Genomic DNA, 57,671 nt, shown 5'->3' with positions numbered 1-57,671 from the left:
TTCAAAGCCTACGTCAACGAAGCAGGCGTTGAGTCCGGGCATGAGTTTTTTCACCCTTCCCACATACATGTTGCCCACCGTAAAAGAAAGGTTTCTTTCTTCTTTCTGAAACTCCACCAGGTTCTTGTCTTCCATGAGAGCGATGGATATTTCTTTGGGCTGTACGTCTACTACTAATTCGCTTGTCACTTGATCACTTGGTTTTATTGGGTTTATAAAATCAGTTGAAACGCAGCTGTGTAGTTTCTGCGTTATGCACAATACACAAAGAACAAACCTGAAAGACTATTTGGAAGCACTTTGCAAGTTTGTTCTTTATTGAAGTCGGACAGACTAACAATTATTTTTTACTTTTATGTCTGTTCTTTCTCAGTCTTTTTTTACGTTTGTGAGTAGACATTTTATGTCTTTTTCTTTTCTTTCCGCTTGGCATAGCTTCAAATTTTTTATGGGTTAATACTAAAGTTAATTATTTTTTCACTGAAAGAGTAAACGTCTTTGCTGGCTTGAATGCCGGAATATTGTGTTCCGGAATGATGATCGTTGTATTTTTAGAAATGTTGCGAGCAGTTTTCTGCGCTCTTTTCTTCACGATGAAACTACCGAAACCGCGGAGATAGACATTCTCATCTTTTGACAAAGATTCCTTTACTGATTCCATGAACGCTTCCAGGGTAGCCAATACTGTTGCCTTGTCAATTCCTGTATTTTTGGCAATTTCGTTTACAATATCTGCTTTTGTCATTTCGCTAATAATTATTGTTATACCTAGTTCTTAATTTTTTGGATTGCAAATATATAGCTTTTCTCGCTCTCTAGAAAATTTATCAGCTACATTTTTTTTGGAAAGTCCTAGTTTTATGCGTTTTTATGCTCTGCGCCGCCACTATTTTGTGGCTTGACGTGTGCAAAAGGCTGGTGATTGTCGGTCGAAAGCATTATTTTTGCGGGAAAATAACGGACATTATGAATGACTTTTCAGAAAAGCTGATCGCCTGGTATCGCAAAAACGGACGCAGCCTTCCGTGGCGCGAAACGAAGGATCCTTATAAAATATGGGTGTCTGAAACGATACTTCAGCAGACACGTGTGGCGCAGGGATATGCCTATTACTTGCGCTTTATCTCCCGTTTTCCTGATGTCGGTGCGCTGGCCCGTGCGGAAGAAGATGAGGTTATGAGGCTTTGGCAGGGGCTGGGCTATTATTCGCGGGCCCGGAATCTCCATGCGGCGGCAAAGGATATCGTTGCGCGCGGATGCTTTCCTGTACTGCCGGAGGAGGTGAAGACCCTGAAGGGAGTGGGCGACTATACGGCTGCGGCCATCTGTTCGTTTGCCTACGGCCTTCCCTGCGCGGTGGTCGACGGGAATGTTTACCGGGTTTTGTCCCGGTATTTTGGCCTGGATGAATTTGTGGATACGGCGGCCGGAAAGAAAACGTTCGCGTCTTTGGCAGACGAGCTGATCGACAAGAACCGCCCGGCCGAATACAATCAGGCCATCATGGATTTCGGAGCCATGCAGTGCGTGCCTTCATCGCCCGATTGCAGCGCGTGTATCTTTTCCGGGAGCTGCGCTGCCTTGCAGAAAGGAACGGTGGATGTTCTGCCTTTGAAGAAGCATAAGACAAAGGTTTCTTCCCGTTATTTTTCTTATATGTATGTGCGCGCAGGTGCGTACACTTTTATTCGCCGCCGCGAGGGGAAAGACATTTGGCGCAACCTGTATGAATTTCCCCTGCTCGAAACTTCCGGTGAGTTGCATGAGGAGGATCTGCCGTCCTGTCCGGAATTCCGTTCTTTGTTTGGCGGCTTGCAGGTGGAATCTGTCCGCCTCGTCAAGCCGGGTGTGAAGCATGTGCTGTCGCATCAGGTGATCCATGCTTCTTGTTTTGAAATAAGATTGTCAGATTCTGTGGCGGAATTGCCCGGATTTATCCGCATATTGGCCGGTGATTTTGATAAATTCCCTGTTCCACGTTTGATTTCTCGTTTTTTTTCTTTAGTTTTGGGGTCTGAAATTTAAAAAAAGTATATTTTATGTCATTGAATAAAGTACAATTGATAGGTAATGTAGGCAAAGAGCCTGAAGTGAGGTATCTGGACAGTGGAGTGGCGGTTGCAACATTTTCTTTGGCCACGACCGACCGGGCTTATACTCTTCCTAACGGAACGCAGGTTCCCGAACGCACGGAGTGGCACAACATCGTTCTTTGGAGAGGGCTTGCTGAAACAGCCGAAAAGTATGTGCATAAAGGTGACAAACTGTATATCGAAGGCAAAATCCGTTCGCGCTCCTATGACGACCAGAACGGCGTGAAGCGTTATGTCGTAGAGATCTTCGGTGATAATATGGAGATGCTTACTCCGCGTACGGTTCAGGCATCCGCACCGCAGCAGGCTGCTGCTAATGTTCAAAGCCAGCAGATGCAGTCGCCGGTGCAGCAGCAGGAATCACCCGCTTCGGACGTTTTGCCGTTTTGAGAGAATGATAAGAGAGGATGTGTTGCGGTTTTCAATGAACCGGACATGTCCTCGCATTGTTTAACAATAAATTATTGAATGGACCCTGACTCGTTTTTATGCCGCTGGGCGGATTGTTTTGACGGAGTGACTTTCGCTCCACTTTCTGCAGGTGCTTTGATTGCATTGCTTTCTGCGCTTGTGCTTCTGTATATTTCTGGCCTTGTGTCTGCATCGGAAATCGCTTTCTTCTCGCTTACCCCTTCTGAAAAAGAGGAGGTAGAAGAGGAAGATCATCCGTCGGACAGGCGTGTCAGATCATTGTTGGATGACTCCGAGCGTCTGTTTGCCACTATTCTCATCTCCAATAATTTTGCAAATGTGGCTGTAGCCGTACTGCTGAACTACTTTTTCGTTACGGTTGTTGATTTCGGCTCGGCCAAAGCGCTTGAATTTGTGGCGGTGGCCGTTGTGCTTGTTTTTCTGCTTTTGCTTTTCGGCGAGATCATGCCGAAAATATATTCAACCCAGCATTCGCTTGCGTTTGTCCGGAGGGCGGCTCCTATGATGTGTGTGTTGCGGTCGCTTTTCCGTCCGCTGTCGTCTGTTCTTGTCCGTTCTTCTTTTGTCATCAACAAGGTGGCTCAGCATAACAGGGTGTCGCGCAACCTGTCTGTAGACGAGCTTTCGCAAGCCCTTGAACTGACTGATATCAACGATACGCCTGAGGAAAGCAACATGCTTGAAGGGATTATCCGTTTTGGCGAAGAAACGGCAAAGGAAGTGATGACCCCGCGTCTTGACATGGTGGATCTTGAGATAAAGACGCCGTTTACGCAAGTGCTTCAATGTGTGGTTGATAACGGATATTCCCGCATACCTGTTTATGAAGATTCGCGTGATAACATCAAAGGCATACTGTATATCAAGGATTTGCTTCCTTTTCTCGGGAAGGGAGATGAGTTTCACTGGCAGAATCTGGTGCGGCCTGCCTTGTTTGTTCCCGAAACAAAGATGATTGATGACCTGCTCCGTGATTTTCAGGCAAACAAGATTCACATCGCTATTGTCGTAGACGAGTTCGGAGGGACGTCGGGCATTGTGACTATGGAAGATCTGATTGAAGAAATCGTAGGTGAGATCAATGACGAATACGACGAAGACGAACGTTCGTATGTGAAACTGGCTGAAAATGTCTATGTGTTTGAAGCAAAGACGCTTCTTTCTGATTTTTATAAGATTCTGAAGGTAGATCCCGATGATTTTGAAGAGGCGGCGGGCGATTCGGATACACTTGCCGGACTTCTGTTGGAGCTGAAGGGAGAATTTCCTGTCTTGCATGAAACGCTTGAATACAGGAATTTCAGGTTTGAAGTGCTTGAGATGAACAGCCGGCGGATTTTAAAGGTCAAGGTTACGGTTTCGTCTTCCGAAGACGGTGAAGCCGATTCTGAAGAAAAGAATTGATTATGCCGTTGCTGCGTCGTTGGGAAAAGGATGGAGGCTTGTGGGGTATCTGGCATGTTACGGAAACAGAAGATGGCCTTATGGCTTTGCTGGCAGACAAGTCGCTGTTTGCCGGCAGGCTTGCAGGTATAAAGGTGCCGAAAAGGAGGCTGGAGATTTTAGGAGTCTGTGTCTTGCTGAAGGACTTGCTGGGAGAAGAGAAGCGTATCTTGCATGAAGACTCGGGCAAGCCGTTTCTTGAAGGCGATCCGCGTCGGATTACGATATCTCATACCAAGGGCTATGTGGCTGTGGGCATTCATGGCGAAGCGGTTCCAGGCATGGATATCGAGCAGGTGGGCGAGAAGGTGAGAAGAGTGGCTCCCCGCTTTATACGTGCGGATGAAATGCCCGGTAGCGAACAGATGACCGGCGAAGAAAGTCTTTTTCAGCTTCTGCTGCATTGGTCGGCAAAAGAAACCTTGTATAAGTTGCTTGGTTGTCTTGATGTTGACTTCCGTACCCATTTGCGCATACGTCCTTTCAAACTTTCTCCCGAGGGTGAATTTGTGGGTGAAGAATTTTGCTCTGCTGCCGGAACTTCGTGCCTGATCCATTATTTTGTTCATCCGGATTTTGTTTGTACCTATTGCGTCCGTTCTGCAGACAGAAGGTGATTATGGAAAATATGAAATTGCGTAAGACATTGAAAGTGGCTGCCGTTACCATCGTTTCGGCGGCGGCGCTTGTTCTGGCGGTAATAGCAGTCGCCATTCATTTTGTTTTTACTCCCGAAAAGCTGACTCCGGTTGTGCTGGATGTGGCGAACCGTTCGCTTGACGCACGTCTGGACATGAAGAGAGTTGAACTCACTTTTTTCTCTACATTTCCCCGTTTTGGACTTGAACTGACTGACGGTTCGCTGGTGTCGAAGGCTGTACGCGACACGCTGTGGCAGCATACGGACTCGCTGCTTTCGTTTCGGAAATGTGTGGTCGTAGTAAATCCCCTTGATTACCTGAGAAAGCAGAAAATCAATCTCCGCTATCTGGGGATAGAAGGGGCATCTGTCTATGCGTTTAAAAGTGCAGACGGCAGGGCGAATTGGGATATAGCCCTTGCCGATACTGCGGCGGTACAGGCTGATACAGCAGCCTCTGCTTCTCCTTCAATCGGTGAAATAGAGATCAACCGCGTGTCTTTGAAACATGCGAATGTTGTTTTTGATGACCGCGATACCCGTGTTTATGCCAGTCTGAAAAATGCAGATCTGGATCTGAGGGCAAGGCTCCGCAAAGGGCATTCGGTGCTGTCTTTGAATTTTAAGAATGAGAACATTCTGTTCTGGCAGGACGGTCAATTGCTGTTGAACCATATTGCCGCTGAAGCAAATGCAGATATTGCTCTTGACCGTAAATCGCATACGCTGACGTTGGAAGATACCCGTTTGGCGGTCAATGGTGTGGCTCTTGATTTGCACGGCACTTTGATGCGTGACACGCTGGAGCATGCGGCTCTCGTTGACTTGAAGTATGGGCTGCATGCGCCGTCGCTCGAAACTGTTCTTCGGATGGTTCCGGAAAGTGTCCTGAAACGTGAGAGTGTTTCGGTGGCTGGAAAGGTGGAGCTTGGAGGTACGGTGAAAGGCAAGTATGGCAAGAAAAATATGCCGGAAGTGACCTTGCACATGGGGATAACGGACGCCTCGGCCAAATACGACAAGTTGCCGTATGGGGTGGATCATTTTACGGCGGAACTTGACGCTTATGTCGATCTGATGCGCAACAATCTTTCGTTTGCCGATCTGAAGATTCTTCGTTTCCAGGGAGCGCATACCGATATTTATGCAGAAGGAAAGGTCAGCGATCTGCTGGGTGATCCGAACATTTCGTTCAAGACCAGGTCTGAAGTAGACCTTACTGCGCTGGCACAGACATTTCCTTTGCAGGAGGGCGTGTCGATGGGCGGAAAGCTTGACGCTGATATCGGTGTGAGGTGCCGCTTGTCGTCCCTCAAGAAACAGGATCTGGGCAGGATCCTGCTGGGTGGCCGTCTGGAACTTGAGAAAGTGTTTTTGCGTGATGCGAAGAAGAACTTTGACTTTACGGGTGATGCGTCGCTGGCTTTTGTCGGTGACAATTCGCTGTCGGCACGGGCGGAGATCAGCAGCATGCTGCTGCGTGCTTCAGGTCTGTATGCCGATATGAAGCAGCTGAAAGCGACAGTCAGATCAACGAATCCTCAGGATTCTACCCGCATAGTAGACTTGGAATGCAAACTGGAGATGAACCGTTTGAAAGGTGCCATGGGGGATTCTTTGAACGTGTTCAGCAAACATACGCAAGCCACGGTCCGCTTGCAGCCGGGGAAGAAGAACCCGTCGATGCCTCGGATTAATCTTTCGTTGGAAACGGATACGCTGTTCTGCCGGATGGGTAATATGCGTATGGGAATGGATAAAGGAGGTTTTGCCGTTGATGCCGAAAAAGTAAGAGATTCGGTGTGGAATCCGCATGGAATCATCGGGTTCAATCGTCTGAAACTGAATGTCCCGCAGTTTGCTTTGCCGGTGTATATGAGAAAGACGGCTGTTACGGTAGGAAACCGGCGCATTGCACTGAAGAATGCGAGCGTACGTATCGGGCATTCTGATCTGACCGCTTCGGGAGAGGTTCACAGGCTTTACGAAGTGCTGAAGAAAGGCGGGATGCTGAAAGCTAATCTGGACATCTCTTCTTATAATCTTGACTGCAATCAGCTGATAAGTGCCTTGAATTTTCCCGAAGACACTTTGCTGGAGGCGAGTGAAGAAAAAGAAGATACAGCGGCGGCTCTCAGGTTGTTTGTCATCCCCAGGAATGTGGACTTTGAGCTTCAGACCAGTCTGAAAAAGGTTACCTACGGCAAAATGAAGTTCGAGAATGTGCGGGGAGCGGTTGACATCCGCAACCAGGCCGTTCACTTGAAACACCTTTCCATGCGCGGGCTGGATGCGGACCTGAACACGACTGTGGTTTATCATGCGAGCCGCAAGGAACACGGCTATGCCGGATTCGACTTCAGGCTCAGGAAAGTCAATATCGGCAAGCTGGTTGATTTTGTTCCTTCCCTCGATTCGATCGTGCCGATGCTCCGTTCGTTCAAGGGGATGGTTGATTTCGATGCGGCAGCCGAAGCAGTACTCGATTCGAACCTGAACATAAAGATTCCTTCTTTGCGTGCGGCTGTCCATATCAGGGGCGACAGTCTGGTGCTGATGGACGGAGAAACTTTTGCTGAGATATCCAAGAAGCTTATGTTCAAAAACAAGAAGCGGAATGTGTTCGACAGCATATCCGTAAATCTGACAGTAAAGGACGGTAACGTCACTGTTTATCCGTTTGTTGTTCAGATCGACCGGTACAAGGCGGCTGTCGGAGGCACTCAGGGGCTGGACATGAATTTCCAGTATCACATATCCATCCTGAAATCTCCGCTTCCTTTCAAGGCAGGAGTGAATATTTCCGGAAACCTGGACAAGATGAAGATCCGTATCGGCAGAGCGAAATACAAGGATGCCGTAACGCCGGTGGCTATCCGGAAGGTCGACAGCACGCGGGTGAATATGGGACAGGCAATTGTCCGCGATTTTGAGCGGGTGATGGAGCGCGGAGCACGAAGAAGGATTCCGAAGCTGGCAGAATGATACATTCTGTTTGGATGTTCGTAGATTTATTGTATCTTTGCGACAAGTGTATTATTAAATTAATTATTAAAATCTTCATTAACTTATGTTCAACAAACATCCAAAGGGGTTGGTTGCCGCTGCGCTGGCAAATATGGGCGAGCGTTTCGGCTTTTACATCATGATGGCAATCCTGACCCTGTTTATTTCTGCTAAGTTCGGCTTGTCGGAAACGACAACCGGATATATTTATTCTGCGTTCTACGCGTCTATTTACATTCTGGCTCTGGTAGGGGGAATCATCGCCGACAAGACGAAAAATTTCAAGGGTACCATTCTTGCCGGACTGGTTCTGATGGCTTTCGGTTATCTGATCATTGCCATTCCTACGCCGACGCCTGTATCTAACCTGCCTTTGTTCTTAGGCATTACGTGTGTAGGTCTTGCGGTCATCGCTTTCGGAAACGGTTTGTTCAAAGGAAATCTTCAGGCACTGGTCGGCCAGATGTATGATAATCCGAAATACTCGCATCTGCGTGATGCCGGCTTTCAGATTTTTTATATGTTTATCAATGTGGGTGCCGTGTTCGCACCGTTCATCGCTATCGGCGTGCGCAACTGGTGGCTGAAGGCCAATAATTTCGATTACGATGCCACTTTGCCCGAATTGTGCCATAAATACCTTGAAGGAGCGGGGACAATGCTTCCGCAGGAAATGGAGAAGCTGACTACGCTGGCCAACAAGGTGATGCTCGACGGCAGTCAGGTAACTGACATGTCTGCTTTCGTGAACAGTTATCTTGATGTCTTCAACCGCGGATTCCATTATGCTTTCATGGCGGCTATTGTAGCGATGCTCATTTCGCTGGTAATTTATCTGAAGAACAAGGCTTCCTTCCCTGATCCGGGCCATAAGGTGGCTGATGCGGAATCTTCGCAGGCTGCTGTTGCAAAGGAAGATATTCAGATCAGTGCAACCGAAATCCGCCAGCGCATATATGCATTGTTCGCCGTGTTTGGCGTAGTGATCTTCTTCTGGCTTTCTTTCCACCAGAACGGCTATTCACTGACCTATTTTGCCCGCGACTATGTGGATTTGAGCGTTATCAACATTGATTTGGGCTTTACTCAGATAAAGGGGGCTGAAATATTCCAGGCAGTCAATCCGTTCTTTGTCGTATTCCTGACTCCTGTAATCATGTGGATATTCGGTTCGTTGAAAGAGAGAGGAAAAGAACCTTCCACTCCGATGAAAATAGCCATCGGTATGGGAATCGCCGCTCTGGCATATCTGTTCCTGATGTTCTTCTCGCTTACGTTGCCCGCTAAAGATGCGCTTGCAACGATGACTACCGAACAGATTGACGCTATCCGTGTAACTCCATGGATTATGGTGGGGCTTTATTTCATCCTTACCGTAGCCGAACTGTTTATTTCTCCGCTGGGACTGTCGTTCGTTTCAAAGGTTGCTCCTCCTCACTTGCAGGGACTGATGCAAGGCTGCTGGCTGGCTGCAACGGCGGTGGGCAACTCGCTGCTTTTTATCGGCGGCCTGCTTTATACCACAGTTCCCATCTGGGCGTGCTGGCTTGTGTTTGTCGGGGCTACCGGAGCATCGATGATTGTCATGCTGTCGATGGTAAGGTGGCTGGAGAAAGTAGCAAAATGACGGATACCTGACCGAATCTGAAGAGAAATAAAAAAGTCACAACGAATGCGGTGAAAGTGCTTCGTTGTGACTTTTTTGTGTTATGTATCAAAGCGATCCGTCGGGATAAGCGATCCGTTTTCCCGTGGTCTTCAGCGACGGACGCTGTGCTTTGCATCTTTTCAGTTCATCAGTCATTTCTTTGGCGAGCGCTTTCACGATATCCGGATATTGCGCGGAAAGATCGTTCTGCTCGCTGATGTCTTCTTTTATGTTATAGAGTCTGAGTTTCCTGTTCTCCCAGTGGTATATCAGGTGGTAGTTTCCTTTCAGGTAAGCTGAGTAAGCGCCGTAACCTTCCTCCTTGTTCTGCGTTTCTCCCCATAAGTTAGGGAAATGCCATAAGATTGGCCGTTCGCGTTTTTCGTCAGGATTCTTCAGCAAATGGACAAAGCTCTTTCCGTCGACGGTCTGGGATGTTGTGTAATCGGAGATTCCCGCCATCTCCAGAATTGTCGGGAAGAAATCTTCAATCATCACCGGATTGTCGTTTGTTGTATTCTTTTCCGTCACGCCCGGCCAGCAGACCATCATCGGTTCCCGCACGCCGCCCATAAACGCCGAGCCTTTACCTGCGCGTGCCGGATAATTCTGATCCCTGTTTGCCTTGCCCTGTCTGACGTTGTTGAGGGCCTGTCCTCCGTTGTCCGACATGAATAGCAGGATTGTGTTTGACGCCACTTCCGGCCGCTTCTGCAGAAAGTCAAGGATATCTCCCAGGCTTTTGTCCATCCCTTCCACCAATGCGGCGTAATGGATTTCCATTTCGTTCAGCGTATCCTTCAACTGTTCGTCATAGCGGTTTCTGTATTTTCCGCTGAAGCGTTTGTCTTCATCGTAGGGTGCATGTACGGCATAGTGTGACATGTACAGATAAAACGGTTTCTTTTCAGCGATGGGCTTTTCCAGAGCTGACAAAGCCTCCCGGGTGAGAGCTTCTGAAAGGAAAATGTCCTGTCCGTGATACTTTTCAAGTCCTTTCACCGCCCATTTTCCTTGTCCGAAATTTCTTGTACCCAGATAGCTCCCCGGAGCGCCGTTTGCTCCTCCTCCGATGTTGACTTCAAAGCCGAAAGCCGACGGATCTGCTCCGGTTGTAGAAATTGCGCCGAAGTGCGCTTTTCCGCAATGGATGGTATAGTATCCGTTCCGTCTCAGAATTTCCGGCAATCCGGTAATCAGTGTCGTATTTTTTCTGTCGTGAGTTGAGGTGACGGTGTCAGGCTGTATGCCGTTGTAATTCCATTCCGGCGGGACTATGTCCCCTCTTTCTGCGTCTGTCCGTTTGTCGTAGTCCAGTGTCCAGTTTGTGACTCTGTGCCTGGCAGCATTCATGCCCGACATCAGGCTGCAACGGGTGGGGGTGGATATCGGGCAGGCATAGGCTTGGGTGAATCTGACCCCGGCTTCTGCCAGCCGTTCCATGTTGGGCGTGTGGTATCTTCGGTTCAGAGGCATGACCGAATCGTTGTAGAAAGGAACAGAAGTGTCCTGCCATCCCATGTCGTCCACCAGAAACAGTATAATGTTCGGGCGGTCGGCAGTCTGGGCGTGAAGGGATAGTGAGGAAAGGCAGCAAGCTGATAGCAGGGCATTTCCTAATGTGAATTTTTTTCTCATGGCTTTTTATAATTGTTTGCGATAAAAGTAGGATATTTTTTTTGTTTCTGGTTGAAAATATGGGTCTGAATTTGGTCATCAGAGTCCATTTTAGATTAATAATGCCGTTTGTAATTAAAATCAGACTATAAAATAGTTATTTTTGGAATCGGGAATCATAATTTAGCCGCATTTTTGTAAATAAGGGATTGAGGCAGGCTCTTGATTCTTCCGTGTATAAAAATATTTTTGTTTAGAAGCTTTGTATGTATGAGAAAACGATTCTGGAGCAGGACAGTGTTTGTGTTGGCGGTATGTTGCAGTACCTTGGGTGTGTCGGGGGCCGATGGCAATCCGGAGAAAGACGCATCTCCTTTTATTGTAAGTTCATATATCCGTGCCAGTTTTTATGAGATAGACAGGGTGTCTTCAGAAAGCATGAATGCCTGCACAGATCTGATATTTATGGCGTGCAGTCCTTATCCTGACGGACGGCTGTGTTTCGAGATTCCCGACAATCAGGCCTCGTTCAGTGGCGGAGCCGTATATTTGAAGGATGCGGCTGGAAGAACAGGCGTTGTTTCTTTTGACGGAACTGGTGTGATGAACGGAGGATATGATTTGCTGAATACGGCCACAGCGGGTGTCAGCCAGTTTTCTTTCGGCACATGGATTTATGTTGATGAATGGCGTTGCGGCGGAGAACTTTTCAGAAAAAGCGCCGGCATCCACAATGTGTCATTGACATTGGGGAGAGAAGCGGGCGGGCTGCGTTTTTCCGTCGATGGTTCTTCGGCTGATTTTGCTGGTACCGGTCTGTCGGAGGGCGGGTGGCATTATGTCGCCTTGTCGTATAATGCCAAAGGAAGTTCTCCTTCGTTTCTGTATGTAGACGGGAAAGTGCACGGGTTTCCGGAAAACGGCGGTCTGAAAGGAAAGCCTGTTCCTTTCATGCAGGAAGAAATGTTTTTGGGCGGCGGACTGAAGGGCAAGCTCGACAATACATTCTTCAATTCGGCTGCACTGTCTGTCAGTGAAGTGGCAAGATTGCAGCGCTCGGATACGTTGCGATATGATTCGTGGAGGATGAGCAAGACGCTGTCATACTGGAAATATGACAAGCCGGACAATCCGGGAGAAGACAGCCGCACCTGGGCGCATGTGCTGCGTGACATCCGGTCGGAGGTGACATCCCGGAAAACCATGCTTCGCCTGGGTATAACTTCTGGAGCGTGGAAGTCGATGTGTGAATCTCCTGAGGCGCGGAAAGTATTTGCGTCTGCTTTGAAGGATCTGATTGAAAAATATTCGTTTGACGGGGTTGACCTTGATTTTGAATGGCCCGCAAATACGGAAGAAGGATTCAGAGGATATAATGAAACGGTCAGAGTTGTGCGGGAGGAGATAGGAGATGCTCCGGTCTTTTCCGTGTCGCTTCATCCCATTTCATATAAATTGTCGGAAGAGGCTGTTGCCGCACTCGATTTCATTTCTATCCAGGCTTATGGTCCCCGTCCTGTACGTTTTCCGTATGCGCAGTATGTCAAGGATCTTCAGAAAGTGCTGGAGTATGGCCTTCCTGCCAAGAAACTGGTGGCAGGAGTTCCTTTCTTCGGTGTGGAGAGCAACGGAAAGCTGGATACGGAGTCGTATTACGCTTTTGTCATGCAGAATCTGGTGAAGGATTCTGCTCAGGAGCGGGCTGTTTGCAGGGGCAAGGAGTTTCTTTTTGACGGGCAGGATGCGATCCGCAAGAAAACCCGTTATGCGCTCGGCCTTGGCCTGCGAGGAATGATGAGCTGGGATCTTGCGACAGATATGCCCGTTACTGACCGGCGCTCGTTGCTGAGAGCCATGAACGAAGAAATAGAAATTGGAAGACAACACTCAAAAAAATAAATATCATGAAAAAACTGAATCGTTTGACAGCAATGGCTTGTCTGTGTCTGGCGGCTCTCTCCGCTCAGGCGCAGGAAGAGCATTATTTTGTGAAGCATCTGAATTTCCCTCCGGGGAGTTCGCTCGAACAGAAAGTGGATATGGCTGCCCGTCTGGTTCCTACTCCGCAACAGCTGGAGTGGCAGCAGATGGAGCTGACCGCTTTCCTGCATTTTGGTATCAACACGTTTACCGACAGGGAATGGGGAGATGGAAAAGAAGACCCCGCGTTGTTCAACCCTACGGAACTGAATGCGGAACAGTGGGTGAAGAATCTGAAGGAGGCAGGCTTCAGAATGGTGATTCTCACCGCCAAGCATCACGACGGGTTCTGTCTGTGGCCTACCAAAACGACGAAACATTCGGTGGCCTCCTCGCCCTGGAGAAACGGAAAGGGTGATGTGGTGAAGGAACTGCGCGATGCTTGCACGAAGTATGGCATGAAGTTCGGCGTATATCTGTCCCCATGGGACCGCAATGCCGAGTGCTATGGTGATTCTCCCCGATATAACCGGTTCTTTATAGAACAGCTTACCGAACTGTTGAGCAATTATGGAGAGGTGCATGAAGTGTGGTTTGACGGTGCCAACGGAGAAGGTCCCAACGGAAAGAAGCAGGTTTATGACTGGGATGCTTTCTATAAGACGATCCAGCGTTTGCAGCCGAAAGCTACAATGGCGATCATGGGCGATGATGTGCGCTGGGTTGGAAACGAGAAGGGACTGGGGCGCGAAACAGAGTGGAGCGCGACAGTGCTTACTCCCGGCATTTATGCCCGTTCAGAAGCGAATAACAAGGCGCTGGGTGTGTTCCCGAAGGCCGCAGACCTCGGAGGCCGCCAGATATTGTCGAAGGCAGGCGAACTGTTCTGGTATCCTTCGGAAGTAGATGTTTCCATACGTCCGGGGTGGTTCTATCACGCTGCGGAAGACGGCAAAGTGAAGAGCCTGAAACAGTTGTCGGATATTTATTTTCAGTCGGTAGGGTATAATTCCGTGCTGCTTCTGAATATACCTCCCGATCGCCGCGGCTTGATTCATGAAAACGATGTGGAGCGGCTGAAAGAGTTTGCCGCTTATAGAGAGAAAACCTTCGGTGTAGACTATACCTCAGACGGGAAGGGATTGTGGCAGGCCGGATCGGGAGCCAGCCGTGAATACAGTCAGAAGCCGGATGCAAAAATCAATGTGGTCTTGCTGCAGGAAGACATTTCCAAAGGCCAGCGTGTGGAAGCTTTCAAGGTAGAAGGGCTTGTAGGCGGACAGTGGAAGTGTTTGGGAGAAGGCACTACCGTAGGCTACAAGCGGATGATCCGTTTCCCGGAAGTAAGTGCCGAAAGGCTGAGAATAACCGTATTGTCTTCCCGGAGAAAGGCGAATATCTGTAATGTGGCTTCTTATTACGCCGGGCCGATCGCGGACGAAACCGGAAAGGCCAAGTGGAACGACTTGCCGCGCGACGGATGGACGGTGGTGGACAGCCAGCCGCTTGCCGTTGATCTCGGGCAGGAAGTCACCTTGTCTGCTTTCACTTATGCTCCGCGGAACGAAACCGCCAGTCCGGCAATGGCTTTCCACTATAAGTTCTTTATCAGTTCCGACGGGAAAAGCTGGATTGAAGTCCCCACCAACGGAGAATTCAGCAACATCATGCACAACCCGTTGCCGCAGACCGTTACTTTCGGCAAGCCGGTCAAGGCACGCTATATCAAACTGGATGCTACGGCTCCTGCCGGCGGAAAGGCGGTTGTCGGGATGGATGAACTTGGAGTAACCTTAGTCAAATAAAGCAATATATCATGAAACATCGTCTGTTTTTAACTTTTCTGTTTTTCTCAGTCTGTGCCTTGAATGTCTTTGCACAACTGTCGTTCGACAAGAATAAATTGTATGTGCTGGTTCCTTCGGGGATGCCGGACAAGGTGGTCGGCTGCAAGTCTGCCGGACAGCCCGTGGTCTTGCTTTCTCCGGACGAAGCGGACAAAATGCAGCAGTGGAGTGTCAGCGGTCTGTCGGGCAGTTGCCGCTTCATCAACCCTTTTGTGAACCTGAGTATTCATGCCCGCTCCGACAACAAGGTGGGGGTGACTGAGAACAACGGTTCGGACGAGTCGCAGCTTTGGCTGGTGGAAGCGGCAGGCAAATTTGTGCGTCTGGTTCCTGCCAATACTCCGGAGCTGGTGATGGTCTGCCGCAAGGACGGTTCGCTTGCGCTGGCGGACAAGAAAAAGGAAGGCAAGTCGGCAGCATCTTTGTTTGCAGTCAAAGCAAGCGGCATGCCTTTGCCCGCTTCTTTCCGTGTAGAGGATGTGGCCCGCGAGAAAGTGTACTGGGAAGATGAAACGCGTTTTGCGGAAAACAAGGAAACGGGGCACGCCACTTACATGCCTTATCGGAGTGCCGGCGAAATGCGTGCTGACAAAGACTATTACCAGACCCCATGGGTCTACTCCAAAAGTTCGGCTTTCTGTTTGCTGAACGGCGACTGGAGCTTTTATTTTGTGCCGGAACCTTCGCAGCGTCCGTCAGACTTCTATAAGGATAGCTTCGACGTGAGCGGATGGGACAAGATTCCCGTACCTTCCAACTGGGAGATGCAGGGATACGACCGTCCCATTTATGCGAATGTGGAATATCCCCATTCAAACACTCCTCCCTACATCAACGCCCGCAAAGGCTTCAATGACGGAGGAAAAAATTACGGCATCAATCCGGTAGGTTCTTATGTGCGTTTCTTTGAACTTCCTGAAGGGTGGGAAAAACAGCGCACGTTTATCAATTTCGGAGGAATCTACAGTGCCGCGTTTGTTTACCTCAACGGCCATTATGTAGGGTATACGCAAGGTTCGAACAATGTGGCGGAGTTTGATCTGACCGCTTATCTCCGTAAGGGTACAAACCGTCTGGCCGTGCAGGTGTTCCGCTGGAGCGACGGTTCGTATCTGGAATGCCAGGATATGTTCCGCATGAGCGGCATTTTCCGTGACGTATATCTTTACAATGTGCCTATGGTCAGCGTGCGCGACCATTACATCACCTCTTCTTTGGATGCTTCGAAGAACTTTGCGGCGGGTGAGATGAATGTGGAACTGACACTTGACAACCGCAGCCGTTTGAGCGGAAAGAAAGAGCTGGTTGTCCGTCTGCTTGATCCTTCAGGCAGGCTGGTCGCAGAAAAGCAGGCTCATGCAGCTTTTGCCGCGAAAGATACCCTTTGCAAGACTCAAGTGTCGTTCAGCCTGAGCGGGCTGCTGCCCTGGACGGCCGAAACGCCGAACTTGTATACGGTGGAAGTTATCCAGCGTGAGGGGGGGGAGGATGAAATGGCATTCTCCACGAAATACGGTTTCCGTGACATTCAGATCAAGGGTTCTTTGGTGTATGTCAACGGGCAGCGTGTGTTCTTCAAGGGTGTGAACCGGCATGATACGCATCCCCGCTACGGCCGTGCCGTGACTGTGGAGTCGATGTTGCAGGATGTGCTCATGATGAAGCAGAACAATATCAACACGATCCGAACGGCGCATTATCCCAATGCGGCCAAAATGTATGCCATGTTCGACTATTACGGATTGTATACGATGGATGAGGCTGATCTGGAGGATCATGCCAACCAGTCTATCAGTGACATGTCGTCGTGGATACCGGCTTTTGTGGACCGTGTGGACCGCATGATTCTGCGCGACCGTAACCATCCGAGCGTTATCTTCTGGAGCCTGGGAAACGAAGCCGGAGGCGGAAGCAATTTCCAGGCTTGTTACGACGCGGCGAAGCGTCTTGATTCCCGTCCGGTGCATTACGAGGGAACACGCGACGGAAAACCTTTCGGGGGAAACCGCTTCAGCGATATGTATTCGAAAATGTATCCGGGCATGGCATGGATGGACGAGTATGTGAATTCGTTCGACAAGCCGATGTTCATTTGCGAGTATGCCCATGCGATGGGGAATGCCATCGGAAATCTCCGTGAGTATTGGGAGAGCATCGAAGGGAGCTCTTCTGTTATAGGAGGAGCCATATGGGACTGGGTTGACCAGGCAATTTACGAGCCTCATGAAATGAAGAAGGGCATTTATCGCCTACACACCGGATATGACTTCCCCGGCCCGCATCAGGGAAATTTCTGTTCAAACGGAATTATTCCGGCTACGCGTGAGGAAACTCCCGAGCTGAAGCAGGTGAAAAGGATTTATCAGTATGTCGGTTTCTGCCTGGCAGCAACGGACATGGAGAAGAATTCGGTGAAGGTGCAGCTGCGAAACAAATATAATTTCCTTTCGCTGGACGATTTCTATTTGCGCTGGGAAACGGTTGCTGACGGATGTGTGGCGGCTGCCGACAGCATCGGTCTGGATGCGGTTGCTCCGGGGGATTCGGCTGCCGTGCTGCTGAACCTGAAAGGTGTCAGCCTGAAACAGGCGGAGAAGGATGGAAGCGAGGTGATGCTGAACCTGTATGTATGCCGCCGTGGAGCAACGGCGTGGTGCAAGTCCGGTCACGAAGTGGCACGGATGCAGTATGAACTGGTTTCGCGCCGCGGTTTGCCTGAACTGGAAGCCGGCAAAGGCGGCAGATTGAAGGTTGCTGACGATGGCGGAAAGATAGCGGTGAAGAACGAAAGAATCGAAGCTGTATTTGACAAGGCGACGGGACGCATGACTGCGCTTGTGATGAACGGGAAGCGTATAATCAGCGGGGGCGAAGGATTCGTGTACGACAACCATCGCTGGATTGAAAACGATTTGTTCAAGGATACTTCCAACGGACTGGATTCTGTCGGAACATGTGAAGCGGTGAAGAAAGGCAAAACTGTGGTTGTCCGTACTTCACGCACCGGAAAGTTGTGCGATACGGAGATTGTCTACACTTTCGTTCCGGGAGGATCGTTTGATGTGGATGTCCGCTTCGTGCCGCACACGGCTGATTTGCGCCGCGCTGGTTTGGTTTGCGGCATTGATTCGACGATGAGCAATGTGAACTATTATGCTCTCGGACCGTGGGAGAATTATGTTGACCGGAAAGACGCTTGTTTTGTAGGCCGTTATTCGGCTACGGTTGACGGAATGGTCGAAGAGTATATGAAGCCTCAGTCTATGGGCAACCGTGAGGGCTTGCGTGAACTGACCTTGACCGACGCTAGCGGCAAGGGTATATGTATCCGTACGGAAGGCAATGTGTCGTTCTCTGCGCTGCGCTATACGGATGCCGATCTGATGAACGGCAAACATGTTTGGGAGCTGCGCGAAAGGCCTTATATCGTGCTTCATCTGGATGCGGCGATACGGGGCATAGGCAATGCGAGCTGCGGACGTGACGTGGATACGTTGCCCAAATACCGGGTGCCGGAAACTCCGATGGCTTATAAGCTGCGTATCAGTGCCTGTGAGTAACCTCGCTCTCAGGCTGCCGTAAAGACAAGAAAGCACAGGGAAATCCATCCGACGCGGACGGTGTACCCTGTGCTTTTTTGTCTTTTTTGTCTTTGTGCTTTTCCGGTGTTATGTGCATTCCGGCGGGCCGGTTTCCGTCTTTCTTTCCGGCTGGTTGAATGAGAAATGCAGGCTGCTGATATGCGGAAGGACGGACATTTTCTTTATCTATAGCCTGGAGATATACATCTTCTGGATGGAGATGCATGTCTTCAGCTTAAAGATACACATCCTCAGGCTGGGGATAGAGTACATTCCGCGGATGTTTTCGTTCCCGCTGTCTTCTTCTTGGGGAAGCCTCGAAGAGGAGGGGCAAATAAAAAGAGGCCCCGGAGATGGAGGGAGAATTTTTGCTCCCTGCGCTCTCTGCGGCCTCTTGGGGAAGTATTGGTGAACCTATTGAAATTATTCTGCGGCTTTGATAATCAGCGGTTCAGTGTCCGAACTGTTTTCAGCAAACTGATATGCCGTGCATCCGGCTGTGGAGGCGGCAGCGTTCATTTCGTTTGCTTTTCCTTTCAAGTCCGCTGTTGAAATGGGGGCAAGGTCTTTCAATGCAGGAATTTCCGTATTGACCGGATTGTTTATGGCTGCAACTCCTTCCTGCGTGTAGAAACAAGCTGTATATGCGGGTGCATTTGCTCCTCCGCAATCTCCCTGTATGCCGCCCAGCTTGTTTGCTGTTTCCGGGAGTGTGAATGTTGTATAGCAGGAACTGATCTTTACTTTTGTATTAAATGTCTTTCCGATCAATCCTCCTACGTTGGAGCTTGAGAAGCCTCCCTCCTTTATGTTCAGACTGCCGGAAGCATAGCACAGCGTGATGCTGCCCGGATTCGGAGATTGTATCTGTCCCACCAGGCCGCCGATGCTTCCCATTGCTACATCAAAGGTTGCTGACGCGCTGCTTGCGCTGATTGAGCCTGATGCAAGCCATCCTACAAGTCCGCCTATATTGGGGTTTGGCGTTGTTCCTGTTGTAGAAACGGTGACGCTGGAACTGACGGATGAATTTGTTATTTGTTGCTTGCCCGCAGCGTTGGGCGTTTGTCCTAGAAGTCCGCCTACATTTACCTTGTAGTTACTGCAATCAACCGATAAGCTTACATCTGACTTTCCGACTTTGCAATCGGTGATGTTGCCTGTGGTGTTGCCAATCAGTCCTCCTGCCATTCCGTCGGCTGAAACCGTTATATTGATTGTTCCCGATTCAAGTGTACATCCGGCAACCGTTCCGCTGTTGGATGCGGCCAAGGCTCCGGCGGTGTTGGCAGAAACATTCATGTTGATATTTGATATCGTAATGTTTTCCAGCGTTCCGTTGTTGGTAAGTATCAGTCCGGCCGAAGAGCTTTCCGCAGTGCTGATTGTCGCGTTTTCGAATGTAAGGTCCTTGATTGTTCCCCCGTTTGTCTTGGCGAAACAGCCCTTCATGTTTTTGAATGTGAATCCGTTTCCGTTGAATGTTCCTGCGAAGGAGTCGATGGCTTTCCATTCTTTTCCTTCAAAGTCGACTTCCTTAGTCCAGGAGTCTTCGTCGCCCGGAACGGCCATTAGAGTGACGGTCTTGGATTTTGCGGCTTCGTCGGCACTCCATTTGATGAGTCCGTCCAGGTTGTAGATGGTGGCATTGCCTTCTTCGTCGGCAACATATCCCTCTTCCGGAATGCGGAAGTTGTCGAGTTCGCAAGTGATTTTGTATCTCTTGCCTGCTGCAAACTGATAGGCGGACGCTTCCATGTCCATGCCCGTCTTTTCATTCATGTCTTTCAGGGCGACATTGCTCAGGATTGTGATTACCTGCTCTTCATCCTTCGAGTTTACGACTGTAGCTTTCAGGGATATGCCTGTTTCTCCGTTTATTTTGTTTGCATCGGCATTATACTGCGTTGGAATGATATTCAAGTAGCCGTTCAGCGACGCATTGGGAGCGACAGTCTGGTCGCTCATGTTCAGCGAAAGGCTTTTGCGCATGTCTGATACGCTTTCCACTTCACCGTTGCCGTTGATCTTCATTGCGCCGGGAAATACCTCGCCGTTGCTTTCAACAGTGATGCGGCGGACCTTCAAGTCTTCTTTCGCAACGTTCTTCAGGTCGAACTGAAGCGTGGCTGTCAGCGGAGCAAATTCGAGGTCGGGAATCGCGCCGTCCGTTACGTTCGTGGTGGCCACCATGAAAGAGTAGGTGCCAAGTTCTGCATTGCCTGCAGCCTGCGTGCATTCTGCGGGGATAGCAAATGTGGCGATTTCATCGAATGTGCTTGCCTCCTTGAAGGGATAGACTGCCACCAGTTTATGGCCGTCAACCAAAGGCATCTTTCCTGCAAATTCCGCTGTAGCCGCAGGTGCAGATCCGTCGTATCCCGTGCTGATTGTGAAGTTGTATCCTGCGCCTTCTTTCTGTTCCCATACGGTGAAGGCATCCTGTGCGTTCCATGCGTATGCTTCGTTCTGCCAGTTCGCGCGTGTTTCAAAAGTCTTGAGTGACTTGATTGTGGCGTTTACGGTGCAGTCCACAGCTTCTGCCTGAGAGCTGCTTCCTTCGCCTCCCGTATTGAGGTCGATTATCTTTTCTTCCGAACAAGAACCCAGTGCGATCACACTGCCTAAAAGTCCGGCATTCATCAGGTGTTTAAACTTTTTCATATCAATATCGTTTGTAAGGTTATTTATTCAACTGTCAGTTCGTCAAAATAATAGCGTGCAGGCTGTCCCGGCCGCATATAGTGTTCGGGAATGCACTTGCCGTATCCTTCCGTCTTGATGCGCACGTATCTCGCCTGTTTTCCTTTCACGTCGAATGCGATGTCTTCAATGTAGTTTCCTTCCTTGAAGATTTCGTCTTTGTCAAATGTCTTTTTGCCGGCTTCCGTGAAGCGTCGGTTGTCTTCCGAGAGTTCCAGCGTAATCTTTTTCGGCTTGTGGACAGCCATTCCGTAGTTTGTCAGGCATCCCAGCGTCACTTTGCCGATTGTTTCCGTCTGGCCGAGATCCACGGTGAACGAACTTTGTTCGAGCTTGTCCCATGTACACCATTCAAAGTCCGACTGGCGCAGGCTTCCTCTCACTCCGTTAGTCAGCAGCGCTGTCTGAGGGTTGCTGCTGATCACTTTCTTTCCGGTAGCCTTGTTGCGCAGCAGCGGCAGTTCAAGTGTCTTGCCCATCTGCTTTCCGTCTTTGAAGGTTGCGCACTTCAATGTCATCGCCTTGTCTGTCAGCAGAGAATCCTTGAATAGGGGAGATTCCGCAGCAGGTTCTGTTCCGTCGACGGTATAGCGGATTTCCACATCCGTGCGTTCGCATTCCAGTTTGATGTTGAGTTTTCCGTCCAGCGGAGTTACCTTATGCTGGATGTTGAACATCGATTTTGCATAGACGATGCCTTTCGCGTCCAGATGCGCAAGGTAGTTGTCGAGTGCTTTCTGGAAAGCTTCCCAGTCTTTGGAGCCTTCGGGCGACCAGGCCACTTCTGCTGCGGCAGCCAGGCGGGGGAAGGTCAGGTAAGTAACGTCCGAGGGCTTGTAGCAGAACTCAGTCCACATGCATGCCTGTATTCCTTTCAGCAGATCCTTGTATTCAGGCTTCCAGTCTTTCTGTACAGGTTCAAAGTTGTATACATCCTTCAATGTGTTGTTGCCGAAATAGGTGGTCGGCTCAAACCATTGCGGTCCCTGGTAGCGGATCAGATAAAGCACGCGTGCAGGAGCCATGATGAAAGGATGTCCTTCTTCGGCAGCTTTCAGCGCAGCTTTTCCGTATCCTTGCCAGCCGAAAACGACCGTGCCTTCCGGAACCTTGCTGTTTGTCAGCTCGTCCCATCCCATCATTGTCTTTCCTTTGCTCCGGATATACTCGTTAAGCCGGCCCATGAAGTAGCCTTGCAGGTCTTCTTCGTTTGCCAGTTTCTCCCGGCGCATCCGTTCCTGGCAGAGCGGGCACTGTTCCCAGTACGTCTTGGCCGCTTCGTCGCCGCCCATGTGAATGTATTGCGAAGGGAAGAGATCTGCCAGCTCGTCGATTACTCCTTCGAGAAACCTGAATGTTTCTTCTTTTCCTGCACAATAGATGATTGACGGGTGCTTTCCTCCCAGTCCGGGCAGAACCGTGATGGGTGTCTTTACAACCGGACAGGCGAGTTCGGGGTAAGCGGCAAGTGCAGCGCATGAATGAGCCGGCACGTCGATTTCCGGAATCACCTCAATCTGCCGTTCGGCTGCGTAAGCGATGATTTCTTTCATCTCGTTCTGCGTATAGAATCCGCCGACCGGAGTCTTTTCTCCCGGCTGCTGGTTGCGTCTTGCATAGAACGGCTGTTCGCCGCGGTCCACGCGCCATGCGCCCACTTCTGTCAGTTTGGGATACCGTTTGATTTCGAGCCTCCATCCGGTGTCATCCGACAAATGCATATGCAGTTTGTTGAGTTTCAGCATGGCCATACAGTCGATGAGTTTGATCACCTCATCTTTCGGCATGAAAAACCGTGCCACATCCAGCATCAGTCCGCGATAGGCGAAACGGGGCTTGTCGTCTATTTTCATGGGCGGTACGGTCCAGTTTGCTTCCACCTGTCTGTTTCCGTCAATTGCCGGAGGCAGCGACAGACGCAGCGACTGAAGCGCATAGAAGAATCCGGCCGTGTCCGCCGACTTGATTTCAATCTTTTTCGGAGTGACGTTCATCGTGTAGGCTTCCGGTGCGAGCGATTTGTCTGTGACAAGGCTGATATCGCCCTTTTCCTTGTTCCCCACATCGACTTTGGGCGTGAATCCGGCAGATTGAGCGAACAGTTCGGCAAAATTCCGTGCCGCTGCGGCCTGTGCTTCATTTTCTACCGCAATGCTTGTGCTGCCGGAGAATGTGAAGCCTTTTCCATGATCTTGTTCCATTGCCACAGGTTTCGGCAATATGCAGCTTTCCGTCGGCGGCTTGTCGTTTCCGCATGACAGAAGGAGCGGCAAAGCCAGTCCTGCGAACAATATGCTGTTAAACTGTTTTCTTGTCATTGATTCAGTAAGGTTAAAAAGGCGGACAGCCTTTCTGCATTTCCTGATGCTGAGTCAAGATTGTCCGCCTGGTCTGATTAGTACAGAATTATGGGATTGAATTGCTTCCCGTGCGTGTTGTAGGTGTTGTCGGTGTAGAATCTTACCCAGTCGATTTCCATTCTTGGAATCGGAGAGTCGGCACCGCTGTATTGTGAAGTTCTGGCATCCTGGTATGTGATGCCGGCGTATGCCGCAGATTCGGAATCGTTTGGAGCTACCTTGCCCAAGAACATCATGGTAAGCAGCAGATGCAGGCCTTCATCGTTTATCTGGTCTGTGAACGGCCACTGATACCCGTTCTTTTCAACCTCTGCTTTTGTAATGCGGATGGTTTCTATTCCGTTGATACCCATAGTAACCGTTTCGTTGTCGAGCCATTCTGTCCAATAGATATTGAACTGGTCTACTGTGCCGCTGAATCCGACTCTTTTAGCGTCGATTGTGGGGTTGTAATGTTTGTTGTCAACGATTGTTCCCACGTGGAATGTCTGTTCCACAGTATTGGCATTAGCGAGTGTATTGTTTTCCATCACGTCGATTTCGCCGTAAGCAGGCCAAACGACCCATGGGTTATCTCCTCCCTGTGCCTGGTTTCCCTGAAGCCATATGCCCGGCAACATTCTGGCCTTGGCGCCACGGATACGTGCTCTTACTTCAATGCGCATGCCCGGATAGATACGTATATTCTGGGGCGCGTAATTATGGTTGTTGGTGTTGTTCGAATTAAATTTGTTTGCATACAGTGCAGACGTTCCGAAATTAAAGGTTTGCTGGTTGCGTTTGGATTTTGTCTGTTCTTTCAAGGTTATCATCCGCAGATATCCTTCAGACGTAATCCATGTATATCTTGCGTTGTCGACAGCACCTCCTGTTTCTACAGCCTGTGTGTTCTGATCTGCGAATCCTTGCGGATAATCTTCATTTGTCCAACTTCCGTCATTGGTCTTTGTCGGCTTTTTGCAGAAAGCCACATTATGGAATTCGTATGCTCTGTAAAATTTCCATTTTCCTTCGGGCAGCACCTTGCCGGCGTTGGGATGCGGATCGCCTTCATGCATGAGTCTGTAGCTCTGTGACGGTCCCCAGGCTTCTATATCTTTCTGCCGGGCTTCTGAAACATACATTTCATCCGCGTCTTCATACAGCCAGCGTTCGTCCATAATCTGTGTACCCATTCCTTTGTGAATGTCGATTTTGGTAATCTTCAACCGGCCTGCGCTCAGCGGATAAGTCTGCGAGTTTGTTTCAAAGTTAATGTCGAACGTTTCGTCTTCCGTTGTTTTCGGGTCGCTTTCCATTGTGATCGGGTCGCTTTCGGCCGTACTGCTTCCGGCAAGAATTACCAGTTGGGAAGGCATCTCGTCAACCTTGTCTTTCAGTCCTGTCCCCGGAGTTACTTTAACGGTAACGTCTTCTTTCACGGGCACATTGACCGAAGCCACCAGTGTAAATGTCTGGTTTTCTCTGACCTCATTGTCCGCATTGTTCTTCAGAGAGATTGTCGTATAGTGGTAGTCGGCCACCTGTACGCTCTGCGAAGCATTGCCTATTGTATATCCGCGTGCGAAAGCGTTCAGATTGACGGCATAGGAACCGGAGATTCCTTCTTTCTTGACCGGGATTGAGATTGTTTTGGAGGATTCGCCTTTGCCGAAGACAATTGCTGACGGAAAATTCTCGAACAGGGTAGTGGCATCTTCCAGTCCGTTGGCTGTCACGTTCAGCTTGATGTCGAATTCTTCGTTGGCGGTTTGGCTTTCTTTGTCCGTAACGTCAAAGGTAATATACATGGTTTCGCCCATGGCCAGATTGTTGTTGTCTACCGTCATAGTCAGGTCGACAACTTCTGCCAGCGGAGCCACTTTGTATGTGTCCTCGCATCCTGCCAGTCCCGCTGAAAGGAGTAAGGAAAAAGCTCCGCACATATAGTTGATAAATGAATGTTTCATAGTTTCTTTTTCTTAAATCTGATTTGAATTGACTTTCAGCATATGATTACCAGTTAGGGTTTTGCTTCAACTGTTTGTTCAGTGCCAGTTCGTCCGGAGAAATCGGCATCAGATAATCTCTGTCTGCATGGAACTGATATCCGTTGGGCAAACGTCCTTGCAGTGGGTCGAGCCATCCGTTTACATCGGTCAGCAGTCTTCCCAGCGCGTTGGCGGTTTCAGTGTCGCTTGTGTTGAACGATTTGTATAAAACACCGTCATGGCCTAAATATGCGCCGCGTCCTCTTTGGTTTACGATCAGCTTTTCGCCTTTCCAGCGCATCAGGTCATCCAGGCGGAAGCCTTGGAGTGCAAGTTCTGAGCGGCGTTCGCGTCTTATTTCCTGCATGTTCGGCGTCAGCTCGTAGCCAAAGTCTGAGAAATGAGGGTCTTTGCCCATATCGTTCGGCTTCACATAAGTTACTCCTGCGCGTTCACGCAACAGTTTCAGCGTCTTCTCCAAAACGGTGTCATCACATTTCTTCAGTTCTTCAGCCGCTTCTGCATATGCGAGCAGTGCTTCGGAATAGCGGAAGATAACGAGTCCCGTATCCCAGAACGAATCTCTTGTGTAGGTCGTGTCAACTCCCAATGCGGTATGGAATCCGGTCAGGTTGCGTCCGTTGCCGTCACCGTTCAGATAAGGCGAAAGAATTTCCGCGTTCGATTGCTTTTCTTCATCCGTTGTGGCGTCTTGGATGAATTCCTTCACGCACATCGGGCGAGTTATGGTGGCTGATCTGAACTTGTGTCCGGTGCTCATCACTGTTTCCGTCAGGCGCGGGTCGCGGTTTTCGAACATCACGTTGAAGTCCTTGTACTTTGCATCTGTCGGGTTGATGAATGTTCCGTCTGCATTCAGGTAGTTGTCTACAAGCGATTTAGACAGGCCTGCCGCCCCGTCCGTATCAACGATGCCGCCAGCCAATGAGGGAACTACGCTGTTGTATACACCTTCTGCCATCGAATATTTCTTCCAGAAAACGGCTTCGGGCACATTGCTGTAGTCCTTCTGGTTGAACATGTGCGCAAACGCGTCGGCAGGAGTCGTGGCACCGAACGGATCGGTATCTTTGGTGTTGAGCGTGATGCCCGCCTGGAACAGTTCATCTCCCCAGGTGATTACCTGGTTGAAGAAATATTCCGACTCGTTTGTCTGAGCTGCAAAAGCGTCGTTCGCATGGTATTTTTCCCACGATCCTTCATAAAGGGCAACGTTCATGGCAAGAATCATCGCGGCCTCTTTGTTGATCCGCAATCCCTTGTATTCGCTTCTGCCGTGCAGCAGTCCTTTTGCCGTGGTGAGATCTTGCAGGATAAACTTGGCCACCTCATTGCGCGGTTTCTGCGGAATCTGCAGTCCTTCAATTGTTGCGTTTTCATCCCAGAACGCATCCATCAGCGGAATGTTCCCGAATCTTTTCAGCAGATAGAAATGCCAGTAGGCTCTCAGGAAATGAGCTTCTCCGCGGAGCGAACGCAGGTTATCGTTTTCTTCATCTTCACTGACCGTATAGTAGTGAAAGAAATAGTTCACGTCGCGCAGGTTCTGATATCCTGTAGACCAGTCGCTGGCTCCGCTGAAATTGGTGAACTCTCCGTTGAGGCGTTCGTCATACTGCTCGGCAAGGATGTTGTCGCTGTTCTTTTCTTCAGCGCGCACCCCCAGTCCGTATTGGTTGAATGTCGGTATCGCCATGTACAGTCCGTTGATATAGCTGCGTACCTGATTTTCGGTAGACAGATATGTTTCGTTGTTCGGCTCGGTCATTGGCAGCCTGTCGAGAAAATCGGAGCATGATGTCGTAGCCATTGCACTTGCCGCAATGAGTGATATTATCAGTGTCTTTTTCATCTTGTTTTCAATTAGAAAGTTAAATCAATTCCAAATACAAAGTTGCGGTTCATCGGATAAACTTTACCGTTACCGTTCTGAGTCAGGGCTGAAGTAAGTCCCGGAGCCTGTTCGTTGCTTCCTCCTGCCCATGTGTTGACCTGGTTCAGCGTTTCTGGGTCAAATGCGTTGGGCAGCTTGTCGATGGTGAACAGGTTGTCGCAAGTGAAATAAACTTTCAGGTTCTCCAATCCAAGATATTTCGTGACGTTCTTCTGGAACGTATAAGAGATTGTCAGGTTCTTCATACGCATATAAGCCGCATTCAGCAAATATCTTGTCGTATTGTATCCGGTGTTGACTTTCCAGTCAATGTCACCGCCTCCGGTCGAAGCGTCTGTCAGACGCGGAAGGTATCCGTTCGGATTTTCCGGGCTGAAGTGGTTGAGGTGTTCTTCAAAATAGTTTCTTCCTCCAAACAGGTACGTACTTCCGGCCATCGGGAAGTCGCGTTTTGCGACACCTTGCAGCAGGGTAGATACTTCAAAGCCCTTGTATCCGAGATTCAGGTTGATACCGAACGAATATCGTGGAGTGGTATTTCCGATAATCTGCAAATCTCCGTGGTCCGCCAGTGTTCCTTTTCCCGGATCTACCTTGCCGTCACCGTTTGAATCGATGAATTTCAGGTCGCCGCGTTCCCATTGGGTATTGGATTTGAAGAACGACAGGTCAGTAGTTTTCAAGTATTCGTCCACTTCACGGTTGGTCATGAACAGGTCGTCTGCTGCATATCCCCAGATTTCACCGATGTCCATGCCTTTATAATATCCCTTGTTCCGGTCAAGACCTGTGTGGTTGTTGTATATCAATCCTTCCGGATTATTGTATTCGGTGACTACCGCCTTATAGTCGAATACGTTGAATCCCACGCCATAGCTGAATCCGCATGCCAGCTGGTCTTGCCAGTGTACGGAAAGTTCCCAACCTCTGTTTCTCAAAGTTGCGTTGTTGACTTTGGCGCGGTCGTCCGGAATGATACCGCTGATTGAGGGGATCGCTTCTGCCGGTCCGATCATGTCGCGGGTTGTACGCTGGTAAATGTCGGCAGTAAGAGTCAGCCGGTCATCAAGCAGTGTAAGGTCCAGACCTAAGTTTGCGTTGTCAACCTTTTCCCAGGTGATGAAAGGACTTATCATGGCAGGAGTCATTGCGATGGTTCCTTTGGCGATGCTTCCGTCGGCTGCACCTGGCAGGAGCCATGCGTTCTGGTGCGCTGCATTCAATACCATTGTGCCGAGGTAATCGTATAGTCCCGCTCCGTTCTGGTTACCCAGACGTCCGTATGAAACGCGTACTTTCAATTGAGAGATCGGCAAGTTGAGATTCTTGAAATAGTCAGTGCGTGCAATGTCGTATCCTGCGGAGAACGAAGGGAAGAATCCCCAGCGATGCCCCGGAGCAAAACGTGAAGAGCCGTCATAGCGTCCGCTGAATTCAAGGAAATAGATGTTTCTCCAGTTCCAGTTCAGTCGTGCAAACGCTCCCATTGTAGCCCAGTGTTCTCTGTTGTCTCCGGCATACAGCACTCCGTTTGCATTGGCAAACGAGAAGATGTCTTCGCTCATCATGCCGTCCTTATAGGTATAGCCGTTCGAGTTGTTCTGCACTTCCCACTGGAAACCGGCCATTGCCTTGAAGTAGTGGTCGCCCCACTGGTGGGTATATGAAGAAGAAATGCTGGGCGACAGGTAATAGTTGAACACATTGCCTTTTGTATAAGAGCCGAACTGTGTGTTTCTCCATGTCATTCCCGGGTACTGATATCCTTGTCTGTTACCCGTAATAGTCTGTATCGTACCGTTCGGCAGAACTGTTTTCGGAAAGCCCATTTCAAGGTCGTTGTTTTCAACATCCAGACGCATCTTCATTTCTCCGACGATGTCCCATCCTTCCAGCGGTGTGATTGTGGCTGAGATAGACATTGCGTCAGAAATGCGGTTCTGGTTATATCTTGTATTTTCCATGTAGAGCATTTCGTTCCACGTAGGCAGGTTGTTCCGTTCTGCAGGAAGCTGCGTTACCTGAGTCGGGTAGCGGTCGGCGATTGTTCCGTAAAAGATTGTCTGGTTTGCCATCGGTCGTTTGATTATATTCACCGTAGCATTGTTGTTGAAGTTGAACTTCAGCCAGTCGTTGGCCTTGAACTGCAATTTGGCATTGACATTGTATTTGCTCAAATTGTCATCCACATGATCCATCAAACCTTCCTGATAAGTATATCCCATACCTAAATAGTAGGTTACTTTGTCTGTTCCGCCTGAAATGTTCAGGTTGTGCGAGTGGCGCAGTGCATTGTTTTTAAAGTAATAGTCGAACCAGTCTGTATTGGCATACTGATTATAATAAGTAGAAGCCCATCCGTCGCCTGCCTGGTTGATGTCAATGCCTGGAAACTCGGCAGAATAGGGATTCTGCATGAATCCTTGTATTCTTGCTATTGTTTCGTCGGAGAAGAGTGCTGTCTGTCCCGTATTGTCACGGATCTCGTTTATGTAGTTGGCGAAATCCAGGGAGTTCATGCTCTTAGGCATGTTGATGGCCGAACTGAATCCGACAGAACCGCGGTAGGTCACACGCGCCTTTCCGCTTTTTCCGCTTTTTGTGGTTACCAGAACCACACCGTATGCAGCGCGGGCACCGTAAACAGCGGCTGCAGAGGCATCCTTCAAGACAGAAATACTTTCAATGTCGGAAGGGTTTACGTTCTGCATGCTTTGTTCAACACCGTCGACCAGCACATAAGGCTCACCTCCATTGATAGAACCGATACCGCGGATGTTGAATTTGATCTCTGCACCGACTTCACCGCCTACACCGTCAGCGGCCGCATCCGAAGCGAAGTTCAATCCGGCTACGTTACCTTGCAGCGCGCTGGTCAGGTCGGTTACCGGACGGTTTACAATCGCTTCCTGATCTACAGTTGCCACGGCTGCGGTAATCGTGTTGCGTTTCTGGGTACCCATACCGACAACGACTACTTCGTCCAATGTCTGGGAATCCTCCTTTAAAAGAACATTGATTTTTGTCTGGTTCTTTACGGGCACTTCCTGTGTCGCATACCCGATGAAAGAAAAGACAAGAACAGATTTGTTACTTGGCACTTCTATCGAATAATTTCCGTCCAGATCGGTTATTACTCCGGTTTTTGTGCCTTTTACTTGTACATTTACTCCCGGAATGCCGAAATTTGTTTCATCGGTCACTTGTCCGGAAACTACCTTCTGCTGGGCAAAAGCGTCGATGGCTCCAAGCATCCCGAGCAGCGGTACTAAGAAGAAAACTGCAAGTTTCTTTCTCATACTTTCCATAGCTTAAATTTTAACATTGTTTGAATTTTATGCTCAACAAAAATATTGCTAATAGAGGCAGGAGCATTCCAAATAAAGTCATTTAAACTTCAAAATTTGGTTATTTGTTCCGGGCGGATAAAAATGGAAGTGCTTGCGGATGATATTGAAAGCAGCTTTTGTTTCTGGAGTGCCGCATTTCTCCTCTTTATATTCCGGTACGTTTGGATTTTGATAAAAAACTTTTAACTTTGTATTTAGACTTACGAAAAACATAAAAATGAAAAAAGTTCTGAAAGATATTTTTATCTGTATAATGATAGTCCTTGGGGGCTGCCCGGCTTTTGCGCTTGATGCCGTTCATTATGTATTCCAGCCCATTTCCGACGGGGCAGTCCCTCTTTCCGAAGTGAACTGCATTTACAAGGAGCCTAACAGTTATGTGTGGATAGGAACACCCAAGGGGCTGTATCGTTACGATGGAGGGACGATGAAGTCATACGTTCATGCTGAGCCGGAAAATTCTTTGCCTGAAAATATGATATGGGACATACTTGCTGACAAAGAGGAGAATCTTTGGGTGCTTACGCCAGGCGGAGTATGTATTTATAACAGACAGGACGACTGTTTCCGGACAGTTGCTGATTCGGAAGGACGTACGGTGACAGCCTTTTCCGCGTGCCTTGCTGATGATATCTTGTACCTGGGCGGAAAAGATATCGTCTACCGTTACGATGCAAAGGCGCATTGCGCGGTTCCGGTTGCGGAACTGAAAACAAAGAAACGGCTTCGGATAGACGGTATGGTTCCCCTCTCGTCCCAACTTCTGCTGTGCAAGAACATGGATGAAGGAGTCTTCATTCTTGACATGAATGCCAAGACCTTCACAAAAGCTCCCTATGACTGCTCGAAAGAAGTGTCGGCCATGCTTGTTGATGGGGAACGTGTCTGGATTGCTACGTATAATCACGGGCTGTCGTGCTTCGACAAGTTGTCCGGGAAGCGGACAGGTTTTTATAATACGGTGAATTCGGATATGAGCAGTAACGTCATACTTTCGCTCGTAAAGCAGGATTCGCTGCTTTGGATAGGTACGGACGGAGGTGGAATCAATATTCTGGATCCGGAAACAGGCAGCGTGAATATCCTGACTCACCGTCAGGCTGACGAGCGCTCGTTTCCCGGCACATCAATAAAAGTGTTGTATAAAGACAGCAATAACGCCATCTGGGCCGGGAGTGTACGCAACGGTGTCATCAATATCAAAAGGAGCATGGTCTGTACTTTTACAGACGTTCCTTTGGGGAGTCCGTACGGGCTGAGCAATCCTACCGTACTGTGCCTGTATCAGAAGCCGGGTTCGCCTTATATATGGATTGGTACTGACGGGGAAGGAATCAACCGGCTTGACACGCGGACGTATACCTTTACTCATTATCCGGAAACCCGCTATGCAAAAGTGGCTTCTATTGCTGAGTTTGGCGGAGGAAAGCTTCTGCTTTCTCTTTATACCCGGGGATTCTTCTTGTTTGATATGGATAGCGGGAATCTGGAGCCTTTGAAAATGTCTGACAGTGAAATAAACAGGCTGCTCCTTTACAAAAGGCAGACTTTGAATCTGTTCAATGAGTCGGAAGGCAATATCCTGATGTTCGGGCGTCGCATTTACCGGTACGATGTCAGGACCGGGCGCATCGGGAAGATCGTTTCTCCGGAACTGCCTTATGTGGGCGGAAGCTTGCTCCCGGTCGGACAGGAGGGCGGTTATACGTATATGCGTGACAACAGAAACCTTTACCGTCTGGCCGTTGGCGGAGATAAGATGGAATGTTTGTCGGACTTTCCTTCGACAGAAATAATCAATTCCGCATCGCTGGACGGAGAGGGGAATGTCTGGATCGGTTCAAACGGAAAAATCATCCGCTTTGATATTGCCGGCAAACATCCGGAAGACGTGTACGCTGAGGCTTTCCGGGGAGTGAACAGTGTGATACGCGACGGCTCGGACCGCTTATGGATCGGCGCGAACAATAATCTTTATGTTTATTTTCTGAAGGAAAAACGTTTTTCCATGTTGGGGGAGTCCGACGGAGTGGCGCATAATGAATACCTGGGAAAGCCGATGCTGCGTGACAATGACGGCGACATCTACTTGGGCGGTATCAGGGGACTGCTGCATATAAGCCGTTTCTTCTCGTTTGACGAAACCGACAAGCCTTTGATAAGGCTGACCGGCGTACAGATAGATGGGGTTCCGATAAAGAATATCAGCTGGGACGGAAATCCGCATGTCAATTATCCTTGGGGAAGCAAGGCCTTGTCGCTGTTTGTCATGTCTGAAGAGAAAGATATTTTCAGAGAAAGGCTGTACAGACTTACGATGCAGAACGCTGACGGAATACAGAACTTTGAGTCTGCCAGCCCGGAGATAAGCCTGCGTCTGCTGCCTCCGGGAGAGCATAAGATTTTCGTTTCCTGCAACAGACAGAACGGAGAGTGGACGGATCCAAGACTGCTGCTTACCGTTGATGCGCTTCCTCCCTGGTATCGGACATGGGTGTTCAAACTGGTTGCCCCTTTGCTGCTGATTGCTTTGATTTTTGCGGTTTCGGGAATGTATTACCGGAAAAAGACCAACCGGCTGAAACTTGCGATGAAAGAAAAAGAAAAAGATATTTATGAGCAGAAAGTGCGTTTCCTTATCAATATCAGTCATGAGCTGCGTACTCCTTTGACTCTGATTCATGCCCCCTTGAAGCGGATTCTGCAAAACATGTCGCCTCAGAATCCTGATTTCCTTCCTCTTGGCAGAATCTATCGCCAGTCGGAGAAGATGAAGGAACTGATAGATATGGTGCTTGACTTGCGGAAGATGGAAACCGGGACAAGCAACATGCACTTCGAGCTTTATCCGATGAACGAATGGATTGAAAATACGGTCGGCGACTTTTACGATGAAGGAAAGGCAAGAGGGATTCAAATTGTTACGGAACTCGATCCCCAGATCCGGGCCGTTTGCTTTGACAAGGAGAAGTGTACAATCGTTCTGACCAATTTCCTGATGAACGCCATCAAGCACAGTCCGGAAGGAGGCACGATCCGGGTGGCTTCACGACTGGCGGAGGACGGAAAGGTGCGCATTTCTGTGTCTGATGAAGGAATGGGGTTGCAAGGCGTTGATTTGAACAAACTTTTTGTCAGATTCTATCAGGGGAACGAGGAACGTACGGGTACAGGAATCGGACTGTCTTACGCCAAAGTTCTTGTGGAGCTTCACAAGGGAAAAATCGGCGCTTCTGACAATGTGGGGAAAGGAGCCACATTCTATTTTGAACTGCCTTCTGACTTGCAGCCGGAAAAGGTTTCGTGTGAGTCCAAGCCTTATCTTAACGAACTGTTCAATGACACGGAAGAAAAGCTGGTGAGCAATAATGAAAGCAGCATCGATACGAAGAAATATACGGTGCTGGTTGTTGATGACAGCGATGAACTGCTTGATTTCTTGAAGGAATCGCTGGCGGGCTGTTTCAAGGAGGTCTATTCGGCTTCCGACGGTGAGAAAGCTGTGAAGATTTTAAAGAAATATCTTCCGGACATTGTGGTCAGCGACATCATGATGCCTAAAATGAACGGGTATGAGCTTTGCAGGTATATCAAGTCGAATATTGATTACAGCCATATTCCTGTTGTGCTTCTGACCGCCCGCAACGAAGAGCAGAGCTTGCAGGCGGGCTATAAGATGGGAGCCAACGCCTATGTCCCGAAGCCTTTTGAGGTGGAAACATTGCTTGAAATACTGAGAAGCAAGCTGAAGCTTAAGGAAGACATCAGGCAGAGGTATTCGCAGTCTGCATTTCTGCCGGAGCCTAAAGAGGCGGCATTCAGTGCCGTTGATGAGAATTTCCTGCTGAAACTGAACAAGACTATCAACGAAAACCTCAACAATCCGGAGCTGGGAGTCCCTTTCATCTGTCAGGAAATCGGCTTGAGCCGCACTTCTTTGTACAACAAGCTGAAGGCTGTTGCCGGAATGGGGCTGAACGACTATATCAACAAGATCAAGCTGGAAAAGGCAATTGTGCTGATAAAGACTACCGACATGTCTTTTGCAGAAATAGCAGATGTTACGGGATTTTCTACTGCGCGCTATTTCAGTACCACATTCAAGCAGTATACAGGATGCACGCCTACGGAGTATAAGGAGCAGTTTGCCAAAGGCAAGGAGTGACCTGTATAGGGATGTCTTTTGCCGGCTTAAGAATCTGGGTATAATATTGCTTGACCAGAAAATTCAGGCTCTGAGGCTGGTTGGGGAAAAAGCAGGCGAAAGCCGGCATTCGGCCAGGTTGATGGCTCTGAATGCCGGCTTTCGCTTTGGGACTCATTCAGAAGAATATCGCTTCAGGTCAAGGTTACTCCTTGTCCCTGTCGGGAGAAAAGCGGACCGGGTCATTGTATTGTTCCTGCAAGCGTTTCAGCTCTTCTTTCAGTTCGTTTGCAATCGGTTCGTATTCCTTCTGTCCGTAAAGGTTGTGCATTTCTGATGAATCCTTTGCCAGATCATACAGTTCCCACCAGTCGATGTCATTGTAGAAATGGATGAGTTTGTAGCGTTCTGTCCGTACACCGTAATGGCGTTTCACCATATGTTCTGCAGGGTACTCATAGAAATGGTAATACAGTGCCTTGCGCCAGTTTTCGGGCTTTTCTCCTTTCAGCAGCGGAAGCAACGATTCACCCTGAATGTCTTCCGGAACGGGAGCGCCTGCCAGTTCGAGGAAAGTAGGAGCGTAGTCAATGTTCTGCACCAGTTCCGTGATGTCCCCTTTGCGTGTAAAGTCTTTCGGAAGCCTCATAATCAGCGGGGTATGCATTGACTCTTCATACATGAAGCGTTTGTCGAACCATCCGTGCTCGCCCATATAGAACCCTTGGTCGGAAGTGTAGACAACCAACGTGTTTTCCAGCAGTCCGTTTTTTTCGAGATAGTCAAGCACACGCCCCACATTGTCGTCAAGTGATTTGACGGTTTTCATATAGTCGCGCATATACCGCTGGTACTTCCAGTTGGCAAGTTCCTTTCCCGAGAGGTTCTGTTTGTAGAAATCTTTGATAATCGGATCGTAGAACTTGTCCCAGGCTGCGCGCTGTGCTTTGTCCATGCGTCCCAGAAACGATTCATAGGTCGCTTTCAGGATGCTGTTCTTGTCGGGACGGAGCATTTTCAGGTCATAGATCAGATCCATGTCTTTGACTATGCTCATTTCCTGTGCAGCCGCTGCGGGACGTCCTTCATAGTCATCGTAGAAGTTATCGGGCAGAGGGAAAGTCTTGTCTTCGTATAAAGCCAGGTTGCAGGTGTCGGCCATCCAGTTTCTGTGGATTGCCTTGTGGTGGATCAGCAGGCAGAACGGCCTGTCCTTGTCCCTTTTGTTTTCCATCCAGTCGATGGCGTCATCAGTGATCAGGTTTGTTATGTAGCCATGCTTCTGGATTGTATCGTTGTCTTGCGTTATGAAGTCCGGGTTGTAATAGCTTCCTTGTCCCGGCACGACTTCCCAATAGTCGAACCCTGACGGAAGACTCTCCAGGTGCCATTTGCCGATGACGGCTGTTTGGTATCCCGCTTTTTGCAGGAGCTTGGGGAAGGTTTGCTGCGAACTGTCGAATACGCAGGTCGTGTTGTCATAGAATTTGTTTGCGCACGAGTGCTTTCCTGTAAGCATACATGCACGGCTGGGGCCGCTCAGTGAGTTGGCTACGAAGCTGTTCGTGAATCGCACGCCTTCGTTGGCGATGCGGTCGAGATTGGGCGTTTCGGCATAAGGCGAACCGTAGCAGCTCATCATTTGAGCCGTGTGGTCGTCTGTCATGATGTAGACGATGTTGTACTTTGGGGTCCGCACATCTTTCCTGTTCTGGCATGCTCCTGTCAGGAACACTAATGCCGCTGCCCCGCTTAATAAGGCGATGTTTTTCATTGGCTGTAAATTTTGTGATTCTTGAATGCACAAATTTACATTTATATTTCTTTCTTGCAAAGATCGGAGCCGACATTGGCGGCCGAATGGTCATATTTGGTAGTTTATTGGTGATTATTGGTATTGTGCGGCTGGCATTGGCGCGTGATAAATGGAAACCAAAATCTGTTGTATATTTGATTTATGATTATCTTTGCGGGCGAATTGCATGGCTGCGTGCGGCTGTGCCGGAAAATTCCGCATCCGCGGTCGGACAGCCGGAGGTGGCGCAGGCAGAAATGAGCAGTAAAAAAACAGTAATTTGAATATATGGACTTTTTTCACATTCCTTCGTTTGTAACGATTCTCGATTTTGTCGGGACGTTTGCTTTTGCCATCAGCGGCATCCGGCTGGCTTCTGCCAAGCGGTTCGACTGGTTCGGCGCATATGTCGTGGGACTGGTTACGGCCATCGGTGGCGGAACGATACGCGACTTGTTGCTTGACGTGACACCGGCGTGGATGATTGATCCGATGTATCTTATCTGTACGGCCCTTGCGATGGGCTTTGTGATACTCTTCGGGCGTTATGTTATCCGGCTGAACAACACCTTCTTCATTTTTGACACCATCGGTCTGGCTCTGTTCACCGTAGTAGGTTTCAGCAAGGCCTATTCGTTGGGGTATCCTTTCTGGATCGCGATCATGATGGGAAGCATAACAGGTGCTGCCGGCGGTGTGCTGCGTGACATCTTTATCAATGAGATTCCGCTGATTTTCCGCAAGGAGATTTATGCCATGGCTTGCGTGATAGGCGGTCTGGTCTATTGGATTTGCCTGATAGAAGGTCTGGAGTCGTATGTGTCGCAGATAATAGGCGGAACAACCGTCTTTCTTGCGCGTGTGCTTGCCGTAAAGTTTCGGATTACACTTCCTATTCTGAAAGGAGAAGGATCCTCTGATTCTTGATACATGAGATTGCCGCAGAAAGCGGGAGGCGCGTATGTTCGCCTCTGTCGCCTTCTGCGGCAAAGTCTTTTATTGCAGAGTGCCGGCTTCTGCTTGCTGGATCATCTGCTGGCTGGCATACATGAAAACTTCAACGCGGCGGTTTTCCTGCCGTCCGGCTTCAGTCGAGTTGTCAGCAACCGGGTTGGCTTCGCCCATTCCCTCTACAGATTTCAGCTGGTTGGGAGAAACGCCGCATCCCAGCAGGTAGCTTGATACGCTCTGTGCGCGTTCCTGCGAGAGGTTCAGATTCTTCTGTGCGCTCTGTTCTGCCGTTGAGTTTTTCCATCCCGTATTGTCGGTATATCCGTAGATGGATACGTCCATGTCGCGGTTCTGGTTGAGCACATTGTTGGCAAACTTGCTCAATGCGGCTTTGGCCGATGAGCTGAGTGTGGCGCTGCTTGTAGGGAAAAGAATGCCGGAGTCAAAAGTTACCTTTACGGCTTGCAGGTTGTTGTTGTCCGTAACCATTTCCACTTGTGCCCCTTCAATCTTTTCAGCTTCGGCTGCTGCCTTGTCCATTTTCTTGCCGATCAGCACGCCTGCGCCTGCACCGACAGCACCGCCTACGGCAGCACCGATTGCCGCTCCTTTGCCGTGTCCGAATATGCCGCCGAGTGCAGCTCCCAGTGCGGCGCCGCTGCCTGCACCAATCAGTCCGCCTTTACCAGTGTTTGTCATTCCACATCCGCTAAGCACCAAGCATCCGCTCAGTAGGATAGCCATTGAAGTCATTTTGTTCATAATGTTTTCTTATTTTAGTTAAGCTGTTTTCTAGTATGCAAACAACGGATAGCCCTTCATTGTTTCGTTCACACGGTGACGAACTGAAGAAATTATTTCCTCGTTGTCTACATTCGAGAGAACCGTTTCGATCATTTCGGCGATTTCATACATCAAGTCCTCTTTGGCTCCGCGGGTAGTGATTGCGGGAGTTCCCAGCCGGATGCCGGAAGTCTGGAATGCCGAACGGGTATCAAACGGAACCATATTCTTGTTGACCGTGATGTCTGCGCTTACCAGCGCTTTTTCTGCCACCTTCCCGGTCAGATCCGGATATTTTGTGCGGAGGTCTACCAGCATTGAGTGGTTGTCCGTGCCGCCCGATACGATGGTGAACCCTCTGTCCATCAGCGCCTGTGCCAATACGCGCGCGTTCTTCTGCACCTGTTTCTGGTATTCCTTGTATTCCGGTTGCAGACATTCGTAGAATGCTACAGCTTTGGCTGCGATGACATGCTCGAGCGGGCCTCCCTGTATGCCGGGGAATACGGCAGAGTCGAGCAGCTGCGACATCATCTTGATTTCACCTTTCGGCGTTTTCTTTCCCCATGGATTGGGGAAGTCTTTGCCCATCATGATGACACCTCCGCGCGGACCGCGAAGCGTCTTGTGTGTGGTAGAAGTCACGATGTGCGCATATTTTACCGGATTGTCGAGCAGTCCGGCAGCAATCAGACCGGCAGGATGAGCCATGTCGATCATGAGCAGCGCGCCCACCTTGTCGGCGATTTCACGCATACGCCTGTAGTCCCATTCGCGCGAGTAGGCCGATCCGCCTCCTACAATCAGTTTCGGGCGTTCGCGCAGGGCGATTTCTTCCATCTGGTCGTAGTCTACCCGTCCGGTTTCTTTGTTCAGGTTGTATTCGCACGGCGTGTAGAGAATGCCGGATGTGTTTACGGCCGAGCCGTGCGAAAGATGTCCTCCGTGTGCCAGGTTCAGTCCCATGAACTTGTCGCCCGGATTCAGTACGGCTAGGAACACAGCGGCATTAGCCTGTGCGCCCGAGTGGGGCTGTACGTTGGCCCATTCTGCGCCGAAAATCTGTTTCAGGCGGTCGATGGCCAGCTGTTCGCTCTGGTCTACCACTTCGCATCCTCCGTAGTAGCGTTTGCCCGGATAGCCTTCTGCATATTTGTTGGTCAGGCACGATCCCATGGCCTGCATGACCTGGTCGCTTACAAAATTCTCCGAAGCGATCAGTTCGATACCCTTCAACTGCCGCTGGTGCTCTTTTTCGATGATGTCAAAAATAGCGTCGTCTTTTTTCATGATTATAAATGTTTTTTGGATTTGAATTGTCAGAAAATGATTCCGACTGAAAAGCTCAGTACGTTCAATCTCCGCTTTATCTTTATTTCTGCCTGGTTATACGGCTCCTCGGTGGCAGAGCTGTCGTATCCGATTGATTCGGTCACATTGTGCAGCCCGACCTCGTATCTGAAGTCGATGAATATGTTTGATATGTTGACGGCGAATGCGGCTACGGCACTGTATCTTACCGGTCCCACCGTTTCGTGTATGCCTTTCTGATAGAAACCTGAATACGTGTTCTCGCAATGCTCTTTCCATACCCATCCCACTTTCGGCCCTGCCATGAAAGCCATTCCGTAGGGATGAATGTCGACAAATTTATAGCCGTAGAGCAGAGGGATGTCGATTGTCGTCGCCCGGCTTTTGATGAGCGCGCTTTCTTCGATCAGCGAAGAGTTTGCAAGCGTATAGGGGATTGAGATACTTCCCAGCAGTACGTTGTACGAAATCTCCGGCTGGATGAAGTGGTGCTTCTTCATGTTGAAGCGGCAGAAGACGGATGCGAAGTAGCCCACTTTGTAGTTGTTCTGCATTCCTTCCAGCCCTTCTCCGTTGATGGTGAAACGGTCGGTAAAAAACATGGAAGAGTTGAACCCCGCTCTTACTCCCACGTTGAAGCGTGGTTTCTTGAGGGTCACCATCGGTGTGGAAATGCGTTGTGCCTGCAAGGTTTCCGCAATCAGCATTCCCGCACAGAAGATGATGAGAGTCAGACTCTTCCACATAGGCTATTTTTTCTTTTCTACCGACCAGCCGAACTTGCCTGTCTTCTTGCCCAGTTCGTAGTATCCTCCGTGGACATAGACAAGCAGCCCCGAGTCGGCCAGTTCAAACTTTCCCGTTTCCGAGTTCAGGTATTTGTCGTCGGCCTTCACGTTCACCACATCGGCGATGAACATGTCGTGCGAACCGAGCGAAAGGATTTCTTTTACCCGGCATTCAATGCACAGCGGCGACTCTTCGATGATGGGTGCGCTTACCATTGCCGCCTTTCCCGGCGTGAGCTTCATTTCGTGGAACTTGTTGTAGTCTTTTCCCGAGCGCACGCCGCACCAGTCGGTTGCGTATGCCATATCCTTTGTGGTCAGGTTGATGACAAACTCCATGTTTTTCTTCAGTATGGGGTAGGAATGCCGTTCGGGTCTGACCGAGATATAGCACATGGGCGGGTTGGTGCACAGCGTTCCCGTCCATGCCACGGTAAGTATGTTGTATTCTTCTTCGCAGCTTCCGCAGCTCACCAGCACCGCCGGCAAAGGATAGATCATTGTTCCCGGTTTCCAGTCCTGCTTCATGGCTACAGCAGCTTGATGTTGTCTTTCGACTGTTCCTTTTCGCAGTAGTGGCATTTCAGCAGGCCCTTTTCTTTGTCCACCAGGTGGAACCATGTCTGCATGGGTTCGTTGTTGGTGATGCACTTCGGGTTGTTGCATTTCACGATGCCTTTCAGTTCGTCGGGCATGATCACCGCCTTTTTCTCCACCACTTCGTAATCCTTGATGATGTTCAGCACGATGTTCGGAGCCACGACGGAGAGCCGGTTGATTTCGTCCGAGCTGAAGAAGCGGTCGGCAATCTTGATGATGCCCTTCTTTCCGAGCTTCTTGCTCTCAAAGTTGTTTCCGATGGTGATGTTTGCAGTCACGTCTTCCAGATGGAGAAGCGACACCACTGTAAACAGTTTGTCCGAAGGTATGTGGTCGATGACCGTACCGTTTTTCAGCGCGGCCACCTGCAGTTCTTTTTTCTCGTTCATGTTCATAGGATGGATAAGTGAATAATCTGGTCAGATTTGATGTTCTCGTTATAGCTTTTCGGTGTCAGCCTTCACTTCGTCGAGGGTGATGCCCAGCACGTCGCAGAGGATTGCCTCGCGCGCGTAAAGTCCGTTTTTCGCCTGCTGGAAGTAGTAGGCTTTCGGGTTGTCGTCCACGTCGTATGCGATTTCGTTCACGCGGGGCAGCGGATGCAGGATGCGCAGGTTCGGGCGTGTGTGCTCCAGCATCTTGTTGCGCAGGATATATACGTCCTTCACCCGTTCATACTCCATCAGGTCGGTGAACCGTTCGCGCTGCACGCGTGTCATGTAAAGGATGTCTGCGTCGGCTATGATTTCTTCCGTAAACTCCTTGTGCTCTTCAAACTGTATGCCGTTCTCCTTGCAGAACAGCTTGTATTCGTCGGGCATCCGCAGCTCGTTGGGCGCGATGAAGTGGAATGTCGGATTGAAGTGGCGCATGGCCAGCAGGAGCGAGTGTACGGTGCGTCCGTATTTCAGGTCACCCACCAGATAGATGTTCAGGTTTTCCAGCGTGCCCTGTGTCTTGTATATGGAATAGAGGTCGAGCATGGTCTGCGAAGGGTGCTGGTTGGCTCCGTCGCCCGCGTTTACGATAGGCACCGGTGCCACTTCGCTCGCATATCTTGCCGCGCCTTCCAGGAAATGCCGCATCACGATGATGTCCGCATAGTTGCTCACCATCATGATGGTGTCTTTCAGCGTTTCTCCCTTCGACGAACTGGTAACCTTAGGGTCTGTAAATCCGATGACCTTTGCTCCGAGGCGGTTTGCCGCCGTTTCAAAACTCAGCCGCGTGCGTGTTGAAGGTTCGAAGAAAAGCGTTGCAACTATTTTCCCGTCAAGCAGATGGCGGTTGGGTTTCTTTTCGAATTCTTTTGCCATTTCCAGCAGGTAGAGGATTTTCTCTTTCGTGTGGCTGGCAATCGTGACTAAACTTCTATTTTCCATATTAAGCTTTTTAATGCTGTTATAAATATCGGAGTTCAAAGGTAGGGAAAAAAATAGAAAAAACCATCTGTTTTCCGGAGTTTTCGGGAGGGGGCTGAAAATAAGCCGTCATTTGAATGAAGATGATGGGAAAGATTGGTGAAGATGATGGGAAAGAATTTATTTTTTACGCGGTGAATTTTGAGGCTTTCCGCAGGCTGCCTGTACGTGTGCGGAGAAGCTGAAAACGCTGTAGTTTGTCGTGGGTCCTCGGCGGATGGGGAATTGTGGCTGTTAAAAGAGCAAGGGTAGGGGTTTCTTTATTTCTTTCTTTTATATAAGGTGTCGACAGCCTTTCGTGTCCCGTATATGTCCTGTATCGGGCTGCAAGAGGCTGTTGTGCAGTGCGTTGAACGTCCCTTTTGTGTCCCGCTTCAATTTTTGAAAAGGATTCTTGGAAAAATCCGATGATTTTCCCTAAATTTGCAGTTTATAAAAAAGAATTTGTTTTTAATCAGAATATGAGAAAGACTTTTATCATTATACTTTGGGCGGTTCTTGCGCTCGTAATCGCTGCGGTGGCCATTGTCTTTACAGCCATCTCAAAAGGGAAGATCGGATATGTCCCTCCTGTCGAGGAGCTGGAGAACCCGAACCTGAAATTCGCCACACAGATCCTGTCGGAAGACGGGCAGTTGCTCGGAACGTGGTCGCTCAGCAAGGAAAACCGTGTGTATGTGGGCTATAACGATCTTTCTCCCCATCTGGTGCATGCGCTCATCGCTACGGAAGATGTCCGTTTCGACCAGCATTCGGGAATTGACGCCCGCGCCTTTCTGCGTGCGGTGGTGAAGCGGGGCATCCTCATGCAGAAGCACGCCGGCGGAGGAAGTACGATTACCCAGCAGCTTGCCAAGCAGTTTTATTCGCCCACGGCCGACAACGTGATGGAGCGTCTGCTGCAGAAGCCGATCGAATGGGTGATTGCCGTGAAGCTGGAACGCTATTACACGAAGGAGGAAATTCTCACCATGTATCTCAACAAGTTTGACTTTCTCAACAATGCCGTAGGCATCAAGACTGCGGCGAAGACGTATTTCGGAAAAGATCCGAAGAGCCTGAAGATTGAGGAGGCCGCTACGCTGATAGGAATGTGCAAGAATCCCTCGCTCTACAATCCGCGCCGTTTCAACGAACGTGCGCGCGGACGCCGCAATGTAGTGCTCGACCAGATGCGCAAGGCTGGCTATCTCTCCGCGGCCGAGTGCGATTCGCTTCAGGCATTGCCGCTGGTGTTGAAGTTCCAGCCGGTTGACCATAAGGACGGGCTGGCCACTTATTTCCGCGAGTACCTGCGCGGCATAATGACCGCCAAGAAGCCCGACCGCAGCAAATACCGCGGCTGGCAGATGCAGGCTTATTATGAGGACTCCATCGCCTGGGAAACCAACCCGCTTTACGGCTGGTGCGCGAAGAACAAGAAGAAGGATGGCACGAACTACAATATCTATGTAGACGGGCTGAAGATATATACCACCATCAATTCCCGTATGCAGCGCTATGCCGAAGAGGCCGTGTATGAGCATGTGGCGAAATACCTCCAGCCAAGGTTCTTCAAGGAGAAGAAAGGCCGCAAGACAGCTCCCTACACCAACGAGCTGACGCCGGCCGAGGTGGAGCAGATCTTGATGCGTTCTGTGCGTCAGAGCGACCGTTACCGCACCATGAAAGCTGCCGGATACAGCGAGGCTGAAATCACGAAGGCTTTCAACACTCCTCACGAGATGACCGTGTTCTCATGGGACGGCGACAGGGATACCACCATGACTCCGCTGGACTCCATCAAGTATTACAAACATTTCCTGCGTACCGGATTTATGTCGATGGATCCGCTGACCGGCCATGTAAAGGCATACGTGGGCGGACCTAACTACAACTATTTCCAGTATGACATGGCGATGGTCGGAAGACGTCAGATCGGGTCTACCGTGAAGCCTTTCGTCTATTCGCTGGCAATGGAAAACGGTTTCTCTCCCTGTGACGAAGTGCGCAACGTAGAGCAGACATTGTTTGACGAGAACGGCCGTGCCTGGTCGCCGCGCAACAGTTCGAAGAAGCACTACGGAGAGATGGTGACCCTGAAGTGGGGGCTTGCCAACTCGAACAACTGGATTTCCGCCTACCTGATGAGCAAGCTCAGCCCGTATGACCTTGCCCGTCTGATCCATTCGTTCGGCGTGCTGAACAAGGATGTCCAGCCGACCGTTTCGCTTTGTCTGGGTCCTTGCGAGATTTCCGTAGGAGAGATGGTGAGCGCTTATACGGCATTCGTGAACAAAGGCATCCGCACCGCTCCGCTGTTTGTTACGCGTATTGAAGACAATGACGGGAATGTAATCTCTACGTTCACGCCTCAGATAAATGAAGTGATCAGCGAGTCAACCTCCTACAAGATGCTTGTGATGCTCCGTGCCGTGATAAATGAAGGAACAGGAGGCCGCGTGCGCCGGCTCTATGGCATTAAGGCGGATATGGGCGGCAAGACCGGAACCACAAACCGCAACTCAGACGGATGGTTTATGGGCTTCACGCCGTCGCTCGTGTCCGGCTGTTGGGTTGGAGGCGAAGAGCGTGACATTCATTTCGACTGGATGCGTGACGGTCAGGGAGCTTCTATGGCGTTGCCTGTGTGGGGCATTTACATGCAGAAGGTGTTTGCCGACAAGACGCTGGGCTACTCGGAGGATGAAACGTTTGACATCCCCGGCGATTTCGACCCATGCAAAGACCGTCTGACAGAAATAGAAGAGGAGCATAACAGCCGCCTTGACGACATCTTCTTCCAATAGCCGGAGGGTTAGACAGCTTGAATTTTTTTCTATCAAACCCAAATACAGAAATGGCGGTAGGGCAAACAAAGCCTTACTGCCATTTCCTTTCAATCAGATAGATCCTTCTTTTTGGGGATTCCGCGGCGTGTATGTCGGGATTCATTATGCGCTGACGAAAAACGTCACGCAGATAGCCCTGTTGCTTCGCATTCGTGTTCAATTCCTCCTAAGCTCCATGCAGTATTTGTATATTCCGCTCATTTTAACAAGAAAAGATGGAGTGACGCTCAAATTCCGTCATCCGCTTTTGCGCTTTTCACGGGAAAAGCCTAACTTTGTACTATTTTAGGAGAGAACCGCTTACCTTGCATGTCCTGCCTTCGAGAGTTATCTCTTGATGCGGATATGGGACAGGTAACGGCGAAGCATTGCCAGAAGTAATCGATTCTTAACATATATCTATAAGACTTTTAATTCCCTCAATTAAAGATCACCTTATATTGCGAATAAAGTATTTATGATCCAAGACTCCGAAACTTTACAAGATTCAACGATATCTTTAAACAAATCTCATGCCTAATTTTAATAGTTATTTCCAGAACACATAAATGGCAAGTACTTCCAAAACCACTTTCATCCTGTTTATTCTGCGTGTCATTAGAATATTTATTTCTATTCTTACATTGACTCTATCGGCCAAGTTCTTTGGAGTAACTGTAGAAAGAGATGTGTGGATACTAGTTACAACTTTTTTAGCATCACTCGGAGCTGCAATATGGGGGCCAATAAACGAAACTTTTAGGGCCAAATTTGTCTTCATCAAAGAAAAAAACGGAGAAGAAGCAGCACTCTCAAAAACAGGATCGTTGGTAGGATTTGTTATAGTTGTCACAATTGTCGTTTCTGTTTTTACTGCTTTATTAACAACTCATGTTGCACAAAACATACTCACTTCTCCGACAGAAAAAGAAACATCTCTCTTCTGCTGTTTATTCCTCATAATGCTACCGACATTCTTCATAAATCAAATGACAACTTTGGGAATTAGTTTGCTAAATTCTTTTGAGGTTTATTATTTACCAGAAATTGTGGGTGCCATCACAGGTTTGGCTAGCTTAGGGATAATCGCTTTTTTAGCACCAAGCATTGGTATCTATTCATTAGCTGTATCTCAATACATATCTTATATTTGTTTATTCATTACTTGCTTTTATTTCGTCAATAAAACATGCCCACAAATCAAGACACATATTTTGCCAATAAAATGGAGTTTGATAAGGGACTTTATAATTTACTCATTGCCTTTCTTTTTCCCCTATTTTATAGGCCAATGCAACACATTAGGGGAAAAATGGTTGGCCGGAAAATTAGGACCGGGCATAATTTCTTCACTTGATTATTCTAGGCAATTTACAATAGTACTTCAAAATGTATTAAGCAGTGTGTTGACCACAATTATGGTGCCAACTTTAGCAAAATATTTTTCAAAGAATGATTTTAGGACCTATCAATCTTCATTAAATGACTTCATAAAAACGTGTTTTTTAATCCTCATCTTAACCATTCCCATGTTAATAGGCGGGGCGGCCCCATTATGTAAGTTTTTCTTTCTGAGAGGAAACATGTCACTGAATGAGTTATCAGTTATAATAACACTTACACAACTATTTGGGATGGCTTTTATCGGAGTTATTTTATATCTGATATTCGGTATGTCCTTGTTGTCTGCAGCAAAGGGAAAAGTATACGCCTTCTTAGGGATAACAACGCAAATTATTGTACTCATGCTCAATCTTTGCCTATATAGATCATTGACGTACTATATATTTCCAGTTTCTCTCTTTCTCGGGCATTTATCTGCGGCAGTAATAATGTGCAGATTCATGCCGATATCTATGAATGAAACTATAAAAAAAATAGGTTGCTACCTATGCATATTGACCGCGACAACAGCACTGATATGCTTTTTCAACTACAGCATAAAACTCCATTCGACATTTCTGCAACTTTTGTTTAATGGAATTTTATTGCTACTTATACTCCCTCTCGTTCTAAAGCTGATGAAGTTTAATATCAAACCTATTTTCAAAGGAACAAAGAAATGAAAAAAAATCTTACTCTACTTTTTTACGATTTCGAAGAATTTCATTTTGGGAAAGATGTTTTTTTAGTCCCATATTATCTCGGTATATTATATGACTATTCTGTTACAATTGTTTATCCTCAAAAAAATCCCGACCAAGTGTTTCCTGCCTTTTATAAGAATGTAAGGCTGCTGCCTGTCAAATGTTATGGCGATAAAAACAATATCAATATAAAGGACTTAAACCTAGCAATATATTTGTTAAAACATGCGAAAGAAATAGATTGCCTCATGAGGTTTCATAATACTCCCATGACTGCTCTAATTGTTATATTATACAAATTACTAAACCCTAAAGGGTATGCTTATGTAAAGATGGACATTAATCCTTACGAAATCGAAAATAGTACGACCAAACATGACAAACTCTATAGATGCTTATATTCCAAGTATATACAAAGATTGGACTTAGTTTCTTGTGAAACGACAGAAGCATTTCAAAAACTACAAAAAAGCCAATCCTTTTTCTTTAATTTCAAAGATAAGCTTATTTTAATGCCTAATGGCTTTGACGAACAATCATTGAAAGAACTCAATATAAAAGAGCTTTCATTTTCAGAAAAAAAGAACATGATAATTACAGTTGGGCGATTAGGAACCGCCCAAAAGAACACAGAAATGTTTCTTAAAGCTCTCGAGAAAACAGATTTAAAAGATTGGACAGTGTGTATGATAGGTCCTATAGAAAATCATTTTCAACTATATATTGATCAATTTTTTGAAAAGTATCCGCATAAAAAAAAGAATATTCTGTTTACAGGGGCAATATATGACAAAAAAACTCTTTGGGAATATTATAATCAAGCTAAAGTTTTTGTCCTGACATCTGACTTTGAGAGTTATGCTTTAGTGCTCAATGAGGCAAAACGATTTAAAAATTATATTATTTCAACACCTGTAGGTGCTTGTCTTGACCTCATTGAAAATAACAAATATGGCACTACGGTTGGTATTAATGATCATAAAGAACTGGCAGATAAGCTTCAGCAAATTATATATGGCAATGCCAACATCAACGTATATGACAATTATGATTCTCATCGGTTGTCTTGGGAATATATAATCAAACATATCCCTTTTGACAAAGGCCACATCTCTAAATAATAAAATTCATGGATGTTTCTATCATTATTGTTAACTACAATACAGAATTATTGATTCTTGATTGCATAAAAAGTATATATGAGAAGACTCAATATATATCGTTTGAGATCATAGTGGTTGATAATGCATCATCCAATGATCATTCAATATTAAAAACAGATAGCAGAATAAGGTATATACAATCTGAAACTAATCTTGGTTTCGGAAAAGCTAATAATCTAGGAGCAAAACATGCAAAAGGTAAGTACCTTTTCTTCTTGAATCCGGATACATTTTTAATTAATAACGCAATTTTTATTCTGTTCCAGTTTATAGAAAATAATCATGACGTCGGAATTTGCGGAGGAAATCTTTATACCAAAGACCTCAAACCCACACATTCCCATTTTACTATCGCTCCTGGGATAAAATTTGAATTGTATAACCTTTTTAGTGGAAAAACCTTTTTGTTTAAGGATGTTTCATATTTTAATTATTCAGAGAATCCCATAAGCGTAGAATATATAACAGGAGCCGACCTTTTTATAAGAAAAGAACTTTTTGAATCCATCAATGGTTTCGACAAAGATTTTTTCATGTACTTTGAGGAAAGTTACCTGTGTTTTATTGCAAAACAAGAAAACAGTCTTGTAATAAATGTTCCGCAAGCGCATATTATACACTTGGAAGGACAAAGTTTCTCTTTAAAAGAGAAAAGAGAGATGCTTTATCTGCAGGGAAGAAAACTTTATCTGACGAAAAGATACGGATTTATTTATTATGAGATATGCAATATCATTTATTTTATTACATGCTTAACTAGACTCCTTTTATTTCACATTCATAATGACGAGATAAAAACCAACTACTGGAGGCAAAAGATAAGGGTGTTTTTGAAATATATAATTCGTAAAGATAAAAATAGACAAAGCCGATAAGTATATATTATTACGAGATAATCATTTTCATGAAGAAAATCTAATGCTCTTGCCCATAACATAAATCAATCATCAAACAATATCGATGAACAACATTATTTTTATCACAAGATATTATGGCGAAATGCTAGGGGGTACAGTGTGTTCCCAAAGAAACCGAAAGTCTCTAGAACAAATCTTTGACAATCTGTTTGAATATAAAATCATAGATAAAAAAAGGGGAAGATTGCTCCTTTCCAGAGCCGAACAGTTATGTTTTGGATATATGGGCGGTATTGATTGCATAGATATTCAGCGCGTCAAACATATAATTCTCAATAAAAACTGCAATTACGCATTTATTGACTCATCTTTATTGGGAAGCTTTGCTAAAATTCTTAGACAAGTTTCACCAAAGATTAAGATCATTTGCTTCTTTCATAATTGCGAATACATGTACATTAACTCTATATATAAAGGGATTAAACGTAGTTTATATTCGAAATGGGCTTTCAAATGTGAACGGCAGGCATGCAAATATGCAGATACACTCATCGCGTTAAATGAAAGGGATTCGCAACTTATAACCAATCTCTACCAACGGAAACCAGAGTTGTGCATTCCTATCAGCATTGAAGATAAAACAACGCGGTTATACGGTCAAAATGGTGATAAATATATTTTATTTGTTGGTAGTTATTTTCAACCCAATATCGTAGGGATACAGTGGTTCATGAAAGAAGTTCTTCCTGCAATATCTGTCAAACTTAAAATAGTTGGGCGAAATATGAATTTGCTTCAAGTACCTGCTGGCGTTAAAGAAAAGGTGGAAATTATAAGCAATGCTGAAGACCTTTCACCTTATTACCAAAATGCGCAATTGGTAGTCATGCCTATATTCACAGGAGGAGGAATGAAGGTGAAAACAGCTGAAGCACTTATGTATGGCAAAACAATTATTGGAACGAAAGAGGCGTTCGAAGGCTATAAACTGAATGCCCCGATTTTCTATTTATGTCAAACCAACGAAGAGTTCATTAAAACAATTTCTTCTTTATATGAAAAAACATCTTCATTCAACAAGTCTTCGAGAGAGTTGTTTTTATCCGAATATTCATTTGAAGCCACATTGGCTTTATTCAGAAAAATAAAATAACTATTATACGGAAAATATGAGTTATAAACCATTGTATCATATACCTTTATTCCTTTTCGGCTTTTTGTATTATTTGGTACTTCCACCTTGTGTGGTATCAATGCAATTATTTGCAACATTTCCTGGAATGAGTTTTCTCTACCAATATTTTAGCCCGCATTTCATTCCAACTTACGCCATCATAATAACCATATTTTGCATCTCATTCATTATTGGAGCAATACTTCCATTTAAATATATGCGGAAAAAAAACATTGTTTCAGACATACATTATATATCCAACAAAGATTTATTTTTATTTGCATCTCCATTCTGGGTAGCAGGACAATATATGATCATAACTAATCGGCAAAACTTATTCCAAGGTTATCAAATTGATTATGACACAGAATTAATAGGGGCTATAGCAACAATAAATACCATTTTTCTATTTTTCTTTTTGTATAGTCGGAATATACCTAAAAATAAGCAGTCAAAGTGGAGTAATTTCTTTATTACATTCTCTATTTTTGAATTTTCAAGTATATTGTTAGGATTCGGATCCAGAATGTATATTATGATTCCTTTAATAGCATACATCATTTACTTACTCGATCAGAAAAAAATCAAACTCCGAAAACTCTTTTTGCAAATAAGTATTGCTATAATCTTTCTCCTCGGAATAGGAATTTGGAGATTGGGAGATAGCGATTATACGATAGATGCCATCATGTACATCGGAGTTGCTGAACCGACACTGACATGGATCAGTGCTGGATCTATGTTTGATAAAGGAGACTTACCTTATATAGCTTTTCCCTCTAATTTCTTAACTTCCTTTATTAACTTTGTACCGTCTTTTTTACTGCCAGACAAAGCTGAATTAATACAGCCAATCAACATATCCTATGATAGTCCATTTGGTGCGACAAATATATTAGTTTCATTGATCTCTAATTTTGGCATTCTAGGCAGTTGTACTGCTTTGTTTTTATTAGGTTTCATTCTTACATCCATTAGAATAAACGGCAAAACAGCATTTGCAAAAACTTATTACTATTGCGTTTGCGGAATGATCCCATTCCAATTATTCAGAGATAATATTGCAATAGTCAATAAAATGCTGTTTTACAACTTTCTAATCGTTCCTTTAATTATTTTTTGCATTGAAAAATTCATCTCGAATAAATATCCTAAGCATAATGAATATAGTATTTGACAACATTATTTTCTCCTTACAACGCTCGGGGGGCATATCAACAGTTTGGAAAGAATTTCTTATTCGGTGTTTTAAACACACAAAACAAATGCACATAACTTGTATAAACTATCCCAATAATAATATTTATAGTAATCTGGATTTTAATGCAAGTAATCAAGTTTTATATAAAAAACTTAAGACTCCTTTCTCAAGGTATTCTCCAATAACAATAAAAAATGATTCACCATTCATATTTCATTCTTCCTACTATAGGATTTGTAACAATCCTCATGCCATTAATATTACAACCGTACATGATTTTACATATGAATTATTTAATCACGGTATAAAAAGAATTATCCATTCGTGGCAGAAAAGAAATGCAATCTTGCATTCAAGCTATATTATCTGCATTTCTGAAAATACTAAAAAGGATTTGAGAAGATTTTTCCCAAACATTGACCCCCAAAGAATATTTGTCGTTTATAATGGAGTTTCTACAGACTATCACGTTCTAACTTCTACGGAACAGGAGAATGTATCGCTTCCCTATAAATCTCATGAATATGTGCTATTTGTAGGTTCGAGAGCTAAATACAAAAACTTTGAACTTACATTACAAGCTATCTCAAGAAGTGAACTAAATCTTGTAGTCGTTGGGGCGCATTTGAACGAAGAGGAGAAGAAAGTTATCAAAAGATACTTTAAAAATACATCACGCGTTTTTTGCACCGGACATATCAATAACGCAAAACTGAATGTTCTTTACAACTATGCTTTGGCTTTAATTTATCCATCTATATATGAAGGATTTGGCATTCCAATTTTGGAGGCCCAGAAAGCAGGATGCCCTGTCATTGCATACAACGGCTCTTCTATTCCAGAGGTAATCGGTGATACACCATTGCTGATGAAGGAAACTACAACAAATGAAATTATCCGTTGCCTTTCAATCTTATCAGATAATGAGAGAAGAAAACAAATAATTGAGAACGGGCTTAAGAATGCAGGACGATTCTCATGGGAAAAAATGTATAATGAAATCATGAATATCTACAAAATAGCTTGGGAATCGAGGAAATGAAAATATCTATTATTACGGCAACATATAATAGTGCGTCCACTTTAAGAAGCACTATCATGTCAGTGTTTCAGCAAACATACGCTGATTATGAATATATTATTATTGATGGAAAGTCAAAAGATGAAACTATAGAGATCATAAAAGAATATGAAAGGAACTTCCATGGGCGAATGAAATGGATTTCAGAGAAAGACTATGGAATCTATGATGCTATGAATAAAGGTATTTCACTTGCAACCGGTGATATTATTGGCATTTTAAATTCGGACGATTTCTTTACATCTGATGACGTTTTAGAAACAGTGGCCAAAACGTTTAAGAAGTATGATGTCGATGCTGTATATGGTGACATACATTTTGTCAATGACAATAATTTAAAGAAATGTGTAAGATACTATTCGTCCAAGATTTTTCGCCCCTCATTAATGAGATTCGGGCTAATGCCTGCACACCCTTCACTTTACCTTAAAAAAAATGCTATAAATAAAATTGGCTTTTATGACACCTCTTTTAAAATTGCAGCAGATTTTGATTTTTTGCTTAGGGCTTTCTGTATACACAAGATTTCTGCAAAATATATTGAGAAGGATTTTGTTACAATGAGAACAGGAGGTGCCAGCACTGCAAACCTAAGAAGCAGATGGATTATCATGAAAGAACATCTTAAATCATGCAACAACAACCATATATATACCAATGTGTTTTTACTATCACTCCGGTATTTTTATAAGGTCTATGAAATCCTAATCACAAACAAGCAACTTGATCAAAAAGATAATATTTAAATAAAAATGGGAAATCTAAGAGCCTGTTTCAATTTTCCGATTCAGTATTTTTATCCGCCCCTTTTTGAACTTGTTTCCGGTCTGTTTCCCCGCTATCATCCTCGTAAAAACAGAAAAACATCTTCGCATACGATTCTCAAACCGAGGCGGAACAAAATTTAAACGCTCTTAAAAAATAGAATTCAATAAAATAGAACTGGCGGTACATATCGTAACAATCTTTGACTAATAAAAAAATAATCATATCTTTGCCCAACAATAATTGATTTATCAAAATGACGGAACAGAAAAACGATACAACGGAAAAGAAACAGCAGGAAATAATGGAAATCGATTTTATTGCTTTGTTCAAAAAATTAGTGGACAATAGAAAAAAGATTTATAAAGCAATTGGAATAGGTGCTCTTATCGGTTTAGTCATAGGCTTCAGTCTTCCGAAAGAATATGAAGTGAAAGTTTCGCTTTCACCGGAATCGGGATTGGACAATACAGGAGGGCTGGCCAGTATCGCTTCCATGTTCGGCTTAAGCAGTGGATCTGCCAGCTTGGGAGAAGATGCTCTCAGTTTCAATATGTTTCCTGAAATAGTAAAAACCACTCCTTTCTTATTGGAAATGCTGGAAACGCCTGTCATGACAAAAGACAGTGTTTCTATGAGTCTTTATGATTATTTGGATACACAAAATAAACCGTGGTGGGGGTATATGATAGGATTACCTGGGAAAGCTATCGGTGGAGTTGTTTCCTTGTTTAAGGACAAGCCGGAAGAAAAAGAGAATCAGCCAATTGATCCGTTCAGACTGACACGAAAGCAAAGCGAACGCATTAGAATGTTGAGGAAAGTATTGGACGCTGAAACTGACAAAAAGACAAGCATGACAACTGTCAGCGTAAAGCTGCAAGATCCTGTAGCTACAGCATTAGTTGCAGATAGCGCGATTACTAAGCTTCAGCGGTATATTACAGACTATCGTACACGCAAAGCGCAGCAGGATTGTATTTATCTGGAAAGAATAACTCAAGAAAGGGAAGCTATCTATATAAAAGCACAAAAAGAATATGCGCATTTTGCGGACGCTAACAAGAATATAATTTTGCAGTCGGTTAAAGCGGAAAGTGAACGGTTGCAAAAAGCGGCAACTGCTGCTTACGAGGTTTACAGTCAGATGGAAACGCAACTGCAATTGGCTAAGGCTAAAGTACAAGAGGCTAAACCTGTATTTGCAGTTGTTGAGCCATCGACTGTCCCTTTGCATCCCTCTTCACCCAAAAAGATGATCCTTTTAATTGGATTCGTATTTCTCGCTTTTATTTGTGAATCAGTGTGGATTCTTTTTGGAGAAGATTTTTGGAATTCATTCAAAGCGGAAATGAAAAATCCGAAAGCAGGGACGGAAAAAGATGAAAATCAGTGAAAGTAATACTGAATATCATAAAAACAACAGCCATGTTTTTTTTACTCACTTATTCAAATACACAAGCATATTACCAGATGAAAAGACTGATATTAACGGCTACATTTGCGTTTCTTATAACCGCTGTATATGCTCAATTAGACGCAGACTTGAAATATAGAGTTGAATTGGGAGCTACCGCCGGAGGAGGAACGTATGCTCCTCTATGGTTTACTGCCAACCGCTACGGACTGTCTAGCGTTGAGCCGAACTCTGGCTACATGCGCGCCGGAATCGCTTATGAGAAAGGAATGAGGCATAACTGGAAAATTGCTGCGGGCATAGATTTGGCCGGAACCGTGAATCACGAAAAAGCATTCAATATACAGCAGTTGTACGCCGATTTCTCATGGAAGGTTCTGACGCTGAGCGTAGGCATTAAAGAACGCGACGGATTTCCTTTAGAGAAGAATACGGCTCTGAGCAGCGGCATGATGGTAGAAGGCCCTAACGCACACCCATTGCCTCAGATTCGAGTTGAAATGCCTGAATTTTGGAATGTCCCGGGAACTAAAGGCTGGCTGGCATTTAAGGGACATATTGCTTACGGATCTTTTGCTGAGTACGACTGGCAGCGGGATTACGTGAATCCGGGGCAATACTTCACTGAGAACGTACTCTACCACAGCAAGTCATTGATGCTCCGTTTCGGTAATAAAGACAGGTTTCCGCTGGAATTCGAGACGGGTATTCTGATGGCGGCACAGTTCGGAGGAAGCAGGTATTACAAAGAAGCTGACGGGAGTGTAACTTTGGACACTGAAATGCCGCATAACCTGAAAGCGTATTGGAAAGCCTTCTTCCCGCAGACGGGAGGAAGTGATACACCAGGAGGAGAACAGGTGAACGTGGAAGGGAACCATGTGGGAAGCTGGAACTTTGCATTGAACTATTACGTCGGAAACTGGAAATTCCGTGCCTATCTGGAGCATTATTTCGAGGATACATCCCAAATGTTCTGGGAGTATGGAAGATGGAAGGACGGACAATTGGGACTGGAAATTACTTTCCCTAAAAATAAATGGGTCACCTCTGCCGTATGGGAGGGGATTGCAACCAAAGACCAGACCGGCCCTTTGTTATATGACGGATTCTGGGGACAATTTCCGGAATATCAGATAAGTGCCAATGACAATTATTATAACCATTATATTTATGGCGGATGGCAATATATGGGAATGGGGATGGGCAATCCGCTAATATCCGGGCCGCTCTACAATGCCGACCATTCGATTTCTTTCCGGAGCAACCGGATCAGAGCGCATCATTTGGGCATTTCCGGTAATCCGTCAGACGAATGGAGCTACCGGATGTTGATTTCTTTTGCAAGGCACTGGGGAACTTATGACTATCCGCTCGACAAGCAGCGCAAACAGTTCAGTTCGCTTTACGAGGCCACTTATTCGCCCCAATGGGCAAAAGGATGGAGTGCATCGCTGGCTCTCGGATTAGACCGCGGAAACTATTTGGGAAACTCAACCGGAGGTATGCTGACTATAAAGAAAACCGGAACTATTTTTTAATTTTTACAGAAGGCAATCATGAAGCATATAATTTATTCTATTATCTGTCTGCTGACGAGTGTACTTGTTTTAGTCGGATGCCAAAAAGAGGCCATCAATCCGGACATAGAAGGCCATTGGCAGCTGCTGGAGTTTACAACCAAAGCGGATAATCAGGTTCACAAATGTGAGAGAATTTATTACAGCATCCAACTGTGGGTAGTAGAAGTCGCAGAGAAACAAGGGCCATTCGAATTGACTCCGTTTCGGGGGAGATATAACTATGACGAGGCTTCAAATACAATAACTATGACAGACATGAGTACGTATTCACCTGAAAACTCTGTCCCGGCAGAGGTGTGGCAATTGGAGCCTTACGGATTAAACAGCGTAAACACTACATTCAATGTAATCAGTGTTGACAGCCATTCTATGACTTTGGAATCTGACTATGCCATATTGAAATTCAAGAAATTCTGAGCATAATGGATAAAGAAGAACACTGGTATGCGCTGTATGTGAAAATGCATCACGAAAAGAAAACCGCAGAAAGGCTGGATGAAATGGGGATTACCAACTATCTGCCGGTACAGGAGGTCGTGAAACAATGGAGCGACAGAAAAAAAAGACTGAAAACGGTAATTATTCCGATGATAATTTTCGTCCGGACAAGTGAGCACAACAGACTGGAAATTATCCGGAATGTCCCGGCTGTAACAGGGTGTTTGTTCGACAGATGCAGGCGAAGGCCTGCCATAATTCCAGATGACGAAATGGATAAGTTCAGGTTCATGCTTGACTTTTCTGAAGAATCTGTCAGATTTATCAATGCACATTTAAATCCAGGAGATAAAATACGTGTAATCAAAGGTCCTTTGGCCGGGTTGGAAGGAGAAATGTCGCAGTTGGAAGGGAAGTCGCAAATTATGGTAAGAATCGAACAGCTGGGGGCTGCTACAGTAGAAATACCTGTCGGATATGTCGAAAAGATATGATCCGCCATTTGATCGTTTAAAAATTGAGCACAGAAACATAACATCTTCTGTTGCCAGTGTTTTCTGTGTGCAACCTTAAAGCTATTCTCTTGCCTGCTTTGGATCGGATGTTATAAATCATCGATGCCATCACTGGAAGCGCTTCCCAAAATCTTGATAATTTTTGTCTTGTCGTTGAGCAATACGGTTGGCAGCCCTTCAAGTACGGCAAAGTTGGCTTTGTTTCGCAGCATACGGTTTCATTGCCCTGTTGAACCGGGATGTACGTGTTTTTAGTAAGCAT

At 46.8% G+C, this 57,671-nt stretch carries 40 protein-coding genes (1 of these 40 running past the window's edge); 24 read left to right on the top strand and 16 right to left on the bottom strand.

Annotated elements, in window-relative coordinates; translation table 11 throughout:
* Together NW212_RS01250 and NW212_RS01245 are read right to left on the bottom strand one after the other, a co-directional pair.
* Positions 1-189: the 5' end (the start) of an Rne/Rng family ribonuclease gene (locus NW212_RS01250; protein ID WP_258336841.1), read on the bottom strand. It extends 1,386 nt beyond the left edge of the window; only the first 189 of its 1,575 coding nucleotides appear in the window; the start codon lies at positions 187-189; its stop codon lies off the left edge, out of view.
* A gap of 280 nt (positions 190-469) precedes the next feature.
* A complete protein-coding gene (locus NW212_RS01245; RefSeq protein ID WP_258336840.1) occupies positions 470-745 on the bottom strand; it encodes an HU family DNA-binding protein in 276 nt (91 codons plus the stop codon).
* Between the two features lie 221 nt (positions 746-966).
* On the opposite strand from NW212_RS01245, the gene mutY reads away from it, so the two are divergent.
* The 6 genes from mutY to NW212_RS01215 all read left to right on the top strand — a co-directional run bounded on the left by mutY (position 967) and on the right by NW212_RS01215 (position 9,241).
* A complete protein-coding gene (gene mutY / locus NW212_RS01240) occupies positions 967-2,025 on the top strand; it encodes an A/G-specific adenine glycosylase (protein WP_258336839.1) in 1,059 nt (352 codons plus the stop codon).
* 14 nt (positions 2,026-2,039) lie between these two features.
* Positions 2,040-2,483 carry a single-stranded DNA-binding protein gene (locus NW212_RS01235; RefSeq protein ID WP_258336838.1) on the top strand — a complete coding sequence of 148 codons (444 nt, stop codon included), beginning with the start codon at positions 2,040-2,042 and terminating at the stop codon, positions 2,481-2,483.
* Positions 2,484-2,561: 78 nt separating this feature from the next.
* A complete protein-coding gene (gene gldE, locus NW212_RS01230; protein WP_258336837.1) occupies positions 2,562-3,929 on the top strand; it encodes a gliding motility-associated protein GldE in 1,368 nt (455 codons plus the stop codon).
* Positions 3,930-3,931: 2 nt separating this feature from the next.
* Complete coding sequence (locus NW212_RS01225) at positions 3,932-4,585, top strand: 4'-phosphopantetheinyl transferase superfamily protein (protein ID WP_258336836.1); 654 nt, start codon at positions 3,932-3,934, stop codon at positions 4,583-4,585.
* A 2-nt stretch (positions 4,586-4,587) separates the two neighbouring features.
* Complete coding sequence (locus tag NW212_RS01220) at positions 4,588-7,593, top strand: AsmA-like C-terminal region-containing protein (RefSeq protein WP_258336835.1); 3,006 nt, start codon at positions 4,588-4,590, stop codon at positions 7,591-7,593.
* Between the two features lie 85 nt (positions 7,594-7,678).
* Complete coding sequence (locus tag NW212_RS01215) at positions 7,679-9,241, top strand: peptide MFS transporter (RefSeq protein WP_258336834.1); 1,563 nt, start codon at positions 7,679-7,681, stop codon at positions 9,239-9,241.
* Positions 9,242-9,328: 87 nt separating this feature from the next.
* Here the strand turns inward: NW212_RS01215 and NW212_RS01210 are convergent, their stop codons facing one another.
* The gene (locus tag NW212_RS01210) at positions 9,329-10,900 is read right to left on the bottom strand and encodes a sulfatase (RefSeq protein WP_258336833.1); all 1,572 of its coding nucleotides are present in this window, start codon (positions 10,898-10,900) and stop codon (positions 9,329-9,331) included.
* 249 nt (positions 10,901-11,149) lie between these two features.
* Between NW212_RS01210 and NW212_RS01205 the strand changes: the two genes are divergently transcribed.
* Genes NW212_RS01205 through NW212_RS01195 form a run of 3 tightly spaced genes read left to right on the top strand, consistent with a single transcriptional unit; the run spans position 11,150 to position 18,206 of the window.
* Entirely contained in the window at positions 11,150-12,778 is a 1,629-nt protein-coding gene (locus NW212_RS01205) for a glycosyl hydrolase family 18 protein (RefSeq protein WP_258336832.1), read from the top strand.
* Between the two features lie 5 nt (positions 12,779-12,783).
* Positions 12,784-14,604 (top strand): alpha-L-fucosidase, encoded by a 1,821-nt coding sequence (locus NW212_RS01200; RefSeq protein WP_258336831.1) that lies wholly within the window; start codon positions 12,784-12,786, stop codon positions 14,602-14,604.
* Positions 14,605-14,615: 11 nt separating this feature from the next.
* Entirely contained in the window at positions 14,616-18,206 is a 3,591-nt protein-coding gene (locus tag NW212_RS01195) for a glycoside hydrolase family 2 TIM barrel-domain containing protein (protein ID WP_258336830.1), read from the top strand.
* Positions 18,207-18,650: 444 nt separating this feature from the next.
* Here NW212_RS01195 and NW212_RS01190 read toward each other — a convergent pair whose 3' ends face one another.
* The 5 genes from NW212_RS01190 to NW212_RS01170 all read right to left on the bottom strand — a co-directional run bounded on the left by NW212_RS01190 (position 18,651) and on the right by NW212_RS01170 (position 30,483).
* Complete coding sequence (locus NW212_RS01190; protein ID WP_258336829.1) at positions 18,651-20,891, bottom strand: hypothetical protein; 2,241 nt, start codon at positions 20,889-20,891, stop codon at positions 18,651-18,653.
* 23 nt (positions 20,892-20,914) lie between these two features.
* Positions 20,915-23,248 (bottom strand): glycoside hydrolase family 20 protein, encoded by a 2,334-nt coding sequence (locus NW212_RS01185; protein WP_258336828.1) that lies wholly within the window; start codon positions 23,246-23,248, stop codon positions 20,915-20,917.
* Positions 23,249-23,325: 77 nt separating this feature from the next.
* Entirely contained in the window at positions 23,326-25,239 is a 1,914-nt protein-coding gene (locus NW212_RS01180; RefSeq protein ID WP_258336827.1) for a DUF5006 domain-containing protein, read from the bottom strand.
* 46 nt (positions 25,240-25,285) lie between these two features.
* Positions 25,286-27,133 carry a RagB/SusD family nutrient uptake outer membrane protein gene (locus tag NW212_RS01175; RefSeq protein WP_258336826.1) on the bottom strand — a complete coding sequence of 616 codons (1,848 nt, stop codon included), beginning with the start codon at positions 27,131-27,133 and terminating at the stop codon, positions 25,286-25,288.
* 11 nt (positions 27,134-27,144) lie between these two features.
* Positions 27,145-30,483 carry a SusC/RagA family TonB-linked outer membrane protein gene (locus NW212_RS01170; protein WP_375337932.1) on the bottom strand — a complete coding sequence of 1,113 codons (3,339 nt, stop codon included), beginning with the start codon at positions 30,481-30,483 and terminating at the stop codon, positions 27,145-27,147.
* Between the two features lie 259 nt (positions 30,484-30,742).
* Here NW212_RS01170 and NW212_RS01165 point away from each other — a divergent pair, with 259 nt between their 5' ends.
* A complete protein-coding gene (locus NW212_RS01165; RefSeq protein WP_258336824.1) occupies positions 30,743-34,690 on the top strand; it encodes a response regulator in 3,948 nt (1,315 codons plus the stop codon).
* A gap of 184 nt (positions 34,691-34,874) precedes the next feature.
* Here NW212_RS01165 and NW212_RS01160 read toward each other — a convergent pair whose 3' ends face one another.
* Positions 34,875-36,443 (bottom strand): sulfatase, encoded by a 1,569-nt coding sequence (locus tag NW212_RS01160; RefSeq protein WP_258336823.1) that lies wholly within the window; start codon positions 36,441-36,443, stop codon positions 34,875-34,877.
* Here NW212_RS01160 and NW212_RS01155 point away from each other — a divergent pair.
* Both NW212_RS01155 and NW212_RS01150 read left to right on the top strand, forming a co-directional pair.
* Positions 36,443-36,748: a hypothetical protein gene (locus NW212_RS01155; protein WP_258336822.1), complete on the top strand. Its 306-nt coding sequence runs from the start codon at positions 36,443-36,445 to the stop codon at positions 36,746-36,748. The two genes, NW212_RS01160 and NW212_RS01155, sit on opposite strands and share 1 nt — an antisense overlap.
* Before the next feature lie 19 nt (positions 36,749-36,767).
* Positions 36,768-37,391 carry a trimeric intracellular cation channel family protein gene (locus tag NW212_RS01150; RefSeq protein WP_258336954.1) on the top strand — a complete coding sequence of 208 codons (624 nt, stop codon included), beginning with the start codon at positions 36,768-36,770 and terminating at the stop codon, positions 37,389-37,391.
* Positions 37,392-37,460: 69 nt separating this feature from the next.
* Here NW212_RS01150 and NW212_RS01145 read toward each other — a convergent pair whose 3' ends face one another.
* The 6 genes from NW212_RS01145 to pyrB are packed head-to-tail and all read right to left on the bottom strand — an operon-like array spanning position 37,461 to position 42,279.
* On the bottom strand, positions 37,461-38,177 hold the full coding sequence (locus NW212_RS01145; RefSeq protein ID WP_258336821.1) for an OmpA family protein: 717 nt from the start codon (positions 38,175-38,177) through the stop codon (positions 37,461-37,463).
* A gap of 30 nt (positions 38,178-38,207) precedes the next feature.
* Entirely contained in the window at positions 38,208-39,488 is a 1,281-nt protein-coding gene (glyA, locus tag NW212_RS01140) for a serine hydroxymethyltransferase (protein ID WP_258336820.1), read from the bottom strand.
* Positions 39,489-39,517: 29 nt separating this feature from the next.
* Positions 39,518-40,255 (bottom strand): porin family protein, encoded by a 738-nt coding sequence (locus NW212_RS01135; RefSeq protein WP_258336819.1) that lies wholly within the window; start codon positions 40,253-40,255, stop codon positions 39,518-39,520.
* A gap of 3 nt (positions 40,256-40,258) precedes the next feature.
* The gene (locus NW212_RS01130) at positions 40,259-40,825 is read right to left on the bottom strand and encodes a flavin reductase family protein (protein WP_258336818.1); all 567 of its coding nucleotides are present in this window, start codon (positions 40,823-40,825) and stop codon (positions 40,259-40,261) included.
* A 2-nt stretch (positions 40,826-40,827) separates the two neighbouring features.
* Complete coding sequence (gene pyrI, locus NW212_RS01125) at positions 40,828-41,286, bottom strand: aspartate carbamoyltransferase regulatory subunit (protein WP_375337931.1); 459 nt, start codon at positions 41,284-41,286, stop codon at positions 40,828-40,830.
* 48 nt (positions 41,287-41,334) lie between these two features.
* Positions 41,335-42,279, bottom strand: a complete 945-nt coding sequence (gene pyrB / locus NW212_RS01120) for an aspartate carbamoyltransferase (RefSeq protein ID WP_258336816.1) — start codon at positions 42,277-42,279, stop codon at positions 41,335-41,337.
* Positions 42,280-42,779: 500 nt separating this feature from the next.
* Here pyrB and NW212_RS01115 point away from each other — a divergent pair, with 500 nt between their 5' ends.
* The 12 genes from NW212_RS01115 to NW212_RS01060 all read left to right on the top strand — a co-directional run bounded on the left by NW212_RS01115 (position 42,780) and on the right by NW212_RS01060 (position 57,388).
* Positions 42,780-45,107, top strand: a complete 2,328-nt coding sequence (locus tag NW212_RS01115; RefSeq protein ID WP_258336815.1) for a transglycosylase domain-containing protein — start codon at positions 42,780-42,782, stop codon at positions 45,105-45,107.
* A 590-nt stretch (positions 45,108-45,697) separates the two neighbouring features.
* Positions 45,698-47,194 (top strand): lipid II flippase MurJ, encoded by a 1,497-nt coding sequence (locus tag NW212_RS01110; protein ID WP_258336814.1) that lies wholly within the window; start codon positions 45,698-45,700, stop codon positions 47,192-47,194.
* A complete protein-coding gene (locus NW212_RS01105) occupies positions 47,191-48,336 on the top strand; it encodes a glycosyltransferase (protein WP_258336813.1) in 1,146 nt (381 codons plus the stop codon). The genes NW212_RS01110 and NW212_RS01105 overlap by 4 nt, the downstream gene beginning before the upstream one ends.
* Before the next feature lie 8 nt (positions 48,337-48,344).
* On the top strand, positions 48,345-49,253 hold the full coding sequence (locus NW212_RS01100) for a glycosyltransferase family 2 protein (RefSeq protein WP_258336812.1): 909 nt from the start codon (positions 48,345-48,347) through the stop codon (positions 49,251-49,253).
* Positions 49,254-49,338: 85 nt separating this feature from the next.
* Positions 49,339-50,388, top strand: coding sequence for a glycosyltransferase (locus tag NW212_RS01095; RefSeq protein ID WP_258336811.1), 1,050 nt, complete (start codon positions 49,339-49,341; stop codon positions 50,386-50,388).
* A 238-nt stretch (positions 50,389-50,626) separates the two neighbouring features.
* Positions 50,627-51,586 (top strand): hypothetical protein, encoded by a 960-nt coding sequence (locus NW212_RS01090; RefSeq protein WP_375337930.1) that lies wholly within the window; start codon positions 50,627-50,629, stop codon positions 51,584-51,586.
* A gap of 88 nt (positions 51,587-51,674) precedes the next feature.
* Positions 51,675-52,652 carry a glycosyltransferase family 1 protein gene (locus NW212_RS01085; protein ID WP_309148237.1) on the top strand — a complete coding sequence of 326 codons (978 nt, stop codon included), beginning with the start codon at positions 51,675-51,677 and terminating at the stop codon, positions 52,650-52,652.
* Positions 52,649-53,437, top strand: a complete 789-nt coding sequence (locus tag NW212_RS01080; protein ID WP_258336953.1) for a glycosyltransferase family 2 protein — start codon at positions 52,649-52,651, stop codon at positions 53,435-53,437. Before NW212_RS01085 ends, NW212_RS01080 begins: the two co-directional genes overlap by 4 nt.
* 275 nt (positions 53,438-53,712) lie before the next feature.
* Entirely contained in the window at positions 53,713-54,852 is a 1,140-nt protein-coding gene (locus tag NW212_RS01075) for a Wzz/FepE/Etk N-terminal domain-containing protein (RefSeq protein WP_258336808.1), read from the top strand.
* A gap of 77 nt (positions 54,853-54,929) precedes the next feature.
* Complete coding sequence (locus NW212_RS01070; RefSeq protein WP_258336807.1) at positions 54,930-56,414, top strand: capsule assembly Wzi family protein; 1,485 nt, start codon at positions 54,930-54,932, stop codon at positions 56,412-56,414.
* 18 nt (positions 56,415-56,432) lie between these two features.
* Positions 56,433-56,873: a lipocalin-like domain-containing protein gene (locus NW212_RS01065; RefSeq protein ID WP_258336806.1), complete on the top strand. Its 441-nt coding sequence runs from the start codon at positions 56,433-56,435 to the stop codon at positions 56,871-56,873.
* A 5-nt stretch (positions 56,874-56,878) separates the two neighbouring features.
* The gene (locus NW212_RS01060; RefSeq protein ID WP_258336805.1) at positions 56,879-57,388 is read left to right on the top strand and encodes a UpxY family transcription antiterminator; all 510 of its coding nucleotides are present in this window, start codon (positions 56,879-56,881) and stop codon (positions 57,386-57,388) included.
* Positions 57,389-57,498: 110 nt separating this feature from the next.
* On the opposite strand, the gene NW212_RS01055 is transcribed toward NW212_RS01060, so the two are convergent.
* Positions 57,499-57,621, bottom strand: coding sequence for a hypothetical protein (locus tag NW212_RS01055; RefSeq protein ID WP_258336959.1), 123 nt, complete (start codon positions 57,619-57,621; stop codon positions 57,499-57,501).
* Positions 57,622-57,671 lie beyond the last annotated feature (50 nt).

This window comes from Bacteroides sp. ET225 (assembly GCF_024733745.1).
GTDB classification, from domain to species: Bacteria; Bacteroidota; Bacteroidia; order Bacteroidales; family Bacteroidaceae; genus Phocaeicola; species Phocaeicola excrementipullorum.
The sequence above is the reverse complement of the archived record's forward strand: the minus strand, read 5'-3'. Positions and strand labels throughout refer to the sequence as shown.

Excerpts from the sequence above, each read along its gene's own strand:
- gldE (WP_258336837.1), top strand. The coding sequence starts at position 2,562 with ATGGACCCTGACTCGTTTTTATGCCGCTGGGCGGATTGTTTTGACGGA.
- NW212_RS01160 (WP_258336823.1), bottom strand. The coding sequence starts at position 36,443 with ATGAAAAACATCGCCTTATTAAGCGGGGCAGCGGCATTAGTGTTCCTG.
- NW212_RS01090 (WP_375337930.1), top strand. The coding sequence starts at position 50,627 with ATGCGGAAAAAAAACATTGTTTCAGACATACATTATATATCCAACAAA.
- NW212_RS01180 (WP_258336827.1), bottom strand. The coding sequence starts at position 25,239 with ATGAAACATTCATTTATCAACTATATGTGCGGAGCTTTTTCCTTACTC.
- NW212_RS01175 (WP_258336826.1), bottom strand. The coding sequence starts at position 27,133 with ATGAAAAAGACACTGATAATATCACTCATTGCGGCAAGTGCAATGGCT.
- NW212_RS01060 (WP_258336805.1), top strand. The coding sequence starts at position 56,879 with ATGGATAAAGAAGAACACTGGTATGCGCTGTATGTGAAAATGCATCAC.
- NW212_RS01110 (WP_258336814.1), top strand. The coding sequence starts at position 45,698 with ATGGCAAGTACTTCCAAAACCACTTTCATCCTGTTTATTCTGCGTGTC.
- NW212_RS01170 (WP_375337932.1), bottom strand. The coding sequence starts at position 30,483 with ATGGAAAGTATGAGAAAGAAACTTGCAGTTTTCTTCTTAGTACCGCTG.
- NW212_RS01100 (WP_258336812.1), top strand. The coding sequence starts at position 48,345 with ATGGATGTTTCTATCATTATTGTTAACTACAATACAGAATTATTGATT.
- NW212_RS01070 (WP_258336807.1), top strand. The coding sequence starts at position 54,930 with ATGAAAAGACTGATATTAACGGCTACATTTGCGTTTCTTATAACCGCT.
- NW212_RS01245 (WP_258336840.1), bottom strand. The coding sequence starts at position 745 with ATGACAAAAGCAGATATTGTAAACGAAATTGCCAAAAATACAGGAATT.
- NW212_RS01105 (WP_258336813.1), top strand. The coding sequence starts at position 47,191 with ATGAAAAAAAATCTTACTCTACTTTTTTACGATTTCGAAGAATTTCAT.
- NW212_RS01085 (WP_309148237.1), top strand. The coding sequence starts at position 51,675 with ATGCACATAACTTGTATAAACTATCCCAATAATAATATTTATAGTAAT.
- NW212_RS01065 (WP_258336806.1), top strand. The coding sequence starts at position 56,433 with ATGAAGCATATAATTTATTCTATTATCTGTCTGCTGACGAGTGTACTT.
- NW212_RS01215 (WP_258336834.1), top strand. The coding sequence starts at position 7,679 with ATGTTCAACAAACATCCAAAGGGGTTGGTTGCCGCTGCGCTGGCAAAT.
- NW212_RS01075 (WP_258336808.1), top strand. The coding sequence starts at position 53,713 with ATGACGGAACAGAAAAACGATACAACGGAAAAGAAACAGCAGGAAATA.
- NW212_RS01115 (WP_258336815.1), top strand. The coding sequence starts at position 42,780 with ATGAGAAAGACTTTTATCATTATACTTTGGGCGGTTCTTGCGCTCGTA.
- glyA (WP_258336820.1), bottom strand. The coding sequence starts at position 39,488 with ATGAAAAAAGACGACGCTATTTTTGACATCATCGAAAAAGAGCACCAG.
- pyrB (WP_258336816.1), bottom strand. The coding sequence starts at position 42,279 with ATGGAAAATAGAAGTTTAGTCACGATTGCCAGCCACACGAAAGAGAAA.
- NW212_RS01130 (WP_258336818.1), bottom strand. The coding sequence starts at position 40,825 with ATGAAGCAGGACTGGAAACCGGGAACAATGATCTATCCTTTGCCGGCG.
- NW212_RS01165 (WP_258336824.1), top strand. The coding sequence starts at position 30,743 with ATGAAAAAAGTTCTGAAAGATATTTTTATCTGTATAATGATAGTCCTT.
- NW212_RS01095 (WP_258336811.1), top strand. The coding sequence starts at position 49,339 with ATGAACAACATTATTTTTATCACAAGATATTATGGCGAAATGCTAGGG.
- NW212_RS01145 (WP_258336821.1), bottom strand. The coding sequence starts at position 38,177 with ATGAACAAAATGACTTCAATGGCTATCCTACTGAGCGGATGCTTGGTG.
- mutY (WP_258336839.1), top strand. The coding sequence starts at position 967 with ATGAATGACTTTTCAGAAAAGCTGATCGCCTGGTATCGCAAAAACGGA.
- pyrI (WP_375337931.1), bottom strand. The coding sequence starts at position 41,286 with ATGAACGAGAAAAAAGAACTGCAGGTGGCCGCGCTGAAAAACGGTACG.
- NW212_RS01190 (WP_258336829.1), bottom strand. The coding sequence starts at position 20,891 with ATGAAAAAGTTTAAACACCTGATGAATGCCGGACTTTTAGGCAGTGTG.
- NW212_RS01200 (WP_258336831.1), top strand. The coding sequence starts at position 12,784 with ATGAAAAAACTGAATCGTTTGACAGCAATGGCTTGTCTGTGTCTGGCG.
- NW212_RS01210 (WP_258336833.1), bottom strand. The coding sequence starts at position 10,900 with ATGAGAAAAAAATTCACATTAGGAAATGCCCTGCTATCAGCTTGCTGC.
- NW212_RS01135 (WP_258336819.1), bottom strand. The coding sequence starts at position 40,255 with ATGTGGAAGAGTCTGACTCTCATCATCTTCTGTGCGGGAATGCTGATT.
- NW212_RS01220 (WP_258336835.1), top strand. The coding sequence starts at position 4,588 with ATGGAAAATATGAAATTGCGTAAGACATTGAAAGTGGCTGCCGTTACC.
- NW212_RS01195 (WP_258336830.1), top strand. The coding sequence starts at position 14,616 with ATGAAACATCGTCTGTTTTTAACTTTTCTGTTTTTCTCAGTCTGTGCC.
- NW212_RS01185 (WP_258336828.1), bottom strand. The coding sequence starts at position 23,248 with ATGACAAGAAAACAGTTTAACAGCATATTGTTCGCAGGACTGGCTTTG.
- NW212_RS01235 (WP_258336838.1), top strand. The coding sequence starts at position 2,040 with ATGTCATTGAATAAAGTACAATTGATAGGTAATGTAGGCAAAGAGCCT.
- NW212_RS01225 (WP_258336836.1), top strand. The coding sequence starts at position 3,932 with ATGCCGTTGCTGCGTCGTTGGGAAAAGGATGGAGGCTTGTGGGGTATC.
- NW212_RS01055 (WP_258336959.1), bottom strand. The coding sequence starts at position 57,621 with ATGCTGCGAAACAAAGCCAACTTTGCCGTACTTGAAGGGCTGCCAACC.
- NW212_RS01080 (WP_258336953.1), top strand. The coding sequence starts at position 52,649 with ATGAAAATATCTATTATTACGGCAACATATAATAGTGCGTCCACTTTA.
- NW212_RS01205 (WP_258336832.1), top strand. The coding sequence starts at position 11,150 with ATGAGAAAACGATTCTGGAGCAGGACAGTGTTTGTGTTGGCGGTATGT.